The organism is Anaerostipes amylophilus, from assembly GCF_025567365.1.
GTDB lineage: Bacteria > Bacillota > Clostridia > Lachnospirales > Lachnospiraceae > Anaerostipes > Anaerostipes amylophilus.
The window spans coordinates 206,092-263,762 of record NZ_JAOQJG010000004.1; the positions used below are offsets into that span (position 1 = coordinate 206,092).

The following is a 57,671-nucleotide window of genomic DNA, read 5'->3' on the forward strand; positions in this document are numbered from 1 at the left end:
GTAATATATTTTCGTTATGAGTTGTGAAATTGCATAACACTTACGGGGTGTGGCTCAGCTTGGCTAGAGCGCTTGATTTGGGATCAAGAGGTCGCAGGTTCGAATCCTGTCACCCCGACTATAAGCGGGTGTAGTTCAATGGTAGAACTCCAGCCTTCCAAGCTGATCACGTGGGTTCGATTCCCATCACCCGCTTTTTAATTTTATAGAATCCTATAAAGTTTGAGTCTGTAGCTCAGTTGGATAGAGCAACGGCCTTCTAAGCCGTGGGTCGGGGGTTCGAATCCCTTCAGGCTCGTTTTTCTATATCTGAATATATTCATATAGAAGTAACACATTATGGTGGGTATAGCGCAGCTGGTTAGCGCGCCAGATTGTGGCTCTGGAGGCCGTGGGTTCGAATCCCATTACCCACCCTGATCATTTTTAAATGATGGGCTATCGCCAAGTGGTAAGGCACAGCACTTTGACTGCTGCATTCGCTGGTTCGAGTCCAGCTAGCCCAGTTCTTGATAATTATATAAGGGTGTGTAGCTCAGGTGGTAGAGCACTTGACTTTTAATCAAGTTGTCCGGGGTTCGAATCCCCGCACGCTCATTATGCGGATGTGGCGGAATTGGCAGACGCGCTAGATTTAGGTTCTAGTGTCTACGACGTGCAGGTTCAACTCCTGTCATCCGCAGTATTTTTTTTGCTCAGCAAAGAAAATTAAAATAAAATGAAAAAAGTTCTTGACAATTACAACAGAACGTAGTAAAATATATTTTGTTGTGAGCGACAAAAACACATAACACTTACGGGGTGTGGCTCAGCTTGGCTAGAGCGCTTGATTTGGGATCAAGAGGTCGCAGGTTCGAATCCTGTCACCCCGACTATAAGCGGGTGTAGTTCAATGGTAGAACTCCAGCCTTCCAAGCTGATCACGTGGGTTCGATTCCCATCACCCGCTTTTTAATTTTATAGAATCCTATAAAGTTTGAGTCTGTAGCTCAGTTGGATAGAGCAACGGCCTTCTAAGCCGTGGGTCGGGGGTTCGAATCCCTTCAGGCTCGTTTTTCTATGTTTAAACATATTATTATATATAGAAGCAATACATTACGGTGGGTATAGCGCAGCTGGTTAGCGCGCCAGATTGTGGCTCTGGAGGCCGTGGGTTCGAATCCCATTACCCACCCTGTTATTTTGCTTATTTTACAAGATAATCACATAAGGGTGTGTAGCTCAGGTGGTAGAGCACTTGACTTTTAATCAAGTTGTCCGGGGTTCGAATCCCCGCACGCTCACTTGCTAGAAGAGATATGATTTTAAAGAAATTTAGGATTATGTCTCTTTTTTGATATATATATTAAAAAAACGAATAACTAGACTAAATAGTATCTCCCACAAATTAAACACTCCGTTATAGCCAAAAACTATATCAAACTAAAAGAAATACATATTTTACAAATTCCTAACGCACTGTTATACTAAACTCAATCAGTTGAAACAATAACACACAAATAAAAATAACAGAAAGATTATGAGGTGAAAAATATGAGAAAAGAAAAGTTAAAAAAAGCCTTAGCATTGGCATTAACAGGAGCAGTTATCATCGGAGCATTCGCAGGATGCGGAGCAAAGAAAGACAGCAGTAGTGATACAAAGAAAGAAGAAACAAAGAAGATCGTCATCGGAGCAAGTCCATCTCCACATGCTGACATCTTAAAAGTAGCAAAGAAAGAATTAAAAAAAGAAGGATACGAATTAGAGATCAAAGAATACTCTGATTATGTACAGCCAAATACAGCACTTGAATCTGGAGATTTAGATGCAAACTATTTCCAGCATAAACCATATTTAGATGATTTCAATAAAAAGAAGAAGACACATTTAGTTTCTGCTGGAATGATTCATTATGAACCATTTGGAATCTTTCCAGGAAAAACAAAGACTTTGAAAGATTTAAAGAAGGGTGCAACAGTTGCAGTTCCTAATGATACAACGAACGAAGCAAGAGCATTATTATTATTACAGGATCAAGGACTGATCAAATTAAAAGATGGTGCCGGATTAACAGCAACAAAGAAAGATATCGTAGAGAATAAAAAAGACTTGGCGATCAAAGAAATCGAAGCAGCTCAGATTCCAAGATCTTTAAAAGATGTTGATATCGCAGTTGTAAATGGAAATTATGCATTACAGGCAGGATTAAAGGTAAATAAAGATGCTTTAGCAACAGAAGATGCTGATTCTGTTGGAGCAAAAACATATGGAAATATCGTGGCTGTTAAAAAAGGAAATGAAAAATTAGCAGCAACAAAAGCTCTGATCAAAGCATTAAAGAGCGATACAGTGAAAAAATATATCAATGACAAATATGATGGAGCCGTTGTACCTCTGTTCTAAGAACAGGAGAAGATGAAAAACTATAAGTAATTTATGGAAGAAGCAAGAAATTATTGAAAAAATCAACTGAAATTGTTATGATGAAGCTATTGTCTGTCAGAAAACTGATGGATAATAGCTTATCTGATTCTTGGAGAACTATATAAGATCTGAGAATTATAGTAAGATAATGAAAGAAATATAGAAAGGATAAAGTCATGATTGAATTAAAAAATATAGATGTAACCTTCAAAAATGGCAGTCATGAATTCAAAGCGGTTGATAATGTAAGCTTAAAGATCAACAAAGGAGAGATCTTTGGAATCGTAGGACCAAGTGGTGCAGGAAAGAGTACTCTGGTACGTGTGATCAATCTGTTACAAAGACCAACTAATGGGGAAGTGATCATTGAAGGATCAGACATTACAAAATTTAATCGAAAACAATTAAGAAAAACCAGATTAAATATTGGAATGATCTTCCAGCATTTTAATCTGATCAGCGGATCAACAATTGCTGAAAATATAGCATTTTCATTATATGCAAACGATTATCCAAAAAATAAGATCAAAGACAGAGTTAAAGAACTCTTAGAGATCGTACATCTTCCAGAGAAAGCGGATGCATATCCAGCAAACTTAAGTGGTGGGCAGAAACAAAGAGTTGCGATCGCAAGAGCTTTAGCAAATAATCCAGATATTCTGTTATGTGATGAAGCAACATCAGCCTTAGATATTGAGAATACAGAAGAGATTGTGGAATTATTAAAAGAGATCAATGAAAAAACACATATTACGATCGTATTTATCACGCATGAGATGGATGTGGCAAAGAAATTATTTGACCGTATCGCATTTATGGAAGACGGACAGTTAAAAGAAGTGACAGATATTTATTCTGCATTTGCAGATCCAAAGTCAGATATCGCAAAGAGTCTGGTACAGAGAGTTTTAAATGTAGAAGTACCAGAAGGATTAACAGCCAAACCAAATGAAGAAATTGTTCGTTTAAGCTATACAGGAGATGATTCTTACGATCCTGTGATCAGTGTTGCCTCTAAGAACTACGATATCACGATGGATATTATCAATGGTAAAGTTGATTATATCAGAAATAAACCATTTGGTATGCTGATCGTAATCTTACGCGGGGAAGATGAAGAACGTAAGAAAGCATTAGAATACATCAGCAAGAATGTATACAAATTAGAGAGGCTAGGAGGAAGATAGTATGAATCAAACAATGGAAATCATTCAGTCAGAATTTGCCCAGGCATCCTTTGAGACCTTTGAGATGGTATTGATCTCCATGATCGCAGCAGCAATCTTTGGAACAATTTTAGGACTGGTCTTACATTTAGCATCAAATCCGATTTTTTATAAAAACAAGGTTGTTAACGGAATTGCGGGAACGATCATCAATGTGATCCGTTCATTGCCATTTATTATTTTGATCATCGTATTACAGCCATTAGCAAGATTGGTTGTAGGAACAAGCATTGGACCAATTGCAGCATCTGTGTCACTGGCAATTGCAGCGATCGCATTTTATGCAAGACTGGTAGAAGGTGCTTTCAGTGAAGTTGATAAAGGTGTGATCGAAGCAGCGGTTGCAACAGGAGCTGGTATGCCGCTGATCATCCGCAAAGTTTTATTTGTAGAAGCAACACCTGCGCTGGTACGTGCATTAACTGTTACATTTGTAAGTGTTATTGGATATTCTGCAATGGCAGGAGCTGTCGGTGGTGGTGGAATTGGTAATCTTGCCATCATGTATGGTTATAACCGTTATGAGACAGGGGTGCTGATCATTACCGTTGTTGCATTGGTTATCATTGTTCAGGTAGGACAGTGGATCGGGGATAAGATTGCACTGAAACTTACAAGAAAATAAGGGTAGCTAAAATAAAAATAAGAAATTTTCGTATCAAAATAAATATTTTCTTTTCTTCTGGACAGAATATAAGTATCAAGATGTTAAGAAGAAAAGGAGATACAATATGAAAAAGACGATGAAGCTTGCAAGTTTTATTTTTGCATTGACTTTGGCAGTGTCTGTAGTTTTGACTGGATGTGGGAATGGAAGAAAGGATTCTACAACAAAAGGTACAACAGAGAATAACAATGCATCCAATACGACAGAAGATAATTTGGTAGATGATGCAGAGGATGCCGTTGATGATGTGGCAGACGGAGTCGGTGATGCCGTTGAAGATGTAGCAAATGGATTTGATAATTATGATGATGCACACGATTATTTACTAAATCGCCTTCAGACAGATGATAAGGATGGAAAATATGAAGTACGCAACGAGACAAGAGATGAGCAGGAATATAAAGATGGAGCCAGTGGATATCATTTTGAGATTTATGATGCAAATGATGATTCTGGGAAGAAATACGGAGATTTTTATGTAGATAAAGACAATGGAAAGATCTACAAACGAAATACAAAAACAGAGAAATTAGAAGAATACAAGAAATAAAGAAAAAGGCACAGGGAGATTTAATCCTGTGTCTTTTTTGTTGTATAAAAAACGTAAGAAAAATTTAAGAAAAAAATGATAGACAGATTTAATACTTTTGTTGTTTAATATTCAAAGAGGGATTCAGCTGCAAATGCAGCGCTTTGTACAATAAGGATAAAAGGAGTAAGTTATGAAAGCTATGAAACTACTTTATCGCATATCAAATGGTATGGTATATGCGATTTCTTTTGTGATACTCGCAATTCTCACAATCAAGAATCTAATATTTTCCACTTATGTTATGAATATTAAGGAACATATCCGCATCCGCAATACAAATGTATGGATGACAGCAGTTTTTATGATCGGGCTGGTTCTTTTGTTTTACCTGTTATTTAAATTTTCGGAAAGAATCGATGAGAAAAAACTGTTTTTATTTTTTTCTGTGATATATCTTGTGGCAGGAATTTATATGATCATAAATATAAATTCTGTATTAAGATATGATGCATTGTCTGTTCATAAAGCATCCATTGCAATCCATCATGGAAAATTTACAACAATGGATATGGGGCATTATATGTACAGATACCCACATCAGATTGGATTTCTGATCTATGAATATATATTGGGATTTATAAGCCATGATGCAAAGCTATTATTTGGAATGAATCTTGCAGCGATTTTTGGAATTAATTTTTTCATATATAAGATTACAAAAGAAATATTTAATGACCAGCATAAGGTTAATTTGACAGCAATTACTTTAAGTTTTTTATTTCTGCCACAGTTTTTCTTCCTGACATTTGCATATGGATTGATTCCGGGATTTTTTCTTCTGACAGTTGGAGTTTTTTATCTATTTGCCGCAGTCAGGACAAAGAAATGGAAAGATATGATCCTAAGCAGTATTTTTCTTATGCTAGCAGTACTTATGAAGAAGAATTTTATTATTGCACTGGCAGCGTGTCTTTGTTATCTTTTTTTACATTATTTAAAAGAACATGATAAAAATATCTTAAAGATGATGGTATTATTTGTCATAGTATTTGTTGCAGGTAAGATGATCATGACGGTTGGATTTGAAGTAGCGACTGGGAAAAAGATAAATAAAGGAGTCCCAAGTATCTTGTGGGTCGCGATGGGAACAGATCCTGATAATCATGTTCGTTCTGGAGGATGGTATAATAAAAAATTTATCGATGTATATGTAAGCAATAATTACGACAGAGAAAAAGCAGCGAAGCAAGGAGAAAAGATGGTATCTGGATATATTAAACAGTATAAAAGACATCCTAAGAAGGCTTGTGAATTTTTTAGCAAAAAGCTTACAACAACATGGACAGATCCATTATATGAATCTATTTTTTCGGGGCCTAAGGCAGCGGCAGGGCAGTATGTGAAAACAAAACAGCTGCATCACCTGTTCAATGAAGAAAAACATGATACATATCTTTATACGGGAATGAAAGCATATATAATTTTACTTTTGGCAGCGGTGTGGATCTTTGTGATAAAGTATTTAAAAGAATATGATAAGGCAGCATTTGGACTGATCTTTTTGACCGGTGGATTCTTGTTCCATTTGTTCTGGGAGACAAAGGGGCAGTATGTATATCCATATATTTTTATGCAGATACCGACAGCTGCTTATGCAGTCACACGTTTTTATGAGAAGATTTCGGCAAAGGCTAAATAAGAAATTAAAATATATGAATACAAACTCAGAGTATGAAAGCGGTACAGGAAATTATTCCTGTGCCGTTTTTAATGCATTTTTAACTGCCTGTTTTAATAATGTATTTGTATACTGGCTCTGGCCATCAAATTTAATTTCATCGATACTGTTTACTTTTGGAAGCTGTTTGTTGATTTCATTTAAAGATGGTTCGACCAGAGGATACATGGTTTTTATGGATTTATTTAAATGCTTCAGGGAAACATGCTTTGCTTTTCCGTTCTTCACTGTAACTTGAAGTTCTAATTCATTTTCGCCAAGTTTTAATGGAGAGGTATAGACTCCTTGTGCGTAACCGGAAGTTTCTTTTGATTTTTTTGATGATTTATGTGATGGTATAAACATAAAGACCAGAAGCAGGATCAAAAGGATTCCAAGCAAAATAAAAATTCCGGTGTAAATAAGTTCCCGTGCTTTAAATACGACGATTTTCGTTTTTGATGACATAGTTATCCTCCTAAAAGATTCTATCTCTAATTTATGCATAAGCAGCTGTGTTTAGAACATCTTTACGGGAAATAAAGGATAGGATATAATAAAATAATATAAAATGGAGGAAAAGATATGGCATTACAGTTTATATTAGGATCGTCAAGATCTGGGAAGACAGATTTTATTTATGAGCAGATGATCAAAGATTCCATGGAACATGAAGATGAGGAGTTTTTCTTCCTTGTACCTGACCAGTCAACACTCAATGCACAAAGACAGCTTGTACAAAGACATCCACGCCATGGAACATTTAATATTGATGTGGTGGGATTTTTTAGATTGACTTATCGTATATTTGAAGAATTATCCTATATTCCAAAAGATCTGCTGGAAGATGAAGGAAAATCCATGGTAATAAGAAAGGTCATGGAACAACACAAAGACGAGTTAAAGGTTTTTTCATCCAGTATGAAGAAACAGGGATTTATTGATGAATTGAAATCATTTTTTGCAGAAGTATATCAGTATGATGTTTCAATGGAAGATTTAAAGAAGACGATGGATATAATGAAAGAAGAAGGCCTGCGTTCAAAGATGGATGACATACTTCTTGTGATGGAGAAATTTGAAGATTATATCAAGGAACGCTATTTGATCTCGGAACAGCTTTTAGATGTGCTGGCACAAAAGATGGATCGATCACAAAAGCTTAAGGATGCGACGTTTTATCTAGATGGATTTACAGGATTTACACCGATACAGAGAAAGGTTATTGAGAAACTTTTAAGGATAGGAAAAAATGTCTATGTAGGACTTACTTTAGATGGGCGTTATGTAAGAAGCAGATACCATGAATATGAATTGTTTGCCATGTCAAAGAAGGAAAAATATGAATTGATCAAGCTTGCACAGGAGGCAGGAACGCCTGTTATGCCAGATATCATATGCTGGCCGGATGGAAGAGATTCTAAGGAATTAAGACATTTAGAGCAAAATATCGAACGATATCCATATGAAACATACGACGAGGTACCAAATGACATAAAAATCCGTTGTTTTATGAATCCAAGGCAGGAAAGCAGGGCGGTGGCAAATGAGATCGAACGTTTTGTAAGAGAAGAAGGATATCGCTACAAAGATATTGTTGTACTGACCGCGGATCTTGACAGTTACCAGAATGAACTGGAAAAGAGTTTTGATGATCTGCATATTCCATATTTTGTGGATGTGAACCGCAAGTTATTAAATAATCCTTGTATTGAGACACTTCTTTCTGTCTTGAAGATGATTCAGAAAGATTTTTCCTATGATATGGTATTTCGATATTTAAAATCGGGATTTTCAAATTTTACGATGGAAGAAGCAGATTTTCTGGAAAATTACGTGCTGGCATGCGGAATTCGTGGTTTTGCAAGATGGAACAGACCGTTTGCTTCAAAACTTTTTTCTGATGAAGAGAGACAGAGAGCGGAAGAATTAAGAATTCGTTTTATGGAAGAAGTGAAAGATCTAAAGACTGGATTAAAGCGCAGGGGAAGTACCGTAAAACGCAAGCTTATTTATTTGTATGAATTTCTGGAAATGCTTGATGTCGAAGGAAAGATGGCAAAGAAACAAGAGATGTTTGAAGAAGAAGGAAATCTGATTCAGGCAGCAACTTATGCGAAAGTATATGATCAGGTCATTGATCTGTTAGAACAGATGGCAGAAATTTTAGGGGAGGAAAAGCTTTCTTATGATGATTTCTTAAGTGTTCTTGAAAGTGGATTGGAAGAAATGCAGATTGGAGTGATTCCGCCAAGTCTTGATCAGATTGTGATCGGGGATATGAAACGAACAAGGACAGAGGAAGTAAAGATCCTATTTTTCTTAGGTGTCAATGAAGGTGTGATTCCAGCTGCAAATGATGGCGGAGGAGTAGTCAGTGACTATCAAAGAGAGATTCTTCAAAGTTACGGGATCGGTCTTGCACCGGGAGCAAAAGAGTCTGCATATATGGAACAGTTTTATTTATATCTTACAGTGTCAAAACCAACTGACCGCTTGTATGTATCGTATCGCATGATGGAAGCAGCAGGAAATAACAATCGCCCATCTTATTTTATCGAAAGAATCTTAAGAATTTTTCCAAAATTAAAAATTTCAATGGAGGAAGAAGAACAAAAGACTGGGTACACAAAAGAAGAAGCATTAGATCAGATGATCCTTTGTCTGCAAGATCTTGATCTTACGGAGAATGAGGATTCGGATAAAATGAAATGGATGCAGACATTATATTATGCACTGAAGGACTTGAAACCAGTTACAGATTATGTGGATGCAAGATTTTATACGAATCAGGCACTTCCGCTTAGCAAAGAATTGATCCATGATCTTTATGGAGATACGATTTCTGGAAGTGTAACAAGAATGGAGAAATTTGCTGGATGTGCATTTTCACATTTTATGCAATATGGACTTAGACTTCGTAAACGACTGGTACATGAAATTCTGCCGACGGATATGGGAAAAGTCTTTCATAAGACAATGGAGCTGGTCGGAAAACGCAGCGACTGGAAGTTCGTAGATGATGAGTCAAGAGATGAATTTGTAGATGCTATGGTAGAACTGGCAGTTACAGATGTTCAGAAAGAATTGTTTGAAAGTAGTCATAGGAATGAATATGTCTTGGAACGTATGAAACGAATCTCTAAAAGAGCTGTGTGGGCAATGGAACAGCATATTAAGAGAGGAGATTTTACACCAGAAGAGTACGAAATTGCGTTTGGTGAGGAAAATCATCTGGATTCTATGACGTTTGCATTAGAGGACGGAGAGAAAATGATTTTTTCCGGTGTGGTTGACCGCATGGACAGCGTGGAAGATGAAGAAAATAAATATTTAAAGATCATTGATTATAAATCAGGAAAGCAGAAGTTTGATTTTGCAAAGATTTTTCATGGACTACAGATGCAGTTGATCATTTATATGAATGCTATGATGGAATTGTATGAGAAGAAAAGTGGTAAGAGAGTCTATCCGGCTGGGATGTTTTATTTCCATATGGATGATCCGGTTGTCAATGTGGAGCATGAGAGGGAAGCGAACGACAAGATTTTGAAAGATCTTAAGATGAGTGGTGTTGTCAATGAAGATTTTCAGTTGATCGATCATATGGAACATACGGGACCAGAAGGATATCTGACATTACCGGTCAGAGCAACAAAGTCAGGATATGATAAGCGATCTTCTATTTTAAATACAACGCAGTTGTTAAATCTTGGGAAATATGTAGAGAAGAAGATGACGGATCTTGGAAATTCATTGATGCATGGTGATATTTCCATTAAACCATATGAATATGAAGGAAGAAAACCATGCGAGTATTGTGAATTTAAAAATATCTGTGCTTATGAAGAAGGTGTTGATCAGGTGGAGAAGATCAAGAAAATATCACTAGAGGAGGGAAAACATGCCTTGGACGAAACAACAGCAGAAAGTCATTGATCAAAGAGATGCCGACATTTTAGTATCTGCTGCAGCAGGTTCCGGAAAGACGGCAGTCTTGGTAGAACGTATCATACAAAAGATCACAGATGACAAGCATCCGATCGATGTAGATCATCTGCTAGTCGTTACATTTACAAAAGCGGCAGCAGGAGAGATGAAAGAAAGGATCATGGCAGCACTTGATGAGAAAGTAAGAGAGTTTCCGGGGAATCAGCATTTTGTGAAACAGCTTTCTCTGATCCATAAAGCACAGATTACAACGATCCATAGTTTTTGTATGAATTTAATCCGTGATTATTTTTATGTGCTTGGCATTGATCCAAGCACAGCACCGGGGGATGAAGGAAGATTATCAGCAATCCGTCAGGAAGTGTTGGATGACTTGTTAGAAGAGGCTTATGAGAAGAAAGAAGAAGATTTTATTAATCTTATTGAATCTTATTCTCCGGGTAAAAATGATAATATCATCAGCGAATATATCTTAAAATTATATCAAAATGCACGAAGTCATAGAGAGCCTTTTAAATGGCTTGATCAGGCAGAAGAAAACATATCTGTTGAGACATTAGAACAATTTGAACAGGCACCATTTATGAAGATCATTTTGAGGGATGCAAGGATTTCAATTGATGGTGCGTTAAACCTGATAAAAGAAGCTTTAGAATTGTCACTTTCATCGGGAGGACCATATTTTTATGAGAAAACATTCCGAAAAGATCTGGAAATCGTAACAAAGATCAGTGAGGCACAGACATTTTCAAAGTTGTGTGAAGTTTTTGTAAAGATTGAAAAGCCAAGACTTTCCGGGCGTAAGAAGAAAACAGATGAGATTGATGAAATGCTGCAGGAACAGTGTAAATTGTTAAGAGCACAGGCGTATGGTCTGCTCGATGATTTAAAGGCTGCATATTTTTATGAGAATGAGTCAGAGATTTTTCATGAATTAAAGAGGATCAAAAGTCCAATCAGGGGCCTAATACATCTGACAAGAGAATTTATGATGCGTTATGATGAGAAAAAGAAGAACGAAAATATCATGGACTTTGATGATATGGAACATTTTGCATTGGATCTTTTGATCGATCATTATGATGAGCAAGGTAATCCGGTACCAAGCAAGATCGCAAAAGAAAAATCAGACGGATACGAAGAGATTTATATTGATGAGTATCAGGACAGTAACTATATTCAGGATGCGATCTTACGAAGTGTTTCAAAAGAAGCAGAGGGTGGACATAACATGTTTATGGTAGGAGATGTCAAACAGAGTATTTACAGTTTCCGCCTGGCAAGGCCGGAGTTGTTCCTTGAGAAATATCATGGATATCAGCAAAAGGGAGAAGAATATCAATTGATCGAACTGCGAAACAACTTTCGAAGCCGCAGTGAAGTTCTTACCTTTGTTAATGATGTATTTTACCAGATCATGCATGAAGATCTTGGAAACATTGAATATACGAAAAATGTTGCTCTTGTTCCAACGATGGAGTTTGAACAAGGATGTGATGCCCAAACAGAGATCTTACTTTTAGAATCAAAGGAAGTAAAGAATTCAGAGGAAGATGCCGTTGTTTTGGAAGCAAGAATGATCGCATCAAGGATTCACGAGATGGTAAATGGAGAAAAACCGATGATGGTTACAGGAAAAGATGAAGAAGGCAATACCATTTTAAGAAAAGCAAGATATAGTGATATAGTGATCTTGCTTCGATCTATGAAAGGGAATGCTGAAGTGATTCAGAAAGAATTGATGGATGCAGGCATTCCTGCATTTGCGAATAGCCAGAAAGGATATTTTGATACTGTGGAGATCCGGACACTGCTAAGTCTGCTTTCTGTCGTTGATAATATTTATCTGGACATTGATCTTGCAGCGGTCTTAAGATCGCCAATGATCGGAATGTCAGAGGAAGAACTTGGACGATTGAAAGTTGATGGTGGGAAAAATTCACTTTATGAATGTCTTTGTGAAACAAAAGAGAGCATAAAAGGTTCTAAGAAAGCATTACAACTTCTTGAACTTTTAAGGGATGCCAAAACATATCTGTCATTAACACAGCTGATCTGGCTCGCACTAGAAAAGACCGGATATTATTATTATGCAGGTGCAATGCCACAGGGAAAGAAGCGACAGGGAAATATTTTGATGCTTATTGAACAGGCAAAAACGTTTGAAAGCAGTCAGATCAAAGGATTATTCCATTTTGTGCGATTTATGGAACAGTGCAAGGAGTATGATATGGATTATGGTGAGGCAAATACCATGAGTGAGGATCAGGATCTTGTGCGTATTTCAAGTATTCATAAGAGTAAGGGATTGGAATATCCAATCGTATTTGTCTCAAAGATTCATCAGAAATTTAATTTAAGAGATGCAAATGGAAGTATGATCTTCCATGGAGATTATTTTATCGGGGCAGATCATATTGACCCAATTCGAAGGACAAAAAAGAAAACGATCTTAAAAAATCTGATCAGAAACCAGATGAATCAGGAATCTTTAGGGGAAGAATTAAGAGTCCTTTATGTTGCGATGACAAGAGCAAAGGAAAAACTGATCCTTACAGGAATAAAGACAGATGATATTATGTGGCATGACCAAGAAGATGTCACAGCGATTAATCTTTTGAATGGAAGATGCTATTTTGACTGGATCAAGAAAGCACTTCCAAAGGTTCCTAAAGAAGACTACAGATTGAAGATATATACACTTGAAGATCTTTTGTGGCAGCAGGAAGGAAATGAACTTCTGCATGAGATGAACCGACAGATTTTTTATGAACGTCTGAAGGATCAGATTCCAAAAGATAAAGTAAAAGAAATGAAAGACAAATTTGATTATCATTATCGCAATGAGACAGAGACAAAAGGACGTTTAAAATATTCTGTATCTGAGATCAAACGTATGAGTCAGGCAGCGGATAAGCAAGAACGGCTGTATACATCCGTTCATCAGGAAAAGGAAAAAAGGGTTCCTGCATTTATCAAGAAGAATGAAAAGATTTCAGCGACATCTAAAGGTACCGTGATTCATAAGGTGCTTGAACTACTCAATTTTTCCAAAGATCACACGATGAAAAGTTTAAATGAAGATATCAAAGAATGGATCGATCAGGGAAAATTAAAAAAAGAATATGATAAAGTGATCTATCGAAAAGAAATTCTTGCACTTACAAACTCACAGCTTGGAAAACGTATGAAAACAGCAGATCAGAAAAAAAGATTGTATAAAGAACGTCAATTTGTAACAGGAATACCATTTTCAGATATGAACCAAGAGGCAAAAACAGACGACTTTGTTGTTGTTCAGGGTATCATTGATGCGTATTTTGAGGAAACAGACGGGATTGTGCTGGTAGATTACAAGACAGACAGAGTTAACGAAGGAGAAGAACATATTCTGATCAATCGATACCATGCGCAGATGGAATCTTATAAACAGGCATTAGAGAAGATCACAGGGAAAAATGTAAAAGAAATCTATATTTATTCTGTGACATTACAAAAAACGATCACAGTTCATGTATGAAATTTCTGATTTGTCATACGCTAAGAATAAATGACAAATCAGAAAGGAAGAAACATGATGCCAAAGGAAAAAGATTTTATTGAAAAGACATTGGAAGAAATGAATGAAATAGAGCGGTTAAAATATGAGACTGCCGTAGAACTTGGTTTGTTTGACAAGCTAAAGAAAAGTGGATGGAAGTCATTGTCAGCAAGTGAGACAGGGAGACTTGGCGGGGTCATGAATCGTAAGATAAGACAAAGAAACCAGAAAGAGAAATGAAATTAAGATACGAAGGGAAGTTAAAATGAGCAAGTCATGTTTTATAGCAGTAACAAACAGAAGTTTATGTAAACGTCCATTTTTTGATGTGATGGAAGATCTCTCAAAAAAAGACATTAAAACAATTGTTTTAAGAGAGAAAGATTTAAAAGAAGAAGACTATTATGAGATTGCAAAGAAATGCCAGGAGATTTGTGAAAATCACAGTGCTTCGCTTACAATTCATAATTTTGTCAATGTTGCAAGAAAACTTGGAATCAAAAAGATTCATCTTTCATATCCTGTATTCTTAAAAGAGGCAGGAAATTTGACGGATTTTGAATCCGTCAGTACATCAATCCATAAACCAGAGGAAGCATTGAAAGCACAGGAGCTTGGGGCAGATTTTGTGTTCGCGGGACATGTGTTTGCTACAGATTGCAAGAAAGGTTTGCCACCAAGAGGACTTGATTTTTTAAGAGATGTTGTAGGAGCAGTTGATATTCCGGTTTATGGAATTGGAGGGATCAATGAAAAAAATATCGAGCAGATCATGGAATGCGGGGCAGCAGGTGGCTGTATGATGTCTGGATTTATGAAATAGTTTTGTGTTAGGATTTTGTTCAGTATCGAACAAAAAATTGAAATTGGAATTTATTTATGCTAAGATGAGAAGAAGTAGCTTTTGAAGAAGGTAAGGACATAAGATGAAGATAACAAAGTATTTGACAAAACCAATTTCAAAAATTCTCAAATTTTTATTACGCAGACTGGTGTTTGTTACAGTTGCGATTATTTTACAGCTTATCTGGATGACCTATTTGTTTATTGTGATCGGAGAATATTCCAAAATAATTGAATGGATTTTCCGTATTTTCAGCATTTTTGTGGTGATCTATATTGCAAATAAAGATGATAATCCGGCATATAAACTTGCATGGACGATACCAATTTTGCTTTTTCCGATCTTCGGAGGATTTTTATATCTTGTCCTTGGAGATAAACAGCCAGCGAAGAAACTACGTTTGAAACTGGAGAAATCTATTCATGATACGGAATTTTTGCTAGGGCAGGATTATGGAGTTATGGAACATCTGGAACAGGAAGATTATCAGGTGGCAGGCCAGGCAAAATATATTGATCAGTATGGTGGGTATCCAATTTATGAGAATTCGGATGCAAAGTATTATCCGTCTGGGGAAGAGATGTTCGATGAATTGATTGAAGACCTTAAGAAGGCAGAACATTATATTTTTATGGAATTTTTTATTGTTTCCAAAGGCTATATGTGGGATACGATCTTAGAAGTTTTAAAAGAACGTGTCAATGATGGGGTTGAAGTACGTTTTATGTATGATGACGTAGGATGTGTGGACCTTCTTCCTTACAAATATTATAAAGAACTTGAACGTTTCGGAATCATAGCTATGGCATTTAATCCGATCAAGCCATTTGTATCAACAGCATGGAATAACAGAGACCACCGAAAAGTTGTTGTGATCGATGGACACACAGCCTATACAGGAGGCCTTAATTTAGCAGATGAATATATTAATAAGATCGAGCGATTTGGATATTGGAAAGATGCAGGACTTAAGGTAACCGGAGATGCAGTCTGGAATTTTACGGTCATGTTTTTACAGGTATGGAATGCAATTCGTAAGACAGATGAAGGCTATGGTGCATTTTTGCCACATAAGCATTATGAAGAAGCATTTCAGGGAAAAGGATTTATTCAGCCATATGCAGATAATCCATTAGATCATGAGATCGTTGGAGAGAATGTGTATTTAAATATCATCAATACAGCGAACAAATATGTTTATATCTATACGCCATATCTGATCATTGATAATGAGATGATCACAGCACTTTGTCTGGCAGCGAAACGAGGAGTAGATATAAAGATCGTGACTCCTGGAATTCCAGACAAGAAAATGGTATTCTGGTTAACACAGTCTTATTACAGACAATTAGTAGAGGCAGGAATTCATATCTATGAATATACGCCTGGATTTATTCATGCAAAATGTTTTGCAAGTGATGATAAAGTGGCAACCGTTGGAACGATCAATATGGACTATCGAAGTTTATATCTGCATTTTGAGAATGGCGTCTTTATGTATAACAACGATGCAGTGATGCAGGTAAAACATGATATGGAGAAAACATTTGAGATCAGCCAGAGGATCACAAAGGAGATGTGTCAGGGAAGTTTAAAAAAGACATTGGCACAAAGTGTGTTGAGATTACTGGCCCCATTATTATAAGAGGATGAGATGGAAAGTTACAAAGATTTTGCAAGGGTGTATGATGAATTTATGGATCAGACACCATATGATGAATGGCTTTTAAACATTTTAAATGTTTTTAAAGAATATAAGATAAAAAAAGCTGCACAAGTATTAGATCTTGGGTGCGGAACAGGAAAAATGTCACGAAGACTTGCCAGAGAAGGATATCAGGTAACAGCTGTTGATAACTCTATGGATATGCTGGAGATCGCAGCGAGTGAAGAAGATGATCATATTTTGTATGTATTACAGGATATGGTATCTTTAGAACTTCCACAACAGGTTGATGCAGCAGTAAGTATTTGTGACTGTATGAATTATATTCTTGAGGAAGATGATCTAAAAGAAGCATTTAGAAGGGTTAAGAGATTTTTAAAAGAAGATGGTGTGTTTATATTTGATATGAACAGTCATTACAAATACAAAGAAATTCTTGCATGCAATACATTTGCGGAAGACCGTGAAGATGCAAGTTTTATCTGGGATAATTTCTATGATGAAGAAGATAGGATCAATGAATATCAGCTGAGTCTGTTTATTCAGAATGAGGAAGGTACATATAATAAGTACGAAGAATTACATTTGCAAAAGGCTTATGAGGAAGGGGAGATTACGAGACTTCTTCATGAAGCAGGATTTTCAACTATTCGAGTTCTGGATGCAGAAACGATGGGTGAGGTAAAAGAAGATACACAACGATTATATTTTATTGCAAACTGAAAGGGAAAAAGATGAACGATTATATTATCAGAGGAACAGCAGCAAATGATCAGGTACGTTTCTTTGCTGCATACACAAAAGATGTCGTAGAAACAGCAAGACAGAAACACAATACAAGTCCGGTAGCGACAGCAGCACTTGGAAGATTATTAACAGCAGGAGCCATGATGGGAAGTATGTGCAAGAATGATAGTGATGTGATCACATTACAGATTCAGTGCAGTGGACCAATCGGCGGCTTGACGGTTACCGCAGATTCCAAGGCAAATGTGAAGGGATATGTCAATAATCCAGGTGTCATGCTTCCACCAAGCAAAGAAGGTAAATTAGATGTTGGAAAGGCTTTAGATCTTGGTGTTTTAACAGTTATTAAAGATATCGGTTTAAAAGAGCCATATTCTGGACAGACACATTTAGTATCTGGAGAGATTGCAGAAGATTTAACTTATTATTTTGCAGCAAGTGAACAGATCCCGACATCTGTAGCATTAGGGGTTTTAATGAACAAAGATAACACAGTTCGTCAGGCAGGCGGATTTATCATTCAGATGATGCCGTACGCCGAAGAAGAGACGATCAGTAAGCTAGAGAAGAAGATCGCAGAATTTAAGTCTGTGACTTATGCCTTAGAACATGAGCATACACCAGAGAAGATGATGGAAGATCTCTTAGGTGATATGGATATGAAGATTTATGAGAAAGTTCCAACACAGTTTCATTGTAACTGTTCCAAAGAAAGAGTAGAAAAAGCAGTGATTTCTGTTGGAAAGGATGAGATTCAGAGTATGATCGATGATGGAGAGCCGATTGAAGTAAACTGTCATTTCTGCAATACACATTATCATTACAGCGTTGACGACTTAAAGAGAATGTTAGAAGAGGCAACACATTAATTGTCGCAAGGGAATCGCAGAGATTCAGAAGGAGAGGATGATGTCAATGAAGAAGATTTTAGTGGCTTTAATGAGCATGACATTGTTGTTTACAACGATACCAGTATCTGCTGCAGAAGATGATGGGATTCAGATAACATGCAATAAACTTACAGATCAGGATGAGCCATATACATCAACGGATGAGGATGGAAATGAGATCACAGTATATACGTTGTCAGCGTTGGCAAGATATTACGATCAGACACTTTATCTGCCGAATCCAAGATGTTTTACATTGACAACAGAGACGGGAGATTTAAGTCATATCACGGCAGAGATGGATACATCCACAGATAACGGACTTGGAAAGAAAGACATCAAACTGACGATTAAGAGTAGGGCAAAGAATAAAGCAGAGATTGAAGCTAATTTTTCAAGCAAGACAGTTAAAACTGGACTTAATTTCAATGCAAGGATACTGGTTAAAGGTGCAGATGGAACGATTCTTAAAAAGATTCCGCTTGCGTACAGCACACCAGCTCTTACAGATGAACATGATGCACCAAGATTTCATACATTGAGTCCATGGTCTGGAACGTCAAAATACAACTATGATCTGGAAGACTATTATAAGGTATCAGGAACCGTTGATGTTTACGCAAAGAATCCAAAGGTTTCTTACACATATAAGGCGCTCGGTACATATGGTCTTAAAAATTTCCTTTTGAATATGGACAATGACAAGACAAAAACCAATAATAGTTTCACATTTACAAATGGAAAGATCACGATTGGTGCAAAAAATGGCAATCCGGGACAGAAAAATACGGTCACTTTAGTATGCAAGTCCTCTTATCTTAAGTCATTAAAAACACAACTGGCAAAAGCTTATTGTCAGAAGAAGATTTCAACGGCAGACGTGATCTTTGATGATCTTTCCGTAGAATATCGAAATGTCAATGGAAAGACTTATGAAAATGGGATTGGAGATAACGGACAGGGATGTGTGATCGGCGGTGCGATGGACCCAATTTATCTGGGATTTCATGCGACAGTGAAACCGGCCGGAAAAGTAAAGATAACATCTTACAAAAAGACAAAAACAACCATCAAATTAAGATGGAAAAAGCTTTCAACACCGGTCAGCGGCTATATGATCTATCGTTCCACAAGAAAATCATCTGGTTATAAGAAGATCAAGACGGTATCATCCAAAACAAGTTCTTATACAAATAAGAGATTGAAAAGAGGAAAAACATATTATTATAAGATTCGTCCATATCGTACAGTGAAATACAGCTATAAGACCTCGAAGAAAAAGACAAAGACATTGTCAAGAAAAGCATATGGAAGTTATGGATATGTAAAGAAAATCAAAACAAAAAGATAAAGTATAAAATAAAACAGACAGTTGGTCATCAATACTCAGCTGTCTGTTTTATTTTGCACTTAAATTATATTACTCTTCGTCTTCTGTAGATGGAGTTTCCCCTGCTTCATCTTCTTCGTCTGCACTATCATTGCTTTCTGTGATATTGATGGAAACATAGTCTCGGTCATCCTTTGTTGGCTCGTGGAAGATTTCTTCTTCGTCGAAAGAGTCATCATCAAAAGAATCTTCATCGAAATCATCATCAATATCATCTCCTGATACTTCTTTGACTTTATCGATAATAGCTTTGATCTGATCACGGGCAACGTATGCGATACCAGCGACTGTAGCCAGTGCAGTTGCTAATTTAAAAAGGTCTTTGAATGTTTTCTTCATAACGAAAAAACTCCTTTCTTTTTTCTATTATTTTATACTGAATCAAAGAAAAAAGCAATCCAGGATTGACAAAATAAAATTTCGTGATAATATGATATTGTAAAATAAAATTTTGCAAACAAGGAGGAAAGCAAGATGAAACGTTTGTGTGCAAAAGCAGCCCTTGAACTGGTGCCAGATCATGGTACGATCGGACTTGGAGGTGGGGAGACGATCAGCTATCTTTGTGAATATATCAAAGAAGCAGGAAAAGCTATAGAAGCTATAACACCATCTGATCAGACAAAGAAAGTATGCAAACAGCTTGGAATTACAGTAATAGATATTAATGAGGCCCAAGATGTGACTATAGCATTTGATGGATGTGATGAAGTAGATCAAAACCTGAATGCATATAAAAGTGGTGGTGGGATTCATACAAAAGAGAAGATTATTGCAAAGATGGCACAAGAGTATGTATTACTTGTGGATGAGACAAAGGTTGTAGAGAAACTCGACTGTAAAGTACCGATTGTTCTTGAAATTGTGCCAGAGGCAGCAAGTTATGTTACAAAGGAAGCAAAAAAACTTGGAGCAAAAGTAAAAGAGAGAAATGAAAAATTGCTGGAACTGTATTTTGAAGGAATCAGTGATCTTAAGAAACTAGATCAAGACTTAAAACAGATCACAGGAGTTATTGAGATATCGCTATTTTATCAGATAGCAGCTAAGGTAGTTGTAGCAGGAACAGATGATATCAAGATCATCGAGAGATAAAAGGAAAAGAAAGATGAGTACATGGGGAATTTTAGGTTGCGGAACAATTGCAAATGAGATGGCAGAAACGTTTATAAAGATGGGGCATGAAATCTACGGAGTCAGCAATCGAACTTTGGAAAAAGCAGAAAAATTTGCAGAGACTTATGGAGTAAAACATGTCTTTAAGACATATGAAGAAATGCTTGCTGATGAGAAGATTGATATCATTTATATCGCAACACCACACAGCAGACATTATGAAAATATGATGCAAGCAGTCAAAGCAGGAAAGCATGTCTTATGTGAAAAAGCAATTACTGTCAATGCAGCACAGTTAGAAGAAGTATTAAAACTTGCTGAAAAAAAGCACGTTGTTGTAAGAGAAGCGATGACGATCTCTCATATGCCATTATATAAGAAACTAAAAGAACGAATCAAAGAAGGAGCCATTGGAAAGACAAAGATGGTTCAGGTTAATTTTGGAAGTAATAAAGGATATGATTCTACAAATAGATTTTTTGCATTAGAAGCAGCAGGAGGAGCGTTATTAGATATTGGGGTTTATGCGACATCATTTGCAAGAACATTTTTGAGTGAAATACCAAATACGATCCTTACAACAGTTGAATATCTAGAGACAGGTGCTGATGAACAATCAGGAATCATTATGAAGAATACAAAAGGTGAGATGGTAGTTATGTGTCTGACACTTCGTGCCAAACAGCCAAAACGAGGAGTTGTGACAGGAGATAAAGGATATATTGAAGTATATGAATATCCAAGAGCATGTAAGGCAACGATCACAAATACAGAGACTGGAGAAGTAGAAATAGTTGAAGCAGGAAAGACAGAAGATGCATTGAAATATGAAGTAGAAGCAATGGAAGCTGCAGTCGGTGGAGAATATAGTGATGATAATCCAGAGATCACAAGAGATACTATGAAGATTTTAACAAGTGTTAAAACGCAGTGGGGAATGAAATATCCGTTTGAGTAAAGAATAGATAAAACTAAGGATTTGACTAGACGGAGCTTTTCTTATCGGTTATACTTAATAAGTATGAAAACGGAGAGGAGCGATAAGATGATCCAGATTTATAAGAATTATGAAGGTAAAAAAGAATTAGAAGAATTAGATCATATTGAACTGGAATCATGGGTAATGGTCACAGATCCGACAATGGAAGAGTTGACGAGTATATCGGTTGATTATAAGATCGATATGGATGACCTGAAAGCGGCACTGGATACAGAAGAACGCTCCCGATTAGAGAATGAAGATGACTATACGATGATTCTTGTGAATATTCCTGTTGTGGAAGAAGAAAATGGGAAAAAATGGTACGAGACGATTCCATTGGGAATTTTTATTACCAGGAAGATCGTATTTACGGTATGTCTAAAGCAGACAAATATTTTAAAGCAGTTTGTAGATGGTCTTGTATCGAATTTTTATACCTATATGAAGACAAGATTTGTCTATCAGATACTGTATAACAATGCAGCACTGTTTTTGTACTATCTACGCGTGATCGATCAGAGAGCAAATCAGGTAGAAGATCTTCTGCATGAGACATATCAGAATCAAGATTTAATTCAGCTTTATGATCTGGAAAAATGTCTTGTGTATTTTACAACCGCATTGAAATCAAATGAAGTGGTATTAGAGAAATTAAGGAAACATATTGGCTTAAGACATTATGAAGAAGATCAGGAACTGTTAGAGGATGTTATCATTGAGAATAAGCAGGCGATGGAGATGACGGATATCTATCATAATATCTTAAGAAGTACAATGTCACTGTTTGGATCGATCATTGATAATAACCTGAATCAGGTCATGAAATTCCTTGCAGCGATCACGATCATACTAGAATTGCCAACGATGATCTCCGGACTTTATGGAATGAATGTCAACGTGGCAGGAATGCCATTTGCGACGAAGACTTATGGATTTGCTGCAATTTCTATATTTTCAGTTATTGTATGCCTGATCGCTGTATATATCCTGAAAAAGAAGAATATTTTATAATGGATTATGAAGAATCACGCAAGGTGGTTCTTCATTTGCTTTAGTGCATTTTTTTCAAGACGGCTGACTTGTGCTTGTGAGATAGAAATTTCATCTGCAACTTCTGTTTGAGTTTTGCCCTCGAAGAAACGCATTTTTATAATATCATATTCGCGGTCTGGAAGATGGTTCATAGCTTCTTTCAATGCAATGGATTCTACCCAGACAGCTTCCTTGTTTTTTTTGTCTTTTACCTGATCCATCAGATAAAGCGTATCGCCGCCATCCTGATACACTGGTTCATAAAGAGAAAGAGGGGTTGCGATGGCATCGAGGGCAAACAAGACATCTTCTTTTTTCATATCAATTTCTTTTGCGATGGCATCAATTGTTGGTTCATGATTTAATTTCTTTGTAAGAGATTCCCTTGTGCTGATCGCTTTATAAGCAGTGTCACGAAGGGAACGGCTGACACGCAGACTATGATTGTCTCTTAAGTAACGTTTTACCTCTCCGATGATCATTGGAACGGCATAAGTAGAAAATTTCACATTCAGATTACGGTCAAAATTATCAATAGCTTTCATAAGCCCGATACAGCCAACTTGAAAGAGATCATCTGCATTTTCCCCGCTGGAAGAAAATCTTTGGATAATACTTAAAACAAGACGTAGATTTCCTTTGATATATTGTTCTCTGGCGTTGTTATCACCCTGCTCGATCTTTTCAAATAAAGCTTCTTTTTCTTCGTTGGAAAGTAAAGGAAGAGAAGAAGTATTAACACCGCAGATTTCCACTTTATTTCGTGCCATAATAAGTTCCTCCATTAGTGATTCGTTTAATAAAATGATGTACGGAATCAGCAGATTTTATACGTTGAAAAAAATGGAAGAGAAAATTGACTTATGATTTTGCCGGTGCTATCATGAGGATAAATACAATCAAAGGAGAGTAAAGATGAAGAAGATATTAGCTTCAATCATGATGGGAAGTCTTATATTTTGCTTAAGTGCATGCAATATGCCATGGCAGAAGAAAGATACGCAAAAAGAAGTGAAACGAGAAGTTATACAAGCAGACAAAGTACAGGGAACCATGAAAGATATGACATTGAAAGTTGGTGTGTCAAATGATATGGCTCCATTTTCATATTACGATAAAGAGCAAAAGAAGATTGTAGGATTTGATATAGATCTGTTAGATAAGATCAGCGATTATCTTGGCTTTGAATATAAGCTTTATCCGCTTAGTATGAAGCAGATTGAACAGAAGATAAAGAATAAGGAAATCAATCTTGCAATCGCAGGAATTTCAATTACAGATGAAAGACAGAGAGATTATTCGTTTACAGATATATATTATGAGACATATCTTCAGATCGTAGTCAATAAGAATGCGGACATTACAGACCGGAAGGATGTAAAAAATATGACGATCGGCGTTGTTGAGGGAACTTCCAGTGAAGAATATGCGAAAGAATATCTCGCAGAGGATGGCAATAAGATCAAGGTATATAAGACGGCAGAAGAAGTGTTTGAAAATCTTGAGGCAGACAAGATTGAAGCGACGATCTATGATGCATCAGGAATTCAGTCATATATGAATACACATAAAGACACAACGAATCTTGAGGTGTTAGATGAACAGCTTAATTCTGAAGAAAGTAATTATGGTATTATGTTTGCGAAAGGATATAAGTATCTGGATCAATTTAATGTAGCACTGCAGGTTCTGAATAATGATGGAAGTTATCAGAAGATAAAAGAGCAGTGGATCAAGACAAAAGAATAGGAGAATAGAAAAGACGGACCAATGAAGATCATGTCCGTCTTTTCTTTTATACAAATAAAATTTGGAGTTTAAAGTAATAAGGTTTTAAGCCATGAAACTTCATCTTCTTCAAGATGAGGAGCAAGGTTGTCATATACTAATTGCTGATAATCACGAAGAAGTTGATTCTCTTTATCGTTGAATAATGAAAGGTCAACGCCATCTAAATCGATTGGCACAAGAGTCAGAGGTTCAAAATGAAGGAAAGCTCCATATTCGTTTTGCTGCCATTTCCTGCAAAGAAGCATGTTTTCTGTACGAATACCATATTTGCCAGGAACATAGACACCGGGTTCGTCGGTGATGACCATTCCAGGTTGCAATACGGCATCAAGATTTTCTGGGTTTGATCTCCAGCGGAAAGCATTTGGCCCTTCGTGAACCCCTAGAAAATATCCAACACCATGGCCGGTTCCGCAACGATAATCAACACCTTCTTCCCAGAGAGGTTCCCTTGCAAGAATATCAAGATTGCTGCCACGGCATCCTGAAAGAAATTTAGCATCAGCAAGCGTGAGCATAGATTTTAATACTAATGTAAAATATTTTCGCTCTTCATCAGAAATCGGACCGAGGATAAAGGTTCGTGTAACGTCAGTTGTACCGCCATAATATTGACCGCCAGAGTCGATAAGCAGCATTCCTTCAGCAGTTACAGCAATATCAGATTCTTCCGTAGACTGATAATGCATCATAGCAGCATGATCTTTGTATGCACAAATAGTTTCAAAACTTAATCCGACATAATCAGGCTGTTTTTTGCGTTCTGCTTCCAGATGGTCAGAAATTGATCGTTCTGTCATAGGAATCTTTCCGACATTTTTTTTCAGCCAGTACATAAATTTTGTCATGGCAACTCCGTCATTGATGTGACATTCCTTTAAATGCTCCATCTGCGTTTCATTTTTGACAGCTTTCATAAGTTCGGTAGGATTTTTATCTTCTATGATCTTACATTTAAATAAAAGATTATAATGAAAATAGTTAGTAAGATCTGGATCTAACAAAACATTTGTGTGCTGGTCTTTTAAGAAAGAGTCGATCTCACTGTAATCGCGGACCAGAATTCCATGTTCTTTAAAACGATTGAAAGCAGCAGCGGAAATGCAGTCTTTTCTTAAAAATAGAAAACATTTATCCATTGTGATCCATGCGTAACTATAAAATAAAGGAGTACAGGCAATATCTTCACCGCGCAGATTAAATAACCATGCTATATCAGGAAGTGAGGAAAGAAAAAAGGCATCGGCTCCTGCTGCAGATATTTTCTTTCGCACACGTTCAAGCTTTGAATCAGTATGTTCTCCGCTGTATTTGATATCGTGGCGGTAAACCACAGTTTTTGTCATTGCAGGACGATTATCTTCTGCCCATAGATGCTCTACAAAATGTAGATCAAAACGAAAATCAAAGCCACATTTTTTGGAAAGTTTCGCAATTTTCTTTCCGTAGGAAGCAGAGATCATAAGCCCGTTTGTTCCAAGAACATCATTTGGGTGAAGATTTTGCTCCAGAAACTGAAGAGTTGTAGGGACACCGTAAACACCTTGTTTCATTAAAGTGATATCAGAAGAAATCTGTTGTTCGGCTTGCGTAAAATAACGTCCGTCGGTCCAAAGCCATCCTTCATTGGAACCTGCAAGAAAAGTGCCGGCAGAACCAGTAAAACCTGAAATATATTGTCTACATTTAAAATGATCATCCACATATTCAGATTGATGAGGATCTTCACTCGGAACGAGATAATATGTAACGTTTTGAGTTCTCATTATATCACGAAGTTTCATAAAATTTGTATTCATGATCAATACCTCCATTTGTCATATTTAATGCACTGTAAAAATTATCAGTAGTGCATGTTTATATTAATTATAGTAGATTGATAAAAATTCGTAAAGAAAAATGAAATGGGGAGTGAGCATTATTTCACTCAAAAAAGTTGAAAAGAACAAATGAGATAATGTATAATCACTTTGAACAAATATAAAAGTATAAAGGAGAAAACTATGAAGAATATGCTAGTTGCCCAGTCAGGAGGACCATCTGCAGCAATTAATGCTACGATCACAGGTGTGATCGACGCAGGAATTGCAAGTGATCAGGTGGGACATGTTTATGGAGCACGGAATGGAATCAAAGGAGTACTGAATGAAAACTTTGTAAATTTAGATGAGGTGTGTGACACAAAAGAAAAAAGAGATCTGCTTTCTGTAACACCAGCAGCAGCGTTGGGATCATGCCGCTGGAAACTAAAAGATCCGAAAGAAAATGCGGAAGAATTCGAGGAGATCATTCGCATTTTAAGAAAGAATAATATAGGATATTTTGTCTATACAGGTGGAAATGATTCGATGGATACTGTATATAAGTTATCCATTTATTGCAAAGAAAATAACATAGATGATATTAAAGTTATGGGAGCACCAAAGACGATTGATAATGACCTTGGAGAGACAGATCATTGTCCTGGATTCGGTTCTGCTGCTAAATTTATTGCAACAGCATTTACAGAAATTGCATGTGACTGCTTTGTATACGATGTACCATCTGTAACGATCGTAGAAGTCATGGGGAGAAATGCCGGATGGCTGACGGCATCTTCAGCACTTGCAAGAACAGAAGAAAGACGAGTTCCACAACTCATTTATCTGTGCGAGAAAGTATTTGATGAAGAAAAATTCATCGAAGACGTTAACAAAGCACTTGAGAAAGAGAATAATATTATTGTGGCAGTCAGTGAAGGCGTGAAAGATGCCACAGGACATTATGTTGGTGAGGAAACAAAATCTGGGAAAGAAGATGCGTTTGGACATAAATATCTATCTGGAATCGGAAAATATCTAGAAGGTTTAGTAGGTAATAGGATCGGATGCAAAGTAAGATCTGTAGAATTAAATATTCTTCAAAGATGTGCTGGATATATGTTAAGCGAAACAGATATCATTGAATCAAGAAATCTTGGAGCATTTGCAGCGGTTAGTGCGATCCGTGGGGAAAGCGGAAAAATGTCTGCATTAAAGAGAATTTGTGATGATCCATATCAGGTAGAAATTGAATTAGCAGATTTGTCTAAGATCGCAAACTTTGAGAAAAAAGTACCGATGGAATGGATCAATGAAGAAGGCAATGACATTAAAGATGATTTGCTTACATATTTAAAACCACTAATTCAGGGAGAAGTGCAAATACCATATGAGAATGGAGTGCCAAGGCATTTTATTTTATAGTTAGATATATGAATAAGATCCGAGATACTGTTTGTTGTGCAGCATCTCGGATCTTTGTTATCTGATTTCATAAGGAATATGAGATTGTTTCTTGCTTTTAGTTGATTGGGATATAAAATAATGATTGATCTCGGCTCCGATAAAAAGCATCATCATACAAAAATACAACCAGAACAAAGTCAGTAAGATACTTGTAAGTCCTCCGTACATGGTACTGAAAAAAGAGAAATTATCAAAATACATTGAGAAGAAGAAGGATAATACTAACCATGCAGCAGAACTAAACAATGCTCCAGGAAGAATTTCCTTTGTCTTAAAGTTTTCACTTGGCAGAAAACGATACATAATGATGAAAACAATCATAAATGTAAAGAATGCAAGTAAAAATCGGATAGCTGCGAAAAAAACATGTTTGTTTTCAAGCACAGGTTCCAATCGATATAATTGAAGCAATAAAGAATTACCAAACAGTAAAAGGATTAATCCAAATAATACGGCAATGGCTAAAAGTCCGATATAGATGCTTGAAATAAATCGTAAAACAAAATAATTTCTTTTCTCAGGAATCTCATGAATGGTATTAAGTCCTGTCATCATAGACAAGATTCCTTTCGATGCAGACCATAATAAAGTAAGGATTGTGATCGACATATAAGTTGTTGTAAGTTTTCCGTTTAAAGATCTTATGATCGGTACGAGCATTCCACTGTATTTGGGTGGCAGATAAGTAAGAACCAGTTCTATCATATCATTTGGTGTGATCGGAAAATACTTTGTAAGACTTAGTACTACGATCATAAACGGAAAAAATGAAAGAATCGTAAAGAAAGCGGCCTGTGCAGAGAACGCAGTTACGTGATCTCGCTGTGCTTTATCTATGATCGATCCAATCATGGAAATTAATTTTAACATAATTTAATACCTCGTAATTGATACCTCATAATATCATAATTCAAGCGATTGTACAAGGTTTGGATTCTATAGATCTGAGATTTGGATTTTAAGAAATATCATAAATATGCAAAAAGACATATTGCATAGAGAATAAATATGTGGTATAGTTCCTATCAGAGTAAAAAAGAAATTATAATTATTTAAAAAGAATAAACAAATTATAAAAAAATTCTTAAATTATTCTATTGACAAAGTAAAAAGACCTTGTTAAAATATAAATATAAGTTAACAAGAGATTATGAGGAGGATTGTTACTGGTAGTGCAGGCTAAACCAACTTATTGAATTTCACAGTAGGGAAAGTGGAAGCATATAAGTACGGTTTATTTTTTTGTGAAATGTGCAGCTGGTAAGACTAAAGTCTTTCCGCTGGAGAGTATGAGGTAAGGTTGTGCAGATTACAAAGATTGTAAATAATAATATTGTAATTTCAGAAGACAAGAATCATAAAGAAGTCGTGCTGATGGGTAAGGGCCTTGGTTTTCAGAAACATAAGGGAGATGAGATCAAGACAAGTCAGATTGAGAAGACTTACGTCATGAAAGACCATGGTATGACACAGCGTTTTCAGGAGATGTTAACTGATATCCCAATCGAGAGAGTGAAGATTTGTAATAAGATCATTCAATATGCGAAGGATACATTACAGAAGAATATTAATGATAATATTTATATTTCACTTACCGACCATATCAATTTTGCAATTGAGAGAGTGGAGATGGGAGTGCCGTTCCAGAATCCGTTTTTATGGGAGATTAAGAAGTTTTATTATCAGGAGTACCTGATCGGGAAAGTAGCGATCGGTATGATCGAGAAAGAATTGAAAGTGACGCTTCCACAGGATGAAGCAGCGTTTATCGCATTACATATTGTGAATGCAGAACTTGATCTGGATATGACAGAGATGGTTTCGATGACGAAGCTTGTGAACGATGTTTTAAAGATTGTGGATAAACACTTTGGAGAACAGATCGATAAGGAATCTGTTTTCTATGAGAGATTTATCACACATTTAAAGTTCTTTGCACAGAGAGTTTATATGGGCAAGGAAGTAAGAAGTGATGATACAGAATTCCAAGAGATCATAAGGAATAAGTATCACGAATGTATTGAATGCGTAGATGAAATTAAGAACTATGTGAAGAAGACTTGCAATCATGATATTACAGATGAAGAACTTATGTATTTAACCGTACATATCAAGCGAGTTACTACAAGATAAAAGTTTATATTGTTGATCAGGATTGTTACTGGTAATGCAGGCTAAACTTGATTTGAATCATGGATTTTCCAGAAAGTCCGGGTTTCTTCGTGAATATATTTTTGCGGGGAGATTTGGATGATGGGAATTTGCGGATTTGAATCAGTTTTTTTTATTTATAAGAATTTCTTATAAAATATATAATTAATTAGCTTATGAAAATATAGAAAAGGAGGAATAAAAAAATGGTAGGAATTATTCTTGCTACACATGGTGATTTCGCCAAGGGTATCTTACAGTCTGGATCCATGATTTTTGGTGACCAGCCGAATGTTGCGGCTTGTACATTACAGCCAAGCATGGGACCAGAAGACATCAAGAAACAGATGGAAGATGCCATTGCCGGATTCGAAAACCAGGATGAAGTGCTGATTATGGTTGATTTATGGGGTGGAACTCCATTTAACCAGGCAAATGGATTAATTGCCGGACATGAGGACAAATGGGCAATCGTTGCTGGATTAAATCTTCCAATGTTGATTGATGCATACGCTTCTCGTATGACAATGGACACAGCACATGAAGTTGCAGCTCAGATTTCCGGAAGCGGAAAAGAAGGTGTGAGAATCTATCCAGAATCTCTTGAACCTAAGAAAGAAGAAGCTACACCAGCTGCTGCAGCAGCACCTCAGGGAGCAATCCCAGAAGGAACAGTACTTGGAGACGGTCACATTAAGATCGGTCTTACTCGTATCGACACACGTTTATTACATGGACAGGTGGCTACAACATGGACAAAGATGGTAAACCCAGACCGTATCATTGTTGTATCTGATGCCGTAGCAAAAGATGATCTTCGTAAGAGAATGATCATTGAGGCAGCACCTCCAGGAGTAAAAGCTCACGTTATCCCAATCTGGAAGATGATCGAAGTAGCAAAAGATCCAAGATTCGGTGAAACAAAAGCAATGCTTCTGTTTGAAACACCTCAGGATGTATTAAAAGCAATCGAAGGTGGAGTTGATATCAAAGAGATCAACTTAGGATCATTAGCTCATTCAACAGGTAAAGTTGTCGTAACAAAAGCCGTTGCAATGGGTAAAGAAGATGTAGAAACTTTCGAGAAACTGATCGACAAAGGTGTTACATTTAACGTACGTAAAGTACCAAGCGATTCTCCAGAAAACATGGACGAAATGCTTAAGAAAGCGAAAGCAGAACTTAAATAATCAATTTATAAAAATATATAGGAGGAATTATCATGTCAGTTATTTCAATGGTATTAGTTGTTATCGTTGCATTCCTGGCTGGTATGGAAGGTGTCCTGGATGAATTCCAGTTCCATCAGCCATTAGTAGCTTGTACATTAATCGGACTTGTAACCGGACAGCTTGTTCCTTGCATCATCCTTGGAGGTAGTCTTCAGATGATCGCTTTAGGATGGGCTAACATCGGTGCAGCCGTTGCCCCAGATGCTGCATTAGCAGCCGTTGCATCTGCAATCATTCTTGTTCAAGGTGGACAGGGAAGAGCTGGTGTTGATACTGCCATCGCAGTAGCAATCCCATTAGCAGTAGCAGGATTATTCTTAACAATGATCGTTCGTACACTTTCCGTTATCTGTGTTCATCAGATGGATGCAGCTGCTGCAAAAGGTAGCTTCAAAGGTGTAGAAGCATGGCATATCATTGCAGTTTGTTTACAGGGTATCCGTATCGCGATCCCAGCAGCAGCATTACTTGCAATTCCATCATCTGCCGTAGCTGCAGCATTAAATAGTATGCCAGCATGGTTAACAGATGGTATGTCCATCGGTGGTGGTATGGTCGTAGCCGTAGGTTACGCAATGGTTATCAACATGATGGCTACAAAAGAAGTATGGCCTTTCTTCGCAATTGGTTTCTGTCTGGCTGCTGTTTCAGACTTAACACTGATCGCATTAGGTGTTATCGCTGTATCTATGGCACTGATTTACCTGAAACTGTCTGAGAATGCAGGATCTGGTAACGGTGGAAGCAATACTGGTGACCCATTAGGCGATATTTTAAATGATTATTGATTAAGAAGGAGGTAAGAAAAATGGCAGAAAATAAAGTTCAATTAACAAAAAAAGATAGATTATCTGTAGCATTACGTTCTACTTTCCTTCAGGGTTCTTGGAACTATGAACGTATGCAGAATGGTGGTTGGTGTTTCGCAATGATCCCAGCTATCAAGAAATTATACACAAACAAAGAAGATCAGATTGCAGCATTAAAACGTCATCTGGAATTCTTCAACACACATCCTTATGTAGCATCTCCAGTAATTGGTGTTACACTGGCTCTGGAAGAAGATAAAGCAAACGGAGCACCTGTAGAAGACAGTGCGATCCAGGGTGTTAAAGTCGGAATGATGGGACCTTTAGCTGGTGTTGGTGATCCAGTATTCTGGTTCACAGCAAGACCTATCCTTGGAGCTTTAGGAGCTTCTCTTGCAATGGGTGGAAGCATCCTTGGTCCAGTTTTATTCTTCGTATTATGGAACGTTATCCGTTGGGCATTTATGTGGTATACACAGGAATTTGGTTACAACGTAGGAACAAAGATCACAGAAGACTTATCTGGTGGATTACTTCAGAAAGTTACAAAAGGAGCATCTATCCTTGGTATGTTCGTCCTTGGTGCATTGATCGAACGTTGGGTAAGTATCAACTTTACTCCAGTTGTATCTAAAGTTACATTAAGTGAAGGAGCTTATATCGATTGGGCTAAACTTCCAGCAGGAGCTGAAGGAATCAAAACTGCATTAGCACAGCAGGCATCCGGTATGGCACTTGATCCAACGAAGGTTACAACTCTTCAGGACAACTTAAACTCCCTGATTCCTGGATTTGTACCATTACTGTTAACACTGTTATGCATGTGGTTATTAAAGAAAAACGTTTCTCCAATCATCATTATCATCGCATTATTCATCGTTGGTATCGTTGGACACGTTATTGGATTATTATAAGAATGATCAAGCACATATACAAAAGGCCCGGATGTCCGGGCTTTTTGCTTATATAAGAAGAAAGTTTATATAAATAAAATAGACAAAAAGTCATCTTGTATAAGCAAAGAAAATTGTATAAAATAAACAAAGAGAACATATGAAACGAAGGAGGGCTTATGGCACAATCAATTAATACAAGAGTCGATGTTGTAGTAGAGGCAACGTCTTATCAGGGACTTACAAACTATGGAAAGATCATGGTTGGAGATAAAGGATTTGAATTCTTTAATACAAGAAATGTCAATGATTATATTCAGATTCCATGGGGAGAAGTTGATTATGTGATCGCATCTGTGATGTTTAAAGGAAAGAAGATTCCACGTTACGCGATTCAGACAAAGAAAAATGGAACTTATTCTTTTGCGTCCAAAGAACCAAAGAAAGTGTTGCGTGCGATCAACCAATATATACCATCCGAGCGTCTTGTACGTTCTTTAAGCTTCTTTGATGTGTTAAAACGTAATTTTATGCCATCTAAGAAGAGTGTGAAGATCAAAAAACAAAAGTAACTTTTGGTTACAAGATGAAAAAGGAGAAGGCTGTTATGGGACATATTTTAAGAATGAATCCGGTTTTTAAAGAAATGATCTGGGGTGGAACAAAATTAAAAGATATTTATGGATATGATATTCCAAGTGACCATACAGGAGAGTGTTGGGCGATTTCTGCACATAAAAACGGAGATTGTACAATTGCGGATGGAGAATACGAAGGAAAAACTTTATCTTGGCTGTTTGAAAATCACAGAGAATTATTTGGAAATATCGAAGGAAATCAATTTCCATTACTTGTAAAGATCATTGATGCCAAAAATGATTTATCTGTACAGGTGCATCCAGATGATGCTTATGCCAAAGAACATGAAAATTCTCTTGGAAAAACAGAATGTTGGTTTGTACTTCAGGCAGATGAAGGAACAAAAATGGTGATGGGACATCATGCAAAAACAAAAGAAGAGTTTATAAAAGCAATTGAGAATGATGATTATGAACATCTATTAAATTCATTTAAGATCAAAGAGGGAGATTTCTTCTACATTCCATCAGGAACATTACATGCGATCTGTAGTGGATCTTTAATCTATGAAGCGCAGCAGTCTTCAGATGTCACATATCGTGTCTATGATTACCATAGAAAAGATGCAGATGGAAATGAAAGACAGCTTCATGTAAAGCAGTCAATCGATGTAACAAATGTACCTGCCAACATAGATCAGAACAAAGAATTTCTTCAGACAACTCTTGAGAATGGTATAAAAACAAGATATGTTGATAGTGAATTTTTTAAAGTTGATCGTTATGAGTTGACTGGTAAAAATGTGATTCAAAATGACAATCCGTTTATGATGGTAAGTATTACGGAAGGATCTGGAACATTAGAAGAAAATAAAGTGAAAAAAGGAGATCATTTTGTTATTTGTTCTGATCAGAAAGAAGTTATTTTTGATGGTACAATGGAAATAATGATCTCTACATTGTAATCTTATAGACAGAATATATTAATAAGGAAGTTTTTATGAAAAAAGAAGGAAGAATATTTGATGTTCTGCAGAGAGTTGGACGTGCATTTATGCTTCCAATTGCCATTCTGCCGGTCGCAGGACTTTTACTTGGAATTGGACAATCATTTACGAATGAAACAATGCTTCGAACGTACCATCTGATTAAGATCATGGGTCCGGGGACAGTTTTGTATGGAATTTTTAAAGTGGGAGGCGATTGTGGAAGTATCATTTTTGACAATCTTGCACTAATATTTGCAATGGGAGTTTCTATAGGAATGGCGAAGGCAGAGAAAGCTGTAGCAGCATTATCCGGGGTATTGTCTTTTTTTGTGATGCATGAAGCAATTTCATCCATGTTGTCTTTATATGGTGATACTTATACGATGCATACGGGAGCAACTGACCAGATTCTTGGAATTACATCATTGCAGTTAGGTGTATTTGGTGGAATTATTGTTGGTCTTGGGGTTGGATATCTGCATAATCGACTTTATAAAATAAAACTTCCAGAAGTTTTGTCTTTTTTTGGCGGGACGAGAGCTGTACCGATCATTTGTACCATTGTATATGTTGGAGTAGGAATTTTAATGTTCTTTATCTGGCCGCCGATTCAGGGATTAATGTATTCGCTCGGAGGAATTGTGAAAGCCTCTGGATATTTTGGAACTTTTATTTACGGAGTGCTGGAACGTGCATTGATTCCATTTGGACTGCATCATGTATTTTATCTTCCGTTCTGGCAGACATCACTTGGTGGAACGATGGAAGTGGCAGGGAAGATGGTTGATGGAGCACAGAATATCTTTTTTGCTCAGTTGGCAGATCCTGCAACCACACATTTTAATGTAGAAGCGACAAGATTTATGGCAGGAAAGTTTCCACTAATGATCTTTGGACTGCCAGGAGCAGCACTTGCAATTTATCGTTGTGCAAGACCTGAACAAAGAAAAGTTGTCGGTGGGCTTATGATTTCTGCTGCATTAACATCAATGCTTACAGGAATTACAGAACCATTGGAATTTACATTTCTGTTTATCGCTCCTGGATTATATGCAATTCATTGTATTTTTGCGGGATTTGCATATATGATGATGCATGTACTGAAAATTACAGTGGGATTAACATTTTCAGGAGGCCTTATTGATCTGTTCTTTTTTGGAATCTTGCAAGGACAGGGAAAGACAAACTGGATGATGGTAATTCCACTTGGGATTATCTATTTTATCGTATATTATTTTTTGTTCCATTTTCTGATCCTGAAATTTGATATTAAGACACCGGGAAGAGAAGAAGAAACAACAATAGAATTCGAAGAGGAGTCTGAATATGAATACAGAGAAGATTTCTCAGAAGAATTATTAGCGAAAATTGCAGCTGGCCTTGGGGGCAAAAAGAATATTGGAGATATTGACTGTTGTGTTACAAGACTTCGGTGTGGACTTAAGGATATAAGTCTGGTAGATGATGCTATGATCAGGGAAACGGGATCAAGGGGAATTCTGAAACGAGGTAACAGTATTCAGATTATCTATGGTCCACATGTAACAGTGTTGAAATCAGAATTTGAAGATTACTTAAGAACTAGACGTGCAAAGAAAGAAATCAAACAGTTACTAAAGGAAAATGTACATTCCGAGGAAGAAACGAAACAGGAAAGCATTGCCTGTCCGATCAAAGGAAAAGTGATCGAGTTAGAAGAAGTTGGAGATGAAGCATTTTCTGGAGGAATGTTAGGAGAAGGATTTGCAGTTGTTCCAGAAGAAGGAAAATTATATGCACCAGTAGATGGCATTATTGCGGCTGTATTCCGCACCAAGCATGCACTTGCTATGGAGTCAAAGGAAGGTGCAGAAGTTCTCATTCATCTAGGCCTTGATACCGTCAAACGAAATGGAAAAGGTTTTTATATGAAGGTAGAAGCTGGACAGAAAGTGAAAAAAGGAGAACTTATCTGTGAGTTTGATTTAGAAGATATAAAAGCAGATGGATATGTTATGACAACTCCAGTCGTTATAAGTAATAATGAAGAATATGCAAGCATTGCATTAAATCATATTGGAGAGTGTAATGTAGGGGAAGAAATTTTAACTATCTACAAATAGGTAACTATAAAATTAAATATAGATACAATTCTTAAACTTAAAAAGAAGGGATGTTATTTATGATCGATATTAGATTATAAATAACATCCCTTCTTTTTGTTTGCATGCGAAAAATAGTAGAAATAAAAAATTTTAAATCAATATAATCGACATAATGTTACAAAAATCAATAAAATATTACAATAATATTACGAAATAATAATGAAAAGTATTGACATACTATATATAAGTGCTATAATACACACATACTCGAGTTAACAAAATTGTAACATTTAAAGGAGGGACATTATGATAACGAGGAAAATGAGACTATCGATGGCGATGCTTACGATTGCCGCGAGTGTGTTGACGACAGGAAATATAAAAGCAGATGAGAAAGATACAACAAAAGAAACAAATACAGCAACGGAAAGTAAATATGCGAATAAAGCAGTTGCAGATATTTATTCTACAACAACATTAAATATCCGAAAAAAGGGTAGTATAAATGCAAAGATCGTAGGAAAAATGAAAAAAGGTAACATTGCAACTGTGCTGAAGAAAGGATCTGAATGGTCAAAAGTAAGATCAGGAAATGTTACAGGATACGTAAAAAATCAGTATCTTGTATTTGGCGATGAGATTGAGAACTTTGCGAAACAAAATGTGAAAAAGGTGGCGAAAGTTCAGACGGAAACATTAAGAGTTCGTAAGAAAGCATCTACGGATTCAAAGATTGTTACATTGGTATCTGAAGATGACAAATTAAAAGTTAAGAAGCAGAACGGTGATTGGGCAAAAGTCAAAGTTGATGGTAAAACAGGATATGTCTCAAAAGATTATGCAAAAGTAACATACTCTTTTGGAAAAGCAAAATCCATGAAACAGATTCAGGCAGAACAGGCGGCAAAAGAGGCACAGAAACAAGCAGCGCAAACAACAATCGGAAATGAGTCTGCATCAACATCAAGCAGTAATACTTCAAACAGCAGCACAACATCAGGAAGTACAAAAGCAAGTTCTGTACAGGCGGCAAAGAAAGCTTCCGTATCAGTATCATCCAGTGGTTCATCAGCAACAGGAAGCAGAATCGCAAGTTATGCCCAGCAGTTTATTGGAAATCCATATCGTTATGGAGGAAACAGTTTAACAAGGGGAATTGACTGCTCTGGATTTACACAGCAGATCATGGAAAAATTTGGATACAGCATCAGCCGTACAAGCAGTTCTCAGGCAGGGGATGGAAGAGCAGTATCTACAAGCAACTTAAGAGCTGGGGATTTAGTGTTTTACGGAGATGGTGGAAGTATCAATCATGTGGCACTTTATATCGGTGGTGGTCAGGTGGTACATGCAAGTAATTCTGCACCATATCCAAGAGGTGGAATTAAGATTTCAAATGTAAATTACAGAACACCAATCTGTGCGAGACGTATCATAGGATAGAAAAAGAACTACGAATATTGTTTGTATATGAAAAGAGCGCAGGAGAGCAATTCATGTCGGATCGATCTTCTGTGTTCTTTTTTTGATATATTTGGTATGAAAATAAAAAATTAAAGTTCTGATATTGACAGAAGAACATCAGATTTATAAAATGAAAAAGGTATATTTTTGGTTAGGAAAATAAAGACAGAAAAGAGATGTAGAAAGAAAGCATGAAAGAAAGACGTTTCACAAACAAAAAGCTGATCGCTCTTATGTTACCATTGGCAGTAGATCAGCTTTTAAATTCATTTATGGGTACGGTAGATACTCTTGTGGTCAGTAACTTAGGATCGGCAGCAATTTCAGCGGTCAGTTTAGTGGACTCCATCAATATTTTGGTTGTTCAGGCATTTTTTGCATTGGCTTCTGGTGGTACGGTTGTTTGTTCACATTATCTTGGGTGTGAGAAAAAGGAGAGGGCAACGAATGCAGCCAGACAGTTAGTGTTTATTACATTCGCCATGTCACTGATCATTGCAATTGCATGTCATTTATTCAGCAGTCAGATTCTTGGTGTGATCTTTGGTCAGGTGGAACCAGCAGTCATGGAGAATGCAAAGAAGTATTTCTTTTTTTCTGCAATGTCCTATCCATTTATTGCATTGTACGACGACGGAGCCTGCATTTTAAGAGCACAGGAGAACAGTAAACTTCCAATGCAGATTTCATTTATTGCAAATGGAATTAATGTCGTATTGAATCTAGTGTTTGTATGGATTTTCCATTTTGGAGTAGCAGGATCTTCTGCAGCAACAATGATCGCCAGAGCATTTGCAATGATCGCAGTACTTTATAAATTAAGAAGCCCAAATATGAAAGTGCAGCTTAGAGATTATTTTTCGATTCGTCCGGAATGGAAAGAAATCAAGCGTATTTTACATATCGGGGTACCATCAGGAATTGAAAATGGAATGTTCCAGTTTGGAAAACTTGCAATTCAATCAACAGTATCTTTAATGGGAACGGCGGCAATCGCAGCACAGGGAATGACGAATATCATCGAGAACTTAAATGGAATCATGTCGATTGGAATGGGAATCGGCTTGATGACAGTTGTTGGAGAATGCCTTGGTGCAGGAGAGAAGGAAGAGGCTGTATATTATATAAAGAAGATTTCTATTGCAGCAGAAGTAGTGTTGATCATTACGTGTTTATTAATGTTTGGACTTACTTATCCGATCACTTATTTTGGAGGAATGGAGCCAGAGAGTGCTAAACTTTGCATCTTCATGGTAACATGCATTACGATCGTAAAACCAATTGTATGGATCATGGCTTTTATTCCACCATATGGGTTCAGAGCTGCAGGAGATGTGAAGTTTACGATGACGACATCCATGTTATGTATGTGGCTTTGCAGAGTTGTACTTGCAATGGTACTTGCAAGAGTGTTCCATATGGGACCAATCGCAGTGTGGATCGGAATGTTTACGGACTGGACGATTCGTGCAATTATTTATACAGTACGATTTAGAAATAGAAAGTGGCTTGCACATCAGGTTATCTGATGTGCGTTGCGGATCATGGTGGTTCGTGTTATACTGAAATGTATTTGAATATTAGAAAAATGAAGAAATAGATAGAAGGGATACAGAGAAGATGAAAGTATCAGATTTTACATTTGATTTACCAGAAGAACTGATCGCTCAGGATCCGCTTGAGGACAGATCAAGTTCCAGATTATTAACATTAGATAAGAATACAGGAGAGATCGGACATGATATCTTCCATAACATTGTAAATTATTTAAAACCAGGAGATTGTCTTGTGTTAAATAATACAAAAGTAATTCCAGCAAGACTGATCGGGGCTAAAGAAGAAACAGGTGGAAAAGTTGAGGTTCTGCTTCTTAAGAGAAAACAGGACAATGTATGGGAAACACTTGTAAAACCAGGAAAGAAAGCACGTCCAGGAGCAAGAATCTCTTTTGGAGATGGGAAATTAGTTGGTGAAGTTATTGATGTTGTTGATGAAGGAAACCGTTTGGTGAAGTTTGAATATGAGGGAATTTTTGAAGAAGTGTTAGATGAACTTGGGCAGATGCCATTACCACCATATATTACTCATCAGTTAAAAGATAAGAATCGCTACCAGACAGTTTATGCCAAATATGATGGTTCAGCAGCAGCACCAACAGCGGGATTGCATTTTACAAAAGAATTATTGCAGCAGATCAAAGACATGGGAGTCAATATCGCATATGTGACACTTCATGTAGGACTTGGTACGTTTCGTCCTGTCAAAGTAGATGATGTCTTAGATCATCATATGCATTCTGAATTTTACAGAATCGAAGAAGATGATGCGAAACTCATCAATGAGACAAAGAAAAATGGTGGAAGAGTTATTTCTGTCGGAACAACAAGTACAAGAACATTGGAATCTGTTGCAGAAGAAGATGGGACACTCCATGCTAAGAGCGGATGGACAGACATCTTTATCTATCCAGGATATAAATTTAAAGTAATTGATGGACTGATCACAAACTTTCATCTGCCAGAATCTACATTATTAATGTTAGTTTCTGCTCTTGCTGGAAGAGAACATATTTTAAATGCTTATAATATCGCAGTTAAAGAAAGATACAGATTCTTCTCATTTGGGGATGCTATGTTTATTCATCCATAAGAAGAATTTATGATAAAATGTATTGAGGTATTATTTTAAAGATACGAAATGGAGGAACCTTTATGAAACTCGCACTGATTGGAACAGGAAAGATCATCGAAGATGCATTATTTGCAATGGAACCAGTGAAAACAATTGAGAGAACGGCAGTTTTTGCAAGACCTCACAGCAGGGATAAGGCAGAAAAACTTGCAAAACAGTATGCGATCAAAGAAGTCTACACAGACTATGAAGAGTTATTGAAAAAGACAGAAGCTGATACTGTTTACATTGGCTTGGTCAACAGTGCCCATTATCCATATGCGAAACAGGCATTATTAGCAGGAAAAAATGTAATTCTTGAAAAACCATTTACTGGGTTTTATGAGGAAACCAAAGAACTGGCACAGATCGCAAATGAAAAGAAATTATTTATTTTTGAAGCAATTACAGTACTTCACAATGAAGTGTTCTATGAGATGAAGAAAAACTTAAATAAACTAGGAAATATTCGTATGGCACTGTGCAATTATTCTCAGTATTCAAGCCGTTATGATGCATATTTAGAAGGAGATATCACACACTCTTTTGATCCAGCGTATTATGGCGGTTCATTATATGATATCAATGTATATAATGTTCATTATTGTGTGGGATTGTTCGGGGAACCAAAGAATGCAACTTATTATCCGAATGTTGGACCAAATGGAATCGATACATCAGGAACACTTGTGATGGAATATGATGGATTTAGCGCAGTCTGTACTGGAAGTAAGGATTCAGACAGTCCGGGATATGTCAGCATTCAGGGCGAAAAAGGATTTATGAAGATAGATTCTAAACCGAATATTGCTTCTGAACTGAAGACAATCTATGTCGATGAAAATGTTAAAGAGAAAGTAAAAGACGCAGCAGGAGCGATGGTTCGTGCAACAATTACAGAAGAATATAAAGCACCAGAGCATCATCACCGTATGACACAGGAATTTACGGACTTTGCAAGAATGATCGATGAAAAAGATTATGAAACAGCGAAGGAATTCTTGGATGAGACTGTTGCGGTTGTGAAAGTACTTGAGACGGCAAGAAAGAAAGCTGGAATCGAGTTTTAATATTATAGAAGGAAGTAACCTATGAAAGTAATCATTATCGGTGGCGGTGCTGCTGGCATGCTGGCTGCATATCAGGCAGCAAAATGTGGAAACGATGTTTCTTTATACGAAAAAAATGAAAAATTAGGAAAGAAGATATTTATCACAGGAAAAGGCCGCTGTAATGTGACAAATGCCTGTGAGGTCGAAGAATTGTTAGATCATGTCGTAACGAATAAAGAGTTTTTGTACAGTGGTTTCTATTCATTTACGAATAATGCAATGATGGAATTGTTAGAAGAGCTTGGATGCCCGCTCAAAGTAGAAAGAGGAAACCGAGTATTTCCAGTATCCGATCATTCTTCGGATGTTATTGCAGCATTGCAGAGAGGGCTTAGAAAAGAGAATGTTGATATTTATTTAAATACAACAGTTAAAAAGATTCTGAGTGAAGACGGAACTGTAACAGGAGTTAGATTGGCATCTGGAGACACGGTGAAGGCTGATAAAGTCATTGTTGCAACAGGAGGTATGTCCTATCAGACAACAGGATCTACGGGTGATGGGTATGATTTTGCAAGAAAAGCAGGGCATAAAGTGACAAAACTTACCCCGGCACTTGTGCCATTTGAGATTAAAGAAGATTTCTGCAAACAGCTAATGGGATTGTCCTTAAGAAATGTCGCAGTGAAGATGACAGCAGATGGCAAAAAGATTTATGAAGATTTTGGAGAAATGCTTTTTACGCATTTTGGAATTAGTGGACCGGTTGTTTTAAGTGCCAGCAGTTATATCGGAAAATATCAAGGAAAAGAATTAAAATTTATGATTGACCTGAAACCGGCACTTAATAAAGACCAATTAGATCACAGAGTATTAAAAGATTTCAACAAGGCACTTAATAAAGATTTTGTAAATTCTTTGGATAATCTTTTGCCGAAAAAGCTGATTCCTGTTATCGTAGAATTATCAGGAATTCCAGAACATAAGAAAGTTAATGAGATCACGAAGAAAGAAAGAGAAACTTTGGTTTCTTTATTAAAGTGTCTTGAACTTACGATCACTGGAGTCAGAGGATTTAAAGAAGCGATCATCACACAGGGTGGAGTTAATGTGAAAGAAATAGATCCTGGAACGATGGAATCAAAGAAAGTCAAAGGATTATATTTTGCAGGAGAAGTCTTAGATCTTGATGCGGTTACAGGTGGATTTAATCTACAGATCGCATGGTCAACAGGCTATCTTGCAGGAATGAATTAGTATATCAAGAAGCAGATCAGGAGGAAAAGGTAATGTACAGTATTGCGATTGACGGACCAGCGGGAGCAGGGAAAAGCACGATTGCAAAAACAATTGCAAAGAAACTAGAATTTATTTATGTAGACACAGGGGCGATGTATCGTGCTATGGCACTTTATTTTATCAGACACGAGATCGATCCAAAAAATGAAGAAGCAATCAATAAAGCGTGCCCAGATATTCATGTAAGTATCAATTATGAAGATGGGGTGCAGCAAGTATTATTAAATGGGGAGAATGTAAATGGTCTGATACGCACCGAAGAAGTTGGAAATATGGCTTCTAAAACATCTGCTTATAAGACGGTTCGCGCAACACTTCTGGATCTTCAGAGAGATCTTGCCAAGACAGCCAATATCTTAATGGACGGGAGAGATATCGGAACCAATGTACTGCCAGATGCAGACTTGAAAATTTATTTAACAGCATCATCCAAAGTAAGAGCTGAGCGTCGCTACAAAGAGTTAGTAGAAAAAGGCGTGAAAGCGGATTTTAATAAGATTGAAGAAGATATCATCATCCGTGACCGTCAGGATATGGAACGAGAGATCGCACCCCTAAAACAGGCAGACGATGCAGTGCTTGTTGATTCTTCTGATATGACGATCGAAGAAGTTGTCGATGCGATCGTTGCGGAATTTGAGAAAGTAAAATAATTGCGTTTGCAAAGATTCATTTACAAACAGTGAGGGTAAAGATGGAAGTTATTTTAGCCAAAACAGCAGGATTTTGTTTCGGGGTGAAGCGTGCGGTTGATACGGTTTACAAAGAAGCAGGGAAGAAAAATGTATACACATACGGACCGATCATTCACAATTCAGAGGTTGTCAATGACCTGAAGAAAAAGGGTGTGGAAGTGATCAATTCCAGAGAAGAATTAGAAGCTTTGGAAGAAGGAACTGTGATCATCCGTTCTCATGGAGTTGCAAGAGAGATCTATGATCTGATCTATAAAAAAGGATTAGAATTAGTTGATGCGACATGTCCATTTGTAAGAAAAATCCATAAGATTGTAGAGAAAGCAGGCAACGATGGCAATCAGGTGATCATTGTTGGAAGTGAGCAGCATCCGGAAGTTCAGGGAATTAAAGGATGGTGTACTGGAGAAGTACATATCATCTCAGAAGCAAGTCAGCTTGATGGAATTGATCTTAATAAGCCAACCACTCTTGTATCACAAACGACATTTAATTACAAGAAATTTCAAGATTTAGTTGAAATTCTGAATAAAAAGGGTTATGATATAGGAGTATGTAATACAATATGTAATGCCACGGAAGAGCGTCAACTGGAAGCAAAGTCTATCGCTAAGGGTGTAGATGCAATGGTTGTGATCGGAGATAAGCAAAGCTCCAACAGCCAGAAGTTATATGAGATTAGTAAGAAAGAGTGTGAGAACACCTTTTTTGTGCAGACACTTAGAGACCTGGATTTGAAACTTTTTGAATCGACTGGTAAGGTAGGTATTACAGCGGGGGCCTCAACCCCACAGAAAATTATCAAGGAGGTTCATGCTAGCATGACAGAAAAGAGTTTTGAAGAATTATTAGAGGAAAGTTTTGTGACAATTCACAACGGAGAGGTAGTGAAAGGTACAGTTATCGATGTGAAACCAGATGAGATCATCTTAAACATCGGATACAAAGCAGATGGTATCTTAACAAGAAGTGAATACTCTAATGATTCAGCCAACGTAGATTTAACAACTGTTGCTAAAGTTGGTGATACTATGGAGACTAAGGTATTAAAAGTGAATGATGGAGAAGGACAGGTTCTTCTTACTTATAAGAGATTAGCAGCTGAAAAAGGAAACAAACGTTTAGAAGAAGCTTACGAGAACAAAGAAGTCTTAAAAGCACCTGTAGCTCAGGTATTAGATGGTGGATTAAGCGTACTGATCGACGAAGCTCGTGTATTCATCCCAGCAAGCTTAGTTTCTGATTCTTACGAAAGAGACTTAAAGAAATACGAAGGACAGGAAATCGAATTCGTTATCAGTGAGTTCAACCCTCGTAAGAGAAGAGTCATCGGAGATCGTAAACAGTTATTAGTAGCTGCTAAGAAAGAAAAACAGAAAGAATTATTCGAGAAGATCGAACCAGGAATGAAAGTAGAAGGAGTAGTTAAGAACGTAACAGACTTCGGTGCATTCATCGATTTAGGTGGAGCAGACGGACTTCTTCATATTTCTGAAATGTCTTGGGGACGTGTTGAAAACCCTAAGAAGGTCTTCAATATTGGAGATAAAGTAACAGTTCTGATCAAGGATATTCAGGGAGAAAAGATTGCATTAAGCTTAAAATTCCCAGAAGAAAATCCATGGTTAAAAGCAGAAGAGAAATACAAAGTAGGAAGTGTTGTAACTGGTAAAGTTGCACGTATGACAGATTTCGGAGCATTCGTTGAATTAGAATCAGGAATCGATGCACTTCTTCACGTTTCTCAGATTGCAAAAGAACATATCGACAAACCATCTGACGTATTAAGCGTTGGACAGGAAATCGAAGCTAAAGTAGTTGACTTCAAGAAAGATGATAAGAAGATCAGCTTAAGCATGAAAGCATTAGCTAACGAAGAAGAAAAAACAGAAGAATAAGATTTTTATCAAGGAATCCTGATTTTTATAAATCAGGATTCTTTTTTCATACAAGTATTGTAAAAAAAGACGTTTTGCGATATAATCATTCTTAAAAATACATTTTTTTAAAAAGATAAACCTCGAAAAGGAGTTATGACCATGGAATTAAAGAAGTTTAAAAAAGTATTGGTTGCAAACCGTGGTGAGATTGCGATCCGAGTTTTCCGAGCTTTGAATGAACTTGGAATTACAACGGTTGGTATCTATTCAAAAGAAGATCGTTATGCCTTATTCCGTTCCAAAGCTGATGAATCTTATCAGCTAAATCCGGACAAAGGACCAATCGATGCATATCTTGATATCAATACGATCATTCGTATTGCAAAAGAAAAGAACGTAGATGCAATTCATCCAGGTTATGGATTTTTATCAGAGAATCCAGATTTTGTAGATGCCTGTGAGAAGAATGGAATCACATTTATCGGGCCATCTTCAAGCTTAATGCGTAGAATGGGAGATAAGATTTCATCTAAACAGATGGCAATTGAAGCTGATGTGCCAATCATTCCTGGTGTAGACCATGCGGTTCACGGACTAGAAGAAGTGACTGAGATTGCGAACCAGGTTGGATATCCTGTGATGTTAAAGGCCTCTAATGGTGGTGGAGGGCGTGGAATGCGTATCGTTCACTCAGCAGAAGAGATGCCAAAAGAATATGCAGAAGCAAGGGATGAATCCAAGAAGGCATTTGGAGACGATCAGATTTTCGTTGAAAAATACTTAGAGAGTCCAAAACATATCGAGGTTCAGATCATTGGTGACCAGTATGGACATGTGGTTCATTTATTTGACCGTGATTGCTCTGTACAGAGAAGACACCAGAAGGTTGTAGAATATGCTCCAGCATTTAGTGTACCAGATGAAGTAAGAAAACAGATTTTTGAAGCTTCTGTTCGTCTTGCAAAGCATGTAGGATATTCTAATGCCGGAACATTAGAGTTCTTAGTAGATGCAAATAATAATGCATACTTTATTGAAATGAATCCTCGTGTACAGGTAGAGCATACGATCACAGAGATGGTAACAGGTGTTGATATCGTACAGACACAGATTCTTGTGGCAGAAGGATATACTTTAGATTCTGAAGAAATCGGAATTGGTTCTCAGGAAGATGTTAAATGTAATGGATATTCTATTCAGACACGTATCACAACTGAAGATCCAATGAATAATTTCCTGCCAGATACAGGTAAGATCACAGTATATCGTTCTGGGGCTGGTAACGGAATTCGATTAGATGGTGGTAACGCATATGCAGGAGCTGAGATCACACCATACTATGACAGCTTATTAGTAAAAGCTATTTCTCATGATCGTACATTTGGAAGAGCAGTTGATAAATCTATCCGTGTATTAAAAGAGATTCGTATCCGTGGAGTTAAGACAAACATTCCATTCCTGATCAACGTATTAAACCATGAGACATTCCGTGAAGGAAAATGCTATACAACATTTATTGAAGATACACCAGAATTATTCTTACTTCCAGAGAGCCAGGACAGAGCAACAAAGATCCTTGAATTCTTAGGAAATAAAATGGTTAATGTACAGAAAGCAGTTCTTGATAAACCAGATTTTGAGGCAAGAACTCTTCCAAAATATGACACAGAGAAGAAGATATATGGTTCCAGAGATAAGTTCTTAGAGATGGGAGCAAAAGACTTCACACAGAGTCTGTTAAATGAGAAGAGATTATTGATCACAGATACAACCATGCGTGATGCACAGCAGTCTTTAATGGCTACACGTATGAGAACAAAAGACTTAGTTGGAGCCTCTGATGCGACAAACGCATTTATGGAGAATGCATTCTCTGTAGAGGCTTGGGGTGGAGCTACTTATGATACAGCTTATCGTTTCTTAAAAGAATCTCCATGGAAGAGATTAAAATTATTAAGACAGCATATGCCAAATACACTGATCCAGATGTTACTTCGTGCATCCAATGCTGTGGGATATAGTAACTATCCAGATAATGTTGTTAAGAAATTCATCAATGAAGCATCTCAAAAAGGTGTTGATGTATTCCGTATCTTTGACAGCTTAAACTGGGTTGAGAATATGAAAATGCCGATTGAAACTGCATTAAAGACAGGTAAGATTGTAGAAGGAACGATCTGTTACACAGGAGATATCACAGATCCTAACGAGACAAAATATACATTAGACTATTATGTAAAGAAAGCCAAAGAATTAGAAAGTTTAGGTGTACATATCTTTACGATCAAGGATATGGCAGGTCTTGTAAAACCATATGCAGCGAAGAAACTGGTAAGTGCGTTAAAAGAAGAATTAAACATTCCAGTCAACCTGCATACGCATGATTCTACAGGAAATGGTGTCAGTACATTACTGATGGCATCTGAAGCAGGACTTGATATCGCTGATTGTGCGATCGGTTCTATGAGTTCTATGACAAGTAATCCATGTATGAACTCTTTAGTAGAAGCATTAAAAGGAACAGAGCGTGATACAGGACTTGATACAGATGAATTAACAGAATTAAGCCAGTACTATGCAAGAATCCGTCCAATCTACAAACAGTTTGAGAGCGGAATGGATGCACCAAACACAGAGATCTACAAATATGAGATTCCAGGTGGACAGTATTCTAACTTGTTAGCTCAGGTGAAAGAAATGGGTGCAGCAGATGACTTTGAAGAGATCAAAGGATTATATAGAGATGCAAACCATTTACTTGGAAATATCGTCAAAGTAACACCATCATCTAAAGTGGTTGGAGACTTTGCAATCTTTATGTTCAAGAATGGATTAACAAAAGATAATATCCTAGAAGCTGGTAAAGATTTATCTTATCCAGATTCTGTAGTAGAATATTTTGAAGGTATGATCGGACAGCCAGAAGGTGGATTCCCAGAAGAATTACAGAAGATCGTATTGAAAGATAAGAAACCGATCAGTGTACGTCCAGGAAGCTTATTACCAGATGAAGATTTTGATTATATTGCAAAGGGATTAAAAGAAAACTTTTATATGGATAATATGGAAGATCCAGATGTTTTAAGCCAGAAAGTATTAAGTTATGCATTATATCCAAAAGTATATGAAGATTATTGCAGACATTTTGAGGCTTATAACGATGTAACAGGACTTGAAAGTCATGTATACTTCTATGGATTAAGAAAAGGTGAAGAAACAACCCTAAGATTAGATGAAGGAAAAGATCTGATCATCAAATTTATTGATATGACAGAGCCAGATAAAGATGGATATCGTCTGTTAGATTTTGAAGTTAATGGATCTATCCGTGAGATCAAAGTCCTTGATAAGAACTTGGAGGTTAAGACAGACGGAAGAGTCAAGGCAGATAAATCAAATCCAGCACATCTTGGATCAACAATTCCAGGAACAGTTGGTAAAGTTCTTGTCAATGAAGGTGATGAAGTTACAGTGAACATGCCACTGATGACAGTCGAAGCCATGAAGATGGAGACAACAGTTGTTTCTACAGTTAATGGTAAGGTTGATAAGATCTATGTCAAAGAAGGAGAACAGGTAAATCAAGAAGATCTGTTAATTTCTTTTGAGATTGATGAATAGAAATTAAATTAGATTTCATACTAAAGAAGGAAGTAAGAAGACACTTCCTTCTTTTTTTATATAGAAATATAATATGGAAAGGTAAAATTTAGTATGAAAGATAATGAAACAAAAGAAATAGAACAATTTGGACAGTTACAGGAAAATGGAATTTTGATCATGACGATCGTTGGTGAAATTGAAGGTCATCAGCTATCTGCACAGAATGCAAAAACAACGAAATATGAACATATGATTCCACTTCTTGCAAAGGCAGAGCAGGATCAAAGTATTAAAGGAATTTTGATCTTGATCAATACGATTGGCGGAGATGTAGAATGTGGACTTGCGATCGCAGAGCTTATTGCATCGCTTGGGAAACCAACCGTATCGCTTGTTCTTGGAGGAAGCCATTCGATTGGAGTACCACTTGCTGTAGCTGCAGATCATTCATTTATTGTAAAAAGTGCAACAATGATGATTCATCCAGTGAGAAGTTCTGGGACGTTTATCGGAGTGATTCAAAGTTATCGTAATATTGAAAAGATTCAGGATCGCATTACTACATTTATTAGTGATCATTGTAAGATGAGAAAGGAAAGAGTGGAAGAATTGATGCTTCACATCGGACAGCAGGTAAAAGACGTTGGTACGATCCTTTCAGGAGAAAAAGCAGTGCAGGAAGGTCTGATCGATGAAATGGGTGGGATGAAAGAAGCGACAGACAAATTGATTGAAAAAATAAATCAATCTAAAAATAAATAGAAAATTTGAATAAAAAACAGATAATAGCTTTATGATATTCCTGTTTTGGTGTATGATAAGAATAACAAGTATGTTAAAAAAAACACAAACCATGTCGAAACATCATAAAAGGAGGAAACATCATGAGAGGAATAGAGACACCGGTTCGGAATGTCAGAAGAAGAATTTTCAAAGAGATTGCAAAATTTGGTTATGAACAAAAAAATTTACAGGATCTTGAAGATCTTCCATATGAGATCGTACCAGGGGAAGTTGCAAAATATCGAGACAGTATATATCGAGAACGAGCGATCGTAGGAGAAAGATTGAGGCTTGCAATGGGAATGTCTTTAAATCCAGCGGATAAGCCAACAAGAATCACCAAAGGAATTGATGAAAGTAATATTTCAGAAAAATATTATGAACCGCCACTTCTTCAGGTCATTCCATCTGCTTGTAACGAATGTAAAGAAAAAGCATTTATTGTAGGTGAACAGTGTCAGGGATGTATGGCACATCCATGTATGGAAGTCTGTCCGAAGAAAGCTATTAGTTTTAAAGAAGGATACTCTTATATTGATCAGGAAAAATGCATTAAATGTGGGCAATGCAAGAAAGTTTGTCCATATGGTGCGATTTATGAAAGAAGACGTCCTTGTGCAAATGCATGTGGAGTTGGAGCAATTGAAACAGATTATGCAGGAAGGGCTAAGATTAATCCGGATAAATGTGTTTCCTGTGGAATGTGTATGGTAAATTGTCCGTTTGGGGCAATTGCAGATAAATCTCAGATTTATCAGTTGATCAAGGCAATGAATGAAGGTTCGGAAGTAATTGCAATCTTAGCTCCAGCATTTGTCGGGCAATTTGGCCCAAAAGCGACGCCAAATAAAATTAAAGCAGCACTTCTTGATATTGGATTTGCAGATGTATGGGAAGTTGCGGTTGGTGCGGATGCAGGAGCATTGGAAGAGGCGAAACATTATGTTCATAGTGTGGTAACAGGGAAATTACCATTCTTATTGACATCGTGTTGTCCATCATGGTCTATGCTCGGAAAGAAGTATTTCCCAGAGGTGATCGATGAGATTTCAAATGCATTAACTCCGATGGTTGCAACAGCAAGAGCGGCAAGAATCGCATCACCGAATGCTAAAATTGTTTTCGTAGGACCATGTGTTGCAAAGAAACTCGAAGCATCAAGACGAACTGTTCGAAGTGAGGTTGACTTTGTAATCACATTTGAAGAGTTGGCAGGAATGTTTGATGCTAAAGAAATTGATTTTAATACGTATGATAAAGAAGAAGAATTAAATGATGCATTTGGAGCAGGACGTGGATATGCAGTTGCAAGTGGAGTTGCCGGAGCGATCAAAGCATGTATTGATGAATATTATCCTGGAACAGAAGTAAAGATTGATCATGTAGAAGGACTTGCAGAATGCAAAAAAATGCTTTTACAAGCAAAGGCAGGAAAGAAAAATGGCTATTTGATCGAAGGAATGGGATGTCCGGGTGGATGTGTAGCAGGAGCAGGTACAAATATTCCAGTTGTAAAAGCAGGAATTCAAGTGAAGAAATTTGTGAAAGAAGCGGAAAGCTTTGTCCCACCAGAAACAGCACAATATTAAATGTGAAAAGAAAAAGGAAAATGTATGGAAGAGGAATACATTTTCCTTTTTCTATGGTTGGACTTGCGTATTTTGATATTTAATTGTAAAATAAGAAAATACGCAGATTATGTATACAAAGTGTATACAGCAAGAGAGGTAACAATTTCTATGGCAGCAAAGAAAACGAGAAAGAGAAAGACGTCCTCTGCAGCAAAGAAACGAACACGCAAAAGACAAAAAGATTTTGCACCATTTTACAAAGAGATTGCAGTATTAGTTGTTTTTGCTCTTTTCATTTTTTTATTTTTAAGCAATTTTGGGATATGTGGATATATAGGAAATAGTATTAGTACATTTTTCTTCGGGGCATTTGGAACAACATATTATATTGTTCCGATTGTAGCGTTTTTATTAGTGATCCTTCTAATTTCAAATGATTATAGTAGCCTTGCGATAAAGAAAGTTTGCTTTACGATTTTACTATTGTGCATGATTTCTACAATTTTTCAAATGGTATTTGAAGTAAAAGATGCCTATTCGGCATTTTTATTTAGTGGAAGAACGCATCGTGGTGGAGGATTTATAGGAGCATTGATCGGTTCATTTCTTTATAAGGAACTTGGTGGAGCAGGAAGTGTTTTAGTCGTAATGTTGGTATCTATCATTTCAGTGATCCTTGTAACGGAACGCTCACTCCTTAGTTTTCTTAAAAAGGCCGTGGATTTCTTTATGATCGAAGAAGATGAAGAAAGAACAGCAGTGAAAAAACAACGAGTCAAGGGGAAAAAAGAATCGAAAGGATCAGAACTGAAGAAGAAACGTTCTTTGAATATTCCAGATCTTAGATTAGGAAGACCCAAACCATCAGAAGCTTCACCGATGCCTGTGATGGAGGAAGAACCAAGAGCGTCAGTTCAGATGCAAAAAGATTTTGATGATTTGATCGTACAACCAGCTCCAGAAGTTGAAGAACGATCAATAGAACCAATGGAACCAGTACAGCCAAAAGCATCAAAGAGATCATTGGTGAATAAAGACAAAGAAACAAGGATCAAGCCAGTAGAGATTCTTCCGCAAGTTCGGACGAGAGAAGGAGATTATAAGTTTCCACCAGTATCTCTATTAGAAAAAGGGAAGAAAACATCGAATAATAATAAAGAAGAACTACGGCAGACAGCACAAAAACTACAAAAAACATTGGAAGATTTCGGAGTTCATGTTACAATTACCAATATTAGCTGTGGACCATCGGTTACACAGTTTGAATTACATCCGGAACAGGGTGTGAAAGTGAGCAAGATCGTTAATCTTGCAGATGATATCAAATTAAACCTTGCAGCAGCTGATATAAGAATTGAAGCACCGATTCCTGGAAAGTCGGCAATCGGAATCGAGGTTCCGAATAAGACAAACCAGATGGTCATGTTCAGAGACCTGATCGAGAATCAGGAATTTGCACAGGCAAGATCAAAGATAGCATTTGCGGTAGGAAAGAACCTTGCAGGGCAGGTAATCGTGTCAGATATTGCTAAGATGCCTCATTTATTGATCGCGGGAGCGACAGGTTCTGGTAAGTCGGTTTGTATCAATACTTTGATCATGAGTATTTTATACAAAGCAACTCCAGAAGAAGTGAAACTGATTATGATCGATCCAAAGGTTGTAGAATTAAGTGCATATCAAGGAATTCCACATTTATTGATTCCAGTCGTTACTGATCCAAAGCAAGCATCGAGTGCATTAAACTGGGCTGTGATGGAGATGGGAGAGAGATATAAGAAGTTTGCAGAAGTTAATGTAAGAAACTTAACAGGTTACAATGAGAAGGTAGAGGAATCGATTAAGAATGGTATGGAAGGCGAAGATTTTAAGAAACTTCCACAGATCGTAATTATCGTAGACGAGCTTGCAGACCTTATGATGGTTGCACCAGGGGAAGTAGAAGATGCAATCGTGCGTTTGTCACAGCTTGCCAGAGCCGCAGGAATCCATCTGGTCATTGCAACACAGAGACCTTCTGTTAACGTTATCACAGGACTTATTAAGGCAAATGTACCTTCAAGAATCGCATTTTCGGTATCATCGGGAGTTGATTCAAGAACTATCATTGATATGAATGGTGCTGAAAAGTTATTAGGAAAGGGTGATATGTTATTTTACCCATCCGGATATCAGAAACCAATCCGTGTGCAAGGTGCATTTATCAGTGATGAAGAAGTCGGCAAGGTTGTAGAATTTTTAAAAGAAGAGAACAACGTAGAAGACAACTATGGTGCAGATATTCAGGAAAAGATTCAGACAGCTGCAGTGAAAGCAGCGACATCGCAGGAGAGGGATGAATATTTTGAGGATGCAGCCAAATTTATTATTGATAAAGACAAGGCTTCGATCGCAAGCCTTCAAAGAGTTTTCAAGATCGGCTTTAACCGGGCAGCAAGACTGATGGATCAGTTATGCGAAGCGGGAATCGTCGGAGAAGAAGAAGGAACCAAGCCAAGGAAAGTTCTTATGAGTGAAGAACAATTTGAACAATACAAAGAAGATTATCTATAGAAAGGAAACCATTATGAAAACAGACATTGAAATCGCACAGGAAGCTACATTATTACCAATCAAAGAAGTTGCAGCAAATATTGGGATCAAAGAAGATGACCTTGAATTATATGGCAAATACAAGGCTAAATTTGATTCTCATTTTATGGATGAAGTAAAGGATAATGAAGATGGAAAACTTGTTCTTGTAACAGCAATCAACCCAACTCCAGCAGGAGAAGGAAAGACAACAACAAGTGTTGGGGTATCTCAGGCATTAAATAAACTTGGAAAGAAAACAATCTGTGCCCTTCGTGAGCCATCTCTTGGACCTTGTTTTGGTATCAAAGGTGGAGCAGCAGGTGGTGGATATGCCCAGGTTGTACCAATGGAAGATTTAAACCTTCATTTTACAGGAGATTTCCATGCGATCACATCTGCGAACAACTTATTAGCAGCAATGCTTGATAACCATATCCAGCAGGGGAACAAGTTAAATATCGATACAAGAGATGTTGTATGGAAGAGATGTATCGATATGAACGACCGTGCATTAAGAAATACAGTCATCGGACTTGGACGCCGTGTAGATGGAGTTGTTCGTGAAGATCATTTTGTGATCACAGTAGCATCTGAGATCATGGCAATTCTTTGTCTTGCAAATGACATGGCAGATTTAAAAGAACGTTTAGGAAAGATCATTGTTGCATACAATATGGATTGTGAACCAGTCACAGCCAAAGATTTAAATGCAGTTGGAGCAATGGCAGCATTGTTAAAAGATGCCTTAAAACCAAATATGATCCAGACATTAGAACATACACCAGCTTTTGTACATGGTGGGCCATTTGCGAATATCGCACATGGATGTAACAGTGTACAGGCTACAAAATTAGCATTAAAATTATCTGATATCACGATCACAGAAGCAGGATTTGGAGCTGACCTTGGAGCAGAAAAATTCATGGATATCAAATGTCAGATGGCAGATCTTCATCCAGATGCAGTCGTATTAGTAGCAACTGTACGTGCTTTAAAATACAATGGTGGAGTTGCAAAAGATAACCTTGCAGAGGAGAATATTGACGCATTAAGCAAAGGTATCGTAAACCTTGAGAAACATATTGAGAACTTAAAATTATTTGGAGTCCCTGTTGTTGTAACATTAAACCAGTTTGCAACAGATACAGAAGCAGAACTTACATTTATCAAGAATTTCTGCGAAGAAAGAGATTGTGATTTTGCGTTATCTCAGGTATGGGAAAAAGGTGGAGAAGGTGGAATCGAACTTGCGAAAGCAATTCTCCGTACATTAGAGAATAAAGAAAGCCACTACAAACCATTATATACATACGAAGATACAACAATTGAAGAAAAGATTGAGACAATCGCAACAAAGATCTATGGTGCAGACAAAGTTGTATACACAGCAGCTGCAGCACGTCAGAAGAAGAGACTTACTGAACTTGGATATGGACATCTTCCAATCTGTATGGCAAAGAACCAGTATTCTTTATCTGATGATCCTAAGAAACTTGGACGTCCAGAAGGATTTGATATCACGATCCGTGAGATTTATGTCAATGCGGGTGCAGGATTCTTAGTAGCCTTAACAGGAGATGTCATGACAATGCCAGGACTTCCAAAGAAACCAGCAGCAGAAGGAATTGATGTGAATGACGATGGAGTTATCACAGGATTATTCTAAAACCATAAGAGAAAAAATATATAAAACACAATACTTAAAAGCTTAAAAGAAATGACGAGGAAATACAATGCAGATTATTGATGGAAAGAAGATTTCTCAGGAAATCAAAGATGAAGTAAAAGAAGAAGTAGCACAGCTAAAAGCAGAAGGAAAAGATATTGCTCTTGCCGTAATCCAGGTAGGAGCAGATCCTGCATCAAGCGTTTATGTACGTAACAAAAAACGTGCCTGCGAATATGTAGGAATCGAATCTGTAAGCTATGAACTTCCAGAAGAGACAACACAGGAAGAATTAATGGCGATCGTTGACAAATGCAACAAAGATCCTAAGATCAATGGAATTTTAGTACAACTTCCACTTCCAAAACATTTAGATGAAGATGAAGTGTTGTTAGCAATCGATCCTAAGAAAGACGTTGATGGATTCCACCCAGTCAGTGTTGGAAATATGGTGATCGGAGAAAAAGGATTCTTACCATGTACACCAGCCGGAGTAATTCAGTTATTAAAACGATCTGGTGTTGAAATTGATGGAAAAGAATGTGTGGTAGTCGGAAGAAGTAACATCGTAGGAAAGCCTATGGCAATGTTATTATTACGTGAGAACGGAACGGTCACAATCTGCCATTCTCATACGAAAGATTTAAAAGAGGTCTGCAAACGCGCAGATATCTTAGTTGTAGCAATTGGTAAACCGAAATTTATTGATGATTCTTATGTAAAAGACGGGGCAGTTGTTATCGATGTTGGAATCCACAGAAATGAAAATAACAAACTTTGTGGTGATGTAGATTATGATAAAGTTGCACCAAAGACAACAGCGATCACACCAGTTCCAGGTGGAGTTGGGCCAATGACGATTGCAATGTTAATGAAAAACTGCGTAGAATCTAAGAAACTGTTTGGAGAGTAAGAGAAATGAAAATATTATTTATTTCGCTTGGATGTGATAAAAACTTAGTAGATAGTGAAGTGATGCTTGGACTTTTGACCAAGAATGGCTACACTTTAACAGATGATGAAACACAGGCAGATGTAATTGTAATCAATACTTGCTGTTTCATCCATGATGCTAAAGAAGAAAGTATCAATACGATCTTAGAGATGGCACAATATAAAGAACAGAACTTAAAAGCGTTAGTTGTGACAGGATGTCTTGCAGAACGTTACAAAGATGAGATTTTAAAAGAGATTCCAGAGATTGATGCTGTTCTTGGAACAACAAGTTATGATTCTATTGTGGAAGCAGTTAATATGGCACTGGCAGAGAATGCTGGAGAACATTTTGAACATTACGAAAGTATTGATTACCTTCCAGACAACTCAGAAGTAGAACGTGTTGTAACAACAGGAAATCATATGGCATATTTAAAGATTGCTGAAGGATGTGATAAACGTTGCAGCTATTGTATCATTCCAAAGATTCGTGGACATTTCAGAAGTGTTCCAATGGAAGAATTATTAAATGAAGCAAAACGCCTTGCATCCGAAGGAGTGAAAGAATTAGTTCTGGTAGCTCAGGAAACAACACTTTATGGAAAAGACCTAACAGGAGAAAAACAGCTTCCATTATTACTTCATGAACTTTGCAAGATTGAAGGAATCGAATGGATTCGTCTGTTATACTGTTATCCGGAAGAAATCACAGATGAGTTGATCGAGGCAATCAAGACAGAAGAAAAAGTCTGCAATTATATTGATATGCCGATTCAGCATAGCGAGAACCGTATCTTACAGAGAATGGGAAGAAGAACATCAAGAGAAGATCTGGTCGCAGTGATCAAGAAACTTCGTCAAGAAATTCCTGATATCACGATCCGTACAACATTGATCACAGGATTCCCGGGAGAGAGCGAAGAAGATCATGAAGGATTAATGAATTTTGTGGAAGAATGTAAATTTGACCGTTTAGGA

General features: G+C 37.0%; 44 protein-coding genes and 12 tRNA genes (1 of these 56 running past the window's edge). 51 read left to right on the forward strand and 5 right to left on the reverse strand.

Translation table 11 applies throughout. From position 1 onward, the window contains the following. The first annotated feature begins 43 nt into the window (after window positions 1-43). The 17 genes from OCV53_RS07450 (at window position 44) to OCV53_RS07530 (ending at window position 6,530) form a co-directional block, all read left to right on the forward strand. Window positions 44-118 (forward strand) — tRNA-Pro (locus OCV53_RS07450). A gap of 6 nt (window positions 119-124) precedes the next feature. Next, window positions 125-195, forward strand: a tRNA-Gly gene (locus tag OCV53_RS07455). A gap of 29 nt (window positions 196-224) precedes the next feature. Further along, a tRNA-Arg gene (locus OCV53_RS07460) sits at window positions 225-298 on the forward strand. A gap of 44 nt (window positions 299-342) precedes the next feature. Next, window positions 343-416: transfer RNA gene (locus OCV53_RS07465), tRNA-His, on the forward strand. 18 nt (window positions 417-434) lie between these two features. Next, window positions 435-506 (forward strand) — tRNA-Gln (locus tag OCV53_RS07470). Window positions 507-524: 18 nt separating this feature from the next. After that, window positions 525-597, forward strand: a tRNA-Lys gene (locus tag OCV53_RS07475). Window positions 598-601: 4 nt separating this feature from the next. Further along, a tRNA-Leu gene (locus OCV53_RS07480) sits at window positions 602-682 on the forward strand. 115 nt (window positions 683-797) lie between these two features. Further along, a tRNA-Pro gene (locus OCV53_RS07485) sits at window positions 798-872 on the forward strand. Between the two features lie 6 nt (window positions 873-878). Continuing rightward, a tRNA-Gly gene (locus OCV53_RS07490) sits at window positions 879-949 on the forward strand. Window positions 950-978: 29 nt separating this feature from the next. Next, window positions 979-1,052: transfer RNA gene (locus OCV53_RS07495), tRNA-Arg, on the forward strand. Between the two features lie 48 nt (window positions 1,053-1,100). Continuing rightward, a tRNA-His gene (locus OCV53_RS07500) sits at window positions 1,101-1,174 on the forward strand. Between the two features lie 36 nt (window positions 1,175-1,210). Beyond that, a tRNA-Lys gene (locus OCV53_RS07505) sits at window positions 1,211-1,283 on the forward strand. A gap of 250 nt (window positions 1,284-1,533) precedes the next feature. After that, entirely contained in the window at window positions 1,534-2,385 is an 852-nt protein-coding gene (locus OCV53_RS07510; protein WP_055197439.1) for a MetQ/NlpA family ABC transporter substrate-binding protein, read from the forward strand. 197 nt (window positions 2,386-2,582) lie between these two features. After that, window positions 2,583-3,593, forward strand: a complete 1,011-nt coding sequence (locus OCV53_RS07515; RefSeq protein ID WP_055197441.1) for a methionine ABC transporter ATP-binding protein — start codon at window positions 2,583-2,585, stop codon at window positions 3,591-3,593. A 1-nt stretch (window position 3,594) separates the two neighbouring features. Next, window positions 3,595-4,257 carry a methionine ABC transporter permease gene (locus OCV53_RS07520; RefSeq protein ID WP_055197443.1) on the forward strand — a complete coding sequence of 221 codons (663 nt, stop codon included), beginning with the start codon at window positions 3,595-3,597 and terminating at the stop codon, window positions 4,255-4,257. Window positions 4,258-4,363: 106 nt separating this feature from the next. Beyond that, the gene (locus tag OCV53_RS07525; RefSeq protein WP_022375059.1) at window positions 4,364-4,849 is read left to right on the forward strand and encodes a hypothetical protein; all 486 of its coding nucleotides are present in this window, start codon (window positions 4,364-4,366) and stop codon (window positions 4,847-4,849) included. Window positions 4,850-5,021: 172 nt separating this feature from the next. Further along, the gene (locus OCV53_RS07530; RefSeq protein WP_055197445.1) at window positions 5,022-6,530 is read left to right on the forward strand and encodes a glycosyltransferase family 39 protein; all 1,509 of its coding nucleotides are present in this window, start codon (window positions 5,022-5,024) and stop codon (window positions 6,528-6,530) included. Window positions 6,531-6,581: 51 nt separating this feature from the next. Here OCV53_RS07530 and OCV53_RS07535 read toward each other — a convergent pair whose 3' ends face one another. Further along, window positions 6,582-7,016, reverse strand: a complete 435-nt coding sequence (locus tag OCV53_RS07535) for a hypothetical protein (protein ID WP_022375057.1) — start codon at window positions 7,014-7,016, stop codon at window positions 6,582-6,584. A gap of 117 nt (window positions 7,017-7,133) precedes the next feature. Here OCV53_RS07535 and addB point away from each other — a divergent pair, with 117 nt between their 5' ends. The 8 genes from addB (at window position 7,134) to OCV53_RS07575 (ending at window position 19,538) form a co-directional block, all read left to right on the forward strand. After that, a complete protein-coding gene (gene addB / locus OCV53_RS07540; RefSeq protein ID WP_055197447.1) occupies window positions 7,134-10,487 on the forward strand; it encodes a helicase-exonuclease AddAB subunit AddB in 3,354 nt (1,117 codons plus the stop codon). Then, the gene (gene addA, locus OCV53_RS07545) at window positions 10,453-14,019 is read left to right on the forward strand and encodes a helicase-exonuclease AddAB subunit AddA (protein ID WP_055197449.1); all 3,567 of its coding nucleotides are present in this window, start codon (window positions 10,453-10,455) and stop codon (window positions 14,017-14,019) included. The genes addB and addA overlap by 35 nt, the downstream gene beginning before the upstream one ends. Window positions 14,020-14,073: 54 nt before the next feature. After that, window positions 14,074-14,280, forward strand: coding sequence for a small, acid-soluble spore protein, alpha/beta type (locus tag OCV53_RS07550; RefSeq protein ID WP_022375054.1), 207 nt, complete (start codon window positions 14,074-14,076; stop codon window positions 14,278-14,280). Between the two features lie 25 nt (window positions 14,281-14,305). Beyond that, window positions 14,306-14,863 (forward strand): thiamine phosphate synthase, encoded by a 558-nt coding sequence (locus OCV53_RS07555; RefSeq protein ID WP_055197452.1) that lies wholly within the window; start codon window positions 14,306-14,308, stop codon window positions 14,861-14,863. A gap of 103 nt (window positions 14,864-14,966) precedes the next feature. After that, complete coding sequence (cls, locus tag OCV53_RS07560; protein WP_055197454.1) at window positions 14,967-16,529, forward strand: cardiolipin synthase; 1,563 nt, start codon at window positions 14,967-14,969, stop codon at window positions 16,527-16,529. A gap of 9 nt (window positions 16,530-16,538) precedes the next feature. Then, window positions 16,539-17,273 carry a class I SAM-dependent DNA methyltransferase gene (locus tag OCV53_RS07565; protein WP_055197456.1) on the forward strand — a complete coding sequence of 245 codons (735 nt, stop codon included), beginning with the start codon at window positions 16,539-16,541 and terminating at the stop codon, window positions 17,271-17,273. A gap of 11 nt (window positions 17,274-17,284) precedes the next feature. Continuing rightward, entirely contained in the window at window positions 17,285-18,166 is an 882-nt protein-coding gene (hslO, locus tag OCV53_RS07570) for an Hsp33 family molecular chaperone HslO (protein WP_055197458.1), read from the forward strand. 46 nt (window positions 18,167-18,212) lie between these two features. Then, the gene (locus tag OCV53_RS07575) at window positions 18,213-19,538 is read left to right on the forward strand and encodes a fibronectin type III domain-containing protein (protein WP_147340813.1); all 1,326 of its coding nucleotides are present in this window, start codon (window positions 18,213-18,215) and stop codon (window positions 19,536-19,538) included. A gap of 69 nt (window positions 19,539-19,607) precedes the next feature. Here the strand turns inward: OCV53_RS07575 and OCV53_RS07580 are convergent, their stop codons facing one another. Beyond that, entirely contained in the window at window positions 19,608-19,916 is a 309-nt protein-coding gene (locus OCV53_RS07580; RefSeq protein ID WP_022375048.1) for a hypothetical protein, read from the reverse strand. A 135-nt stretch (window positions 19,917-20,051) separates the two neighbouring features. Here OCV53_RS07580 and rpiA point away from each other — a divergent pair, with 135 nt between their 5' ends. The 3 genes from rpiA to OCV53_RS07595 all read left to right on the forward strand — a co-directional run bounded on the left by rpiA (window position 20,052) and on the right by OCV53_RS07595 (window position 22,686). Next, window positions 20,052-20,672, forward strand: coding sequence for a ribose 5-phosphate isomerase A (gene rpiA / locus OCV53_RS07585; protein WP_022375047.1), 621 nt, complete (start codon window positions 20,052-20,054; stop codon window positions 20,670-20,672). A 13-nt stretch (window positions 20,673-20,685) separates the two neighbouring features. Further along, the gene (locus OCV53_RS07590) at window positions 20,686-21,651 is read left to right on the forward strand and encodes a Gfo/Idh/MocA family protein (protein ID WP_055197459.1); all 966 of its coding nucleotides are present in this window, start codon (window positions 20,686-20,688) and stop codon (window positions 21,649-21,651) included. An 87-nt stretch (window positions 21,652-21,738) separates the two neighbouring features. Further along, window positions 21,739-22,686 (forward strand): magnesium transporter CorA family protein, encoded by a 948-nt coding sequence (locus tag OCV53_RS07595; protein WP_055197461.1) that lies wholly within the window; start codon window positions 21,739-21,741, stop codon window positions 22,684-22,686. Between the two features lie 14 nt (window positions 22,687-22,700). Here the strand turns inward: OCV53_RS07595 and sigG are convergent, their stop codons facing one another. Then, window positions 22,701-23,477, reverse strand: a complete 777-nt coding sequence (gene sigG, locus OCV53_RS07600) for an RNA polymerase sporulation sigma factor SigG (RefSeq protein ID WP_022375044.1) — start codon at window positions 23,475-23,477, stop codon at window positions 22,701-22,703. Between the two features lie 145 nt (window positions 23,478-23,622). Here sigG and OCV53_RS07605 point away from each other — a divergent pair, with 145 nt between their 5' ends. Next, entirely contained in the window at window positions 23,623-24,456 is an 834-nt protein-coding gene (locus OCV53_RS07605) for a substrate-binding periplasmic protein (RefSeq protein WP_055197466.1), read from the forward strand. A gap of 68 nt (window positions 24,457-24,524) precedes the next feature. On the opposite strand, the gene OCV53_RS07610 is transcribed toward OCV53_RS07605, so the two are convergent. Further along, complete coding sequence (locus tag OCV53_RS07610) at window positions 24,525-26,297, reverse strand: aminopeptidase P family protein (protein ID WP_055197467.1); 1,773 nt, start codon at window positions 26,295-26,297, stop codon at window positions 24,525-24,527. A gap of 204 nt (window positions 26,298-26,501) precedes the next feature. On the opposite strand from OCV53_RS07610, the gene OCV53_RS07615 reads away from it, so the two are divergent. Further along, window positions 26,502-27,722 (forward strand): 6-phosphofructokinase, encoded by a 1,221-nt coding sequence (locus tag OCV53_RS07615; protein ID WP_022375041.1) that lies wholly within the window; start codon window positions 26,502-26,504, stop codon window positions 27,720-27,722. Window positions 27,723-27,779: 57 nt separating this feature from the next. On the opposite strand, the gene OCV53_RS07620 is transcribed toward OCV53_RS07615, so the two are convergent. Beyond that, window positions 27,780-28,634, reverse strand: a complete 855-nt coding sequence (locus tag OCV53_RS07620; protein WP_022375040.1) for a YihY/virulence factor BrkB family protein — start codon at window positions 28,632-28,634, stop codon at window positions 27,780-27,782. Between the two features lie 432 nt (window positions 28,635-29,066). On the opposite strand from OCV53_RS07620, the gene licT reads away from it, so the two are divergent. The 21 genes from licT to rimO form a co-directional block, all read left to right on the forward strand. Further along, a complete protein-coding gene (gene licT, locus OCV53_RS07625) occupies window positions 29,067-29,897 on the forward strand; it encodes a BglG family transcription antiterminator LicT (protein WP_055197470.1) in 831 nt (276 codons plus the stop codon). 224 nt (window positions 29,898-30,121) lie between these two features. Further along, window positions 30,122-31,105: a PTS sugar transporter subunit IIB gene (locus OCV53_RS07630; RefSeq protein ID WP_055197472.1), complete on the forward strand. Its 984-nt coding sequence runs from the start codon at window positions 30,122-30,124 to the stop codon at window positions 31,103-31,105. 32 nt (window positions 31,106-31,137) lie between these two features. Continuing rightward, the gene (locus OCV53_RS07635; RefSeq protein ID WP_009264440.1) at window positions 31,138-31,935 is read left to right on the forward strand and encodes a PTS mannose/fructose/sorbose transporter subunit IIC; all 798 of its coding nucleotides are present in this window, start codon (window positions 31,138-31,140) and stop codon (window positions 31,933-31,935) included. A gap of 20 nt (window positions 31,936-31,955) precedes the next feature. Next, window positions 31,956-32,870, forward strand: a complete 915-nt coding sequence (locus OCV53_RS07640) for a PTS system mannose/fructose/sorbose family transporter subunit IID (RefSeq protein WP_022375037.1) — start codon at window positions 31,956-31,958, stop codon at window positions 32,868-32,870. A 158-nt stretch (window positions 32,871-33,028) separates the two neighbouring features. Next, the gene (locus OCV53_RS07645; protein ID WP_022375036.1) at window positions 33,029-33,421 is read left to right on the forward strand and encodes a DUF956 family protein; all 393 of its coding nucleotides are present in this window, start codon (window positions 33,029-33,031) and stop codon (window positions 33,419-33,421) included. Window positions 33,422-33,456: 35 nt separating this feature from the next. Further along, complete coding sequence (locus tag OCV53_RS07650) at window positions 33,457-34,392, forward strand: type I phosphomannose isomerase catalytic subunit (protein WP_055197474.1); 936 nt, start codon at window positions 33,457-33,459, stop codon at window positions 34,390-34,392. A gap of 35 nt (window positions 34,393-34,427) precedes the next feature. Beyond that, window positions 34,428-36,518 (forward strand): PTS sugar transporter subunit IIABC, encoded by a 2,091-nt coding sequence (locus OCV53_RS07655; protein ID WP_055197476.1) that lies wholly within the window; start codon window positions 34,428-34,430, stop codon window positions 36,516-36,518. 288 nt (window positions 36,519-36,806) lie between these two features. Continuing rightward, entirely contained in the window at window positions 36,807-37,943 is a 1,137-nt protein-coding gene (locus tag OCV53_RS07660) for a C40 family peptidase (protein WP_055197477.1), read from the forward strand. Window positions 37,944-38,155: 212 nt separating this feature from the next. Beyond that, window positions 38,156-39,493 (forward strand): MATE family efflux transporter, encoded by a 1,338-nt coding sequence (locus tag OCV53_RS07665; RefSeq protein ID WP_055197479.1) that lies wholly within the window; start codon window positions 38,156-38,158, stop codon window positions 39,491-39,493. A 91-nt stretch (window positions 39,494-39,584) separates the two neighbouring features. Then, complete coding sequence (gene queA / locus OCV53_RS07670) at window positions 39,585-40,613, forward strand: tRNA preQ1(34) S-adenosylmethionine ribosyltransferase-isomerase QueA (RefSeq protein ID WP_055197482.1); 1,029 nt, start codon at window positions 39,585-39,587, stop codon at window positions 40,611-40,613. Between the two features lie 62 nt (window positions 40,614-40,675). Next, window positions 40,676-41,704: a Gfo/Idh/MocA family protein gene (locus OCV53_RS07675; RefSeq protein ID WP_055197484.1), complete on the forward strand. Its 1,029-nt coding sequence runs from the start codon at window positions 40,676-40,678 to the stop codon at window positions 41,702-41,704. Window positions 41,705-41,725: 21 nt separating this feature from the next. Continuing rightward, window positions 41,726-42,943: a BaiN/RdsA family NAD(P)/FAD-dependent oxidoreductase gene (locus OCV53_RS07680; RefSeq protein WP_055197486.1), complete on the forward strand. Its 1,218-nt coding sequence runs from the start codon at window positions 41,726-41,728 to the stop codon at window positions 42,941-42,943. Window positions 42,944-42,975: 32 nt separating this feature from the next. Continuing rightward, window positions 42,976-43,638, forward strand: coding sequence for a (d)CMP kinase (cmk, locus tag OCV53_RS07685; RefSeq protein WP_022374266.1), 663 nt, complete (start codon window positions 42,976-42,978; stop codon window positions 43,636-43,638). A gap of 41 nt (window positions 43,639-43,679) precedes the next feature. Further along, the gene (locus OCV53_RS07690; protein WP_055197488.1) at window positions 43,680-45,578 is read left to right on the forward strand and encodes a bifunctional 4-hydroxy-3-methylbut-2-enyl diphosphate reductase/30S ribosomal protein S1; all 1,899 of its coding nucleotides are present in this window, start codon (window positions 43,680-43,682) and stop codon (window positions 45,576-45,578) included. Window positions 45,579-45,713: 135 nt separating this feature from the next. Next, window positions 45,714-49,181, forward strand: coding sequence for a pyruvate carboxylase (locus OCV53_RS07695; RefSeq protein ID WP_055197490.1), 3,468 nt, complete (start codon window positions 45,714-45,716; stop codon window positions 49,179-49,181). 93 nt (window positions 49,182-49,274) lie between these two features. Beyond that, window positions 49,275-49,925, forward strand: a complete 651-nt coding sequence (locus tag OCV53_RS07700) for a ClpP family protease (RefSeq protein WP_055197492.1) — start codon at window positions 49,275-49,277, stop codon at window positions 49,923-49,925. A 122-nt stretch (window positions 49,926-50,047) separates the two neighbouring features. After that, window positions 50,048-51,535: a 4Fe-4S dicluster domain-containing protein gene (locus tag OCV53_RS07705; RefSeq protein WP_022374613.1), complete on the forward strand. Its 1,488-nt coding sequence runs from the start codon at window positions 50,048-50,050 to the stop codon at window positions 51,533-51,535. 150 nt (window positions 51,536-51,685) lie between these two features. Then, complete coding sequence (locus tag OCV53_RS07710; RefSeq protein ID WP_055197535.1) at window positions 51,686-54,070, forward strand: FtsK/SpoIIIE family DNA translocase; 2,385 nt, start codon at window positions 51,686-51,688, stop codon at window positions 54,068-54,070. A 13-nt stretch (window positions 54,071-54,083) separates the two neighbouring features. Beyond that, entirely contained in the window at window positions 54,084-55,757 is a 1,674-nt protein-coding gene (locus tag OCV53_RS07715) for a formate--tetrahydrofolate ligase (protein WP_055197537.1), read from the forward strand. Window positions 55,758-55,824: 67 nt separating this feature from the next. Beyond that, window positions 55,825-56,670 carry a bifunctional methylenetetrahydrofolate dehydrogenase/methenyltetrahydrofolate cyclohydrolase FolD gene (gene folD / locus OCV53_RS07720; protein WP_055197494.1) on the forward strand — a complete coding sequence of 282 codons (846 nt, stop codon included), beginning with the start codon at window positions 55,825-55,827 and terminating at the stop codon, window positions 56,668-56,670. Window positions 56,671-56,675: 5 nt separating this feature from the next. Continuing rightward, window positions 56,676-57,671, forward strand: partial view of a 30S ribosomal protein S12 methylthiotransferase RimO gene (gene rimO, locus OCV53_RS07725; RefSeq protein WP_055197496.1) — the 5' portion only. It continues 351 nt past the right edge of the window; only the first 996 of its 1,347 coding nucleotides appear in the window; it begins with the start codon at window positions 56,676-56,678; the stop codon falls past the right edge of the window.

Bases quoted from the DNA above. Each gene is read 5' to 3' on its own strand.
- OCV53_RS07605 (WP_055197466.1), top strand. From the start codon at position 23,623: ATGAAGAAGATATTAGCTTCAATCATGATGGGAAGTCTTATATTTTGC.
- OCV53_RS07510 (WP_055197439.1), top strand. From the start codon at position 1,534: ATGAGAAAAGAAAAGTTAAAAAAAGCCTTAGCATTGGCATTAACAGGA.
- OCV53_RS07580 (WP_022375048.1), bottom strand. From the start codon at position 19,916: ATGAAGAAAACATTCAAAGACCTTTTTAAATTAGCAACTGCACTGGCT.
- OCV53_RS07660 (WP_055197477.1), top strand. From the start codon at position 36,807: ATGATAACGAGGAAAATGAGACTATCGATGGCGATGCTTACGATTGCC.
- OCV53_RS07680 (WP_055197486.1), top strand. From the start codon at position 41,726: ATGAAAGTAATCATTATCGGTGGCGGTGCTGCTGGCATGCTGGCTGCA.
- OCV53_RS07535 (WP_022375057.1), bottom strand. From the start codon at position 7,016: ATGTCATCAAAAACGAAAATCGTCGTATTTAAAGCACGGGAACTTATT.
- addA (WP_055197449.1), top strand. From the start codon at position 10,453: ATGCCTTGGACGAAACAACAGCAGAAAGTCATTGATCAAAGAGATGCC.
- OCV53_RS07645 (WP_022375036.1), top strand. From the start codon at position 33,029: ATGGCACAATCAATTAATACAAGAGTCGATGTTGTAGTAGAGGCAACG.
- cmk (WP_022374266.1), top strand. From the start codon at position 42,976: ATGTACAGTATTGCGATTGACGGACCAGCGGGAGCAGGGAAAAGCACG.
- OCV53_RS07520 (WP_055197443.1), top strand. From the start codon at position 3,595: ATGAATCAAACAATGGAAATCATTCAGTCAGAATTTGCCCAGGCATCC.
- OCV53_RS07695 (WP_055197490.1), top strand. From the start codon at position 45,714: ATGACCATGGAATTAAAGAAGTTTAAAAAAGTATTGGTTGCAAACCGT.
- OCV53_RS07650 (WP_055197474.1), top strand. From the start codon at position 33,457: ATGGGACATATTTTAAGAATGAATCCGGTTTTTAAAGAAATGATCTGG.
- OCV53_RS07675 (WP_055197484.1), top strand. From the start codon at position 40,676: ATGAAACTCGCACTGATTGGAACAGGAAAGATCATCGAAGATGCATTA.
- OCV53_RS07515 (WP_055197441.1), top strand. From the start codon at position 2,583: ATGATTGAATTAAAAAATATAGATGTAACCTTCAAAAATGGCAGTCAT.
- queA (WP_055197482.1), top strand. From the start codon at position 39,585: ATGAAAGTATCAGATTTTACATTTGATTTACCAGAAGAACTGATCGCT.
- OCV53_RS07710 (WP_055197535.1), top strand. From the start codon at position 51,686: ATGGCAGCAAAGAAAACGAGAAAGAGAAAGACGTCCTCTGCAGCAAAG.
- sigG (WP_022375044.1), bottom strand. From the start codon at position 23,477: ATGGCACGAAATAAAGTGGAAATCTGCGGTGTTAATACTTCTTCTCTT.
- OCV53_RS07655 (WP_055197476.1), top strand. From the start codon at position 34,428: ATGAAAAAAGAAGGAAGAATATTTGATGTTCTGCAGAGAGTTGGACGT.
- OCV53_RS07595 (WP_055197461.1), top strand. From the start codon at position 21,739: ATGATCCAGATTTATAAGAATTATGAAGGTAAAAAAGAATTAGAAGAA.
- OCV53_RS07565 (WP_055197456.1), top strand. From the start codon at position 16,539: ATGGAAAGTTACAAAGATTTTGCAAGGGTGTATGATGAATTTATGGAT.
- OCV53_RS07635 (WP_009264440.1), top strand. From the start codon at position 31,138: ATGTCAGTTATTTCAATGGTATTAGTTGTTATCGTTGCATTCCTGGCT.
- OCV53_RS07590 (WP_055197459.1), top strand. From the start codon at position 20,686: ATGAGTACATGGGGAATTTTAGGTTGCGGAACAATTGCAAATGAGATG.
- OCV53_RS07575 (WP_147340813.1), top strand. From the start codon at position 18,213: ATGAAGAAGATTTTAGTGGCTTTAATGAGCATGACATTGTTGTTTACA.
- hslO (WP_055197458.1), top strand. From the start codon at position 17,285: ATGAACGATTATATTATCAGAGGAACAGCAGCAAATGATCAGGTACGT.
- OCV53_RS07620 (WP_022375040.1), bottom strand. From the start codon at position 28,634: ATGTTAAAATTAATTTCCATGATTGGATCGATCATAGATAAAGCACAG.
- OCV53_RS07555 (WP_055197452.1), top strand. From the start codon at position 14,306: ATGAGCAAGTCATGTTTTATAGCAGTAACAAACAGAAGTTTATGTAAA.
- OCV53_RS07550 (WP_022375054.1), top strand. From the start codon at position 14,074: ATGATGCCAAAGGAAAAAGATTTTATTGAAAAGACATTGGAAGAAATG.
- OCV53_RS07705 (WP_022374613.1), top strand. From the start codon at position 50,048: ATGAGAGGAATAGAGACACCGGTTCGGAATGTCAGAAGAAGAATTTTC.
- OCV53_RS07630 (WP_055197472.1), top strand. From the start codon at position 30,122: ATGGTAGGAATTATTCTTGCTACACATGGTGATTTCGCCAAGGGTATC.
- OCV53_RS07610 (WP_055197467.1), bottom strand. From the start codon at position 26,297: ATGAATACAAATTTTATGAAACTTCGTGATATAATGAGAACTCAAAAC.
- OCV53_RS07665 (WP_055197479.1), top strand. From the start codon at position 38,156: ATGAAAGAAAGACGTTTCACAAACAAAAAGCTGATCGCTCTTATGTTA.
- addB (WP_055197447.1), top strand. From the start codon at position 7,134: ATGGCATTACAGTTTATATTAGGATCGTCAAGATCTGGGAAGACAGAT.
- OCV53_RS07715 (WP_055197537.1), top strand. From the start codon at position 54,084: ATGAAAACAGACATTGAAATCGCACAGGAAGCTACATTATTACCAATC.
- OCV53_RS07700 (WP_055197492.1), top strand. From the start codon at position 49,275: ATGAAAGATAATGAAACAAAAGAAATAGAACAATTTGGACAGTTACAG.
- OCV53_RS07525 (WP_022375059.1), top strand. From the start codon at position 4,364: ATGAAAAAGACGATGAAGCTTGCAAGTTTTATTTTTGCATTGACTTTG.
- OCV53_RS07690 (WP_055197488.1), top strand. From the start codon at position 43,680: ATGGAAGTTATTTTAGCCAAAACAGCAGGATTTTGTTTCGGGGTGAAG.
- rpiA (WP_022375047.1), top strand. From the start codon at position 20,052: ATGAAACGTTTGTGTGCAAAAGCAGCCCTTGAACTGGTGCCAGATCAT.
- OCV53_RS07530 (WP_055197445.1), top strand. From the start codon at position 5,022: ATGAAAGCTATGAAACTACTTTATCGCATATCAAATGGTATGGTATAT.
- OCV53_RS07640 (WP_022375037.1), top strand. From the start codon at position 31,956: ATGGCAGAAAATAAAGTTCAATTAACAAAAAAAGATAGATTATCTGTA.
- folD (WP_055197494.1), top strand. From the start codon at position 55,825: ATGCAGATTATTGATGGAAAGAAGATTTCTCAGGAAATCAAAGATGAA.
- OCV53_RS07615 (WP_022375041.1), top strand. From the start codon at position 26,502: ATGAAGAATATGCTAGTTGCCCAGTCAGGAGGACCATCTGCAGCAATT.
- cls (WP_055197454.1), top strand. From the start codon at position 14,967: ATGAAGATAACAAAGTATTTGACAAAACCAATTTCAAAAATTCTCAAA.